55 protein-coding genes are annotated in these 56,770 nt (G+C 52.5%); 26 read left to right on the top strand and 29 right to left on the bottom strand.

Annotated elements, in window-relative coordinates:
- The 3 genes from AC6I8W_RS28005 to AC6I8W_RS27995 all read right to left on the bottom strand — a co-directional run bounded on the left by AC6I8W_RS28005 (position 1) and on the right by AC6I8W_RS27995 (position 3,821).
- Complete coding sequence (locus AC6I8W_RS28005; protein WP_497839486.1) at positions 1-1,107, bottom strand: SGNH/GDSL hydrolase family protein; 1,107 nt, start codon at positions 1,105-1,107, stop codon at positions 1-3.
- A gap of 70 nt (positions 1,108-1,177) precedes the next feature.
- A complete protein-coding gene (locus AC6I8W_RS28000; protein ID WP_497839485.1) occupies positions 1,178-3,010 on the bottom strand; it encodes a carbamoyltransferase family protein in 1,833 nt (610 codons plus the stop codon).
- 10 nt (positions 3,011-3,020) lie between these two features.
- The gene (locus AC6I8W_RS27995; RefSeq protein ID WP_497839484.1) at positions 3,021-3,821 is read right to left on the bottom strand and encodes a phytanoyl-CoA dioxygenase family protein; all 801 of its coding nucleotides are present in this window, start codon (positions 3,819-3,821) and stop codon (positions 3,021-3,023) included.
- A gap of 326 nt (positions 3,822-4,147) precedes the next feature.
- Here AC6I8W_RS27995 and AC6I8W_RS27990 point away from each other — a divergent pair, with 326 nt between their 5' ends.
- The 3 genes from AC6I8W_RS27990 to AC6I8W_RS27980 all read left to right on the top strand — a co-directional run bounded on the left by AC6I8W_RS27990 (position 4,148) and on the right by AC6I8W_RS27980 (position 6,036).
- A complete protein-coding gene (locus AC6I8W_RS27990) occupies positions 4,148-5,338 on the top strand; it encodes an MFS transporter (RefSeq protein WP_497839483.1) in 1,191 nt (396 codons plus the stop codon).
- Positions 5,339-5,487: 149 nt separating this feature from the next.
- On the top strand, positions 5,488-5,697 hold the full coding sequence (locus tag AC6I8W_RS27985; protein ID WP_013508023.1) for a YdgH/BhsA/McbA-like domain containing protein: 210 nt from the start codon (positions 5,488-5,490) through the stop codon (positions 5,695-5,697).
- Positions 5,698-5,820: 123 nt separating this feature from the next.
- Positions 5,821-6,036: a YdgH/BhsA/McbA-like domain containing protein gene (locus tag AC6I8W_RS27980; RefSeq protein ID WP_013508022.1), complete on the top strand. Its 216-nt coding sequence runs from the start codon at positions 5,821-5,823 to the stop codon at positions 6,034-6,036.
- Positions 6,037-6,207: 171 nt separating this feature from the next.
- Here the strand turns inward: AC6I8W_RS27980 and AC6I8W_RS27975 are convergent, their stop codons facing one another.
- The 7 genes from AC6I8W_RS27975 to AC6I8W_RS27945 form a co-directional block, all read right to left on the bottom strand.
- Complete coding sequence (locus AC6I8W_RS27975) at positions 6,208-6,645, bottom strand: 6,7-dimethyl-8-ribityllumazine synthase (RefSeq protein ID WP_497839482.1); 438 nt, start codon at positions 6,643-6,645, stop codon at positions 6,208-6,210.
- Between the two features lie 33 nt (positions 6,646-6,678).
- The gene (locus AC6I8W_RS27970) at positions 6,679-7,647 is read right to left on the bottom strand and encodes a sugar-binding transcriptional regulator (RefSeq protein ID WP_497839481.1); all 969 of its coding nucleotides are present in this window, start codon (positions 7,645-7,647) and stop codon (positions 6,679-6,681) included.
- A 121-nt stretch (positions 7,648-7,768) separates the two neighbouring features.
- Positions 7,769-8,626 carry a phosphogluconate dehydrogenase C-terminal domain-containing protein gene (locus AC6I8W_RS27965; RefSeq protein WP_497839480.1) on the bottom strand — a complete coding sequence of 286 codons (858 nt, stop codon included), beginning with the start codon at positions 8,624-8,626 and terminating at the stop codon, positions 7,769-7,771.
- A gap of 2 nt (positions 8,627-8,628) precedes the next feature.
- The gene (locus AC6I8W_RS27960; RefSeq protein ID WP_497839479.1) at positions 8,629-9,441 is read right to left on the bottom strand and encodes a sugar phosphate isomerase/epimerase family protein; all 813 of its coding nucleotides are present in this window, start codon (positions 9,439-9,441) and stop codon (positions 8,629-8,631) included.
- Complete coding sequence (locus tag AC6I8W_RS27955) at positions 9,441-10,214, bottom strand: triose-phosphate isomerase family protein (protein ID WP_497839478.1); 774 nt, start codon at positions 10,212-10,214, stop codon at positions 9,441-9,443. The genes AC6I8W_RS27960 and AC6I8W_RS27955 overlap by 1 nt, the downstream gene beginning before the upstream one ends.
- A gap of 3 nt (positions 10,215-10,217) precedes the next feature.
- Complete coding sequence (locus AC6I8W_RS27950) at positions 10,218-11,963, bottom strand: dihydroxyacetone kinase family protein (protein WP_497839477.1); 1,746 nt, start codon at positions 11,961-11,963, stop codon at positions 10,218-10,220.
- Complete coding sequence (locus tag AC6I8W_RS27945; protein WP_497839476.1) at positions 11,963-13,306, bottom strand: MFS transporter; 1,344 nt, start codon at positions 13,304-13,306, stop codon at positions 11,963-11,965. The genes AC6I8W_RS27950 and AC6I8W_RS27945 overlap by 1 nt, the downstream gene beginning before the upstream one ends.
- A gap of 433 nt (positions 13,307-13,739) precedes the next feature.
- Here AC6I8W_RS27945 and rpiB point away from each other — a divergent pair, with 433 nt between their 5' ends.
- Positions 13,740-14,198 (top strand): ribose 5-phosphate isomerase B, encoded by a 459-nt coding sequence (gene rpiB, locus AC6I8W_RS27940; RefSeq protein ID WP_497839475.1) that lies wholly within the window; start codon positions 13,740-13,742, stop codon positions 14,196-14,198.
- Between the two features lie 295 nt (positions 14,199-14,493).
- Positions 14,494-15,405 carry a LysR family transcriptional regulator gene (locus AC6I8W_RS27935; RefSeq protein ID WP_497839474.1) on the top strand — a complete coding sequence of 304 codons (912 nt, stop codon included), beginning with the start codon at positions 14,494-14,496 and terminating at the stop codon, positions 15,403-15,405.
- 5 nt (positions 15,406-15,410) lie between these two features.
- Here AC6I8W_RS27935 and AC6I8W_RS27930 read toward each other — a convergent pair whose 3' ends face one another.
- Positions 15,411-16,586, bottom strand: coding sequence for an MFS transporter (locus AC6I8W_RS27930; protein WP_497839473.1), 1,176 nt, complete (start codon positions 16,584-16,586; stop codon positions 15,411-15,413).
- A 385-nt stretch (positions 16,587-16,971) separates the two neighbouring features.
- On the opposite strand from AC6I8W_RS27930, the gene AC6I8W_RS27925 reads away from it, so the two are divergent.
- Positions 16,972-17,922 carry an Rpn family recombination-promoting nuclease/putative transposase gene (locus tag AC6I8W_RS27925; protein ID WP_497839472.1) on the top strand — a complete coding sequence of 317 codons (951 nt, stop codon included), beginning with the start codon at positions 16,972-16,974 and terminating at the stop codon, positions 17,920-17,922.
- A 97-nt stretch (positions 17,923-18,019) separates the two neighbouring features.
- On the opposite strand, the gene tal is transcribed toward AC6I8W_RS27925, so the two are convergent.
- The 5 genes from tal to ptsP all read right to left on the bottom strand — a co-directional run bounded on the left by tal (position 18,020) and on the right by ptsP (position 24,476).
- Positions 18,020-18,970, bottom strand: a complete 951-nt coding sequence (gene tal / locus AC6I8W_RS27920) for a transaldolase (protein WP_497839471.1) — start codon at positions 18,968-18,970, stop codon at positions 18,020-18,022.
- Between the two features lie 73 nt (positions 18,971-19,043).
- Entirely contained in the window at positions 19,044-20,297 is a 1,254-nt protein-coding gene (locus tag AC6I8W_RS27915) for a class II D-tagatose-bisphosphate aldolase non-catalytic subunit (protein WP_497839470.1), read from the bottom strand.
- 9 nt (positions 20,298-20,306) lie between these two features.
- Entirely contained in the window at positions 20,307-21,410 is a 1,104-nt protein-coding gene (locus AC6I8W_RS27910) for a PTS fructose transporter subunit IIC (protein ID WP_497839469.1), read from the bottom strand.
- A 175-nt stretch (positions 21,411-21,585) separates the two neighbouring features.
- Entirely contained in the window at positions 21,586-21,906 is a 321-nt protein-coding gene (locus tag AC6I8W_RS27905; protein ID WP_497839468.1) for a PTS fructose transporter subunit IIB, read from the bottom strand.
- Between the two features lie 59 nt (positions 21,907-21,965).
- The gene (ptsP, locus tag AC6I8W_RS27900; protein ID WP_497839467.1) at positions 21,966-24,476 is read right to left on the bottom strand and encodes a phosphoenolpyruvate--protein phosphotransferase; all 2,511 of its coding nucleotides are present in this window, start codon (positions 24,474-24,476) and stop codon (positions 21,966-21,968) included.
- A 287-nt stretch (positions 24,477-24,763) separates the two neighbouring features.
- On the opposite strand from ptsP, the gene AC6I8W_RS27895 reads away from it, so the two are divergent.
- Genes AC6I8W_RS27895 through AC6I8W_RS27885 form a run of 3 tightly spaced genes read left to right on the top strand, consistent with a single transcriptional unit; the run spans position 24,764 to position 28,234 of the window.
- Positions 24,764-25,429 (top strand): HAD-IA family hydrolase, encoded by a 666-nt coding sequence (locus AC6I8W_RS27895; RefSeq protein WP_497839466.1) that lies wholly within the window; start codon positions 24,764-24,766, stop codon positions 25,427-25,429.
- 14 nt (positions 25,430-25,443) lie between these two features.
- Entirely contained in the window at positions 25,444-27,438 is a 1,995-nt protein-coding gene (gene tkt, locus AC6I8W_RS27890) for a transketolase (RefSeq protein WP_497839465.1), read from the top strand.
- A 46-nt stretch (positions 27,439-27,484) separates the two neighbouring features.
- Positions 27,485-28,234 carry a phosphatase gene (locus AC6I8W_RS27885; protein ID WP_497839464.1) on the top strand — a complete coding sequence of 250 codons (750 nt, stop codon included), beginning with the start codon at positions 27,485-27,487 and terminating at the stop codon, positions 28,232-28,234.
- Here AC6I8W_RS27885 and AC6I8W_RS27880 read toward each other — a convergent pair.
- The 5 genes from AC6I8W_RS27880 to AC6I8W_RS27860 form a co-directional block, all read right to left on the bottom strand.
- The gene (locus tag AC6I8W_RS27880) at positions 28,231-28,617 is read right to left on the bottom strand and encodes a PTS fructose transporter subunit IIB (RefSeq protein WP_497839463.1); all 387 of its coding nucleotides are present in this window, start codon (positions 28,615-28,617) and stop codon (positions 28,231-28,233) included. The two genes, AC6I8W_RS27885 and AC6I8W_RS27880, sit on opposite strands and share 4 nt — an antisense overlap.
- Positions 28,614-29,471, bottom strand: coding sequence for a helix-turn-helix transcriptional regulator (locus AC6I8W_RS27875; protein WP_497839462.1), 858 nt, complete (start codon positions 29,469-29,471; stop codon positions 28,614-28,616). Before AC6I8W_RS27875 ends, AC6I8W_RS27880 begins: the two co-directional genes overlap by 4 nt.
- Before the next feature lie 8 nt (positions 29,472-29,479).
- Positions 29,480-30,499: a PTS fructose transporter subunit IIC gene (locus AC6I8W_RS27870; RefSeq protein WP_497839461.1), complete on the bottom strand. Its 1,020-nt coding sequence runs from the start codon at positions 30,497-30,499 to the stop codon at positions 29,480-29,482.
- Positions 30,500-30,525: 26 nt separating this feature from the next.
- On the bottom strand, positions 30,526-32,088 hold the full coding sequence (locus AC6I8W_RS27865; protein ID WP_497839460.1) for a PTS sugar transporter subunit IIA: 1,563 nt from the start codon (positions 32,086-32,088) through the stop codon (positions 30,526-30,528).
- 328 nt (positions 32,089-32,416) lie between these two features.
- Positions 32,417-33,304, bottom strand: a complete 888-nt coding sequence (locus AC6I8W_RS27860; protein WP_497839459.1) for a LysR family transcriptional regulator — start codon at positions 33,302-33,304, stop codon at positions 32,417-32,419.
- 390 nt (positions 33,305-33,694) lie between these two features.
- Between AC6I8W_RS27860 and AC6I8W_RS27855 the strand changes: the two genes are divergently transcribed.
- From AC6I8W_RS27855 to AC6I8W_RS27840, 4 genes are read left to right on the top strand one after another with little or no spacing between them, the layout of a single operon-like run.
- Positions 33,695-34,153: a (2Fe-2S)-binding protein gene (locus AC6I8W_RS27855; protein WP_497839458.1), complete on the top strand. Its 459-nt coding sequence runs from the start codon at positions 33,695-33,697 to the stop codon at positions 34,151-34,153.
- Complete coding sequence (locus tag AC6I8W_RS27850) at positions 34,150-36,390, top strand: xanthine dehydrogenase family protein molybdopterin-binding subunit (protein WP_497839457.1); 2,241 nt, start codon at positions 34,150-34,152, stop codon at positions 36,388-36,390. The genes AC6I8W_RS27855 and AC6I8W_RS27850 overlap by 4 nt, the downstream gene beginning before the upstream one ends.
- 18 nt (positions 36,391-36,408) lie before the next feature.
- Positions 36,409-37,737: a c-type cytochrome gene (locus AC6I8W_RS27845; protein ID WP_497839456.1), complete on the top strand. Its 1,329-nt coding sequence runs from the start codon at positions 36,409-36,411 to the stop codon at positions 37,735-37,737.
- 22 nt (positions 37,738-37,759) lie between these two features.
- Entirely contained in the window at positions 37,760-38,761 is a 1,002-nt protein-coding gene (locus AC6I8W_RS27840) for an XdhC family protein (protein ID WP_497839455.1), read from the top strand.
- Here the strand turns inward: AC6I8W_RS27840 and AC6I8W_RS27835 are convergent.
- Positions 38,728-39,672, bottom strand: coding sequence for a GlxA family transcriptional regulator (locus tag AC6I8W_RS27835; protein WP_497839454.1), 945 nt, complete (start codon positions 39,670-39,672; stop codon positions 38,728-38,730). The two genes, AC6I8W_RS27840 and AC6I8W_RS27835, sit on opposite strands and share 34 nt — an antisense overlap.
- A 178-nt stretch (positions 39,673-39,850) precedes the next feature.
- On the opposite strand from AC6I8W_RS27835, the gene AC6I8W_RS27830 reads away from it, so the two are divergent.
- Together AC6I8W_RS27830 and AC6I8W_RS27825 are read left to right on the top strand one after the other, a co-directional pair.
- Positions 39,851-40,657, top strand: coding sequence for an SDR family NAD(P)-dependent oxidoreductase (locus AC6I8W_RS27830; RefSeq protein ID WP_497839453.1), 807 nt, complete (start codon positions 39,851-39,853; stop codon positions 40,655-40,657).
- Position 40,658: 1 nt separating this feature from the next.
- On the top strand, positions 40,659-41,201 hold the full coding sequence (locus AC6I8W_RS27825; protein ID WP_497839452.1) for a carboxymuconolactone decarboxylase family protein: 543 nt from the start codon (positions 40,659-40,661) through the stop codon (positions 41,199-41,201).
- Positions 41,202-41,249: 48 nt separating this feature from the next.
- Here AC6I8W_RS27825 and AC6I8W_RS27820 read toward each other — a convergent pair whose 3' ends face one another.
- The gene (locus AC6I8W_RS27820) at positions 41,250-41,879 is read right to left on the bottom strand and encodes a LysE family translocator (protein WP_497839451.1); all 630 of its coding nucleotides are present in this window, start codon (positions 41,877-41,879) and stop codon (positions 41,250-41,252) included.
- 116 nt (positions 41,880-41,995) lie between these two features.
- Between AC6I8W_RS27820 and AC6I8W_RS27815 the strand changes: the two genes are divergently transcribed.
- From AC6I8W_RS27815 to AC6I8W_RS27775, 9 genes are all read left to right on the top strand, one after another.
- On the top strand, positions 41,996-42,391 hold the full coding sequence (locus AC6I8W_RS27815; protein WP_497839721.1) for an ACT domain-containing protein: 396 nt from the start codon (positions 41,996-41,998) through the stop codon (positions 42,389-42,391).
- A 7-nt stretch (positions 42,392-42,398) separates the two neighbouring features.
- The gene (locus AC6I8W_RS27810; RefSeq protein WP_497839450.1) at positions 42,399-43,121 is read left to right on the top strand and encodes a metallophosphoesterase; all 723 of its coding nucleotides are present in this window, start codon (positions 42,399-42,401) and stop codon (positions 43,119-43,121) included.
- A 36-nt stretch (positions 43,122-43,157) separates the two neighbouring features.
- A complete protein-coding gene (locus AC6I8W_RS27805) occupies positions 43,158-43,700 on the top strand; it encodes a DUF924 family protein (RefSeq protein WP_497839449.1) in 543 nt (180 codons plus the stop codon).
- Between the two features lie 103 nt (positions 43,701-43,803).
- A complete protein-coding gene (gene vapB, locus AC6I8W_RS27800) occupies positions 43,804-44,034 on the top strand; it encodes a type II toxin-antitoxin system VapB family antitoxin (RefSeq protein ID WP_497839720.1) in 231 nt (76 codons plus the stop codon).
- Positions 44,031-44,450, top strand: coding sequence for a type II toxin-antitoxin system VapC family toxin (locus tag AC6I8W_RS27795; RefSeq protein ID WP_497839448.1), 420 nt, complete (start codon positions 44,031-44,033; stop codon positions 44,448-44,450). The genes vapB and AC6I8W_RS27795 overlap by 4 nt, the downstream gene beginning before the upstream one ends.
- 175 nt (positions 44,451-44,625) lie before the next feature.
- Entirely contained in the window at positions 44,626-45,672 is a 1,047-nt protein-coding gene (locus AC6I8W_RS27790) for a catalase family peroxidase (protein WP_497839447.1), read from the top strand.
- The gene (locus tag AC6I8W_RS27785; protein WP_497839446.1) at positions 45,669-46,208 is read left to right on the top strand and encodes a cytochrome b; all 540 of its coding nucleotides are present in this window, start codon (positions 45,669-45,671) and stop codon (positions 46,206-46,208) included. The genes AC6I8W_RS27790 and AC6I8W_RS27785 overlap by 4 nt, the downstream gene beginning before the upstream one ends.
- 9 nt (positions 46,209-46,217) lie before the next feature.
- Entirely contained in the window at positions 46,218-46,727 is a 510-nt protein-coding gene (locus AC6I8W_RS27780; RefSeq protein ID WP_497839445.1) for an RNA polymerase sigma factor, read from the top strand.
- Positions 46,724-47,470: an anti-sigma factor family protein gene (locus AC6I8W_RS27775; RefSeq protein ID WP_497839444.1), complete on the top strand. Its 747-nt coding sequence runs from the start codon at positions 46,724-46,726 to the stop codon at positions 47,468-47,470. The genes AC6I8W_RS27780 and AC6I8W_RS27775 overlap by 4 nt, the downstream gene beginning before the upstream one ends.
- A gap of 42 nt (positions 47,471-47,512) precedes the next feature.
- Here AC6I8W_RS27775 and AC6I8W_RS27770 read toward each other — a convergent pair whose 3' ends face one another.
- Together AC6I8W_RS27770 and AC6I8W_RS27765 are read right to left on the bottom strand one after the other, a co-directional pair.
- Positions 47,513-48,538, bottom strand: coding sequence for an alpha/beta hydrolase (locus AC6I8W_RS27770; RefSeq protein ID WP_497839443.1), 1,026 nt, complete (start codon positions 48,536-48,538; stop codon positions 47,513-47,515).
- A gap of 35 nt (positions 48,539-48,573) precedes the next feature.
- Positions 48,574-49,767, bottom strand: coding sequence for an MFS transporter (locus tag AC6I8W_RS27765; protein ID WP_497839442.1), 1,194 nt, complete (start codon positions 49,765-49,767; stop codon positions 48,574-48,576).
- A 267-nt stretch (positions 49,768-50,034) separates the two neighbouring features.
- Between AC6I8W_RS27765 and AC6I8W_RS27760 the strand changes: the two genes are divergently transcribed.
- Positions 50,035-50,946, top strand: coding sequence for a LysR family transcriptional regulator (locus AC6I8W_RS27760; protein ID WP_497839441.1), 912 nt, complete (start codon positions 50,035-50,037; stop codon positions 50,944-50,946).
- Positions 50,947-51,018: 72 nt separating this feature from the next.
- The gene (locus AC6I8W_RS27755) at positions 51,019-51,378 is read left to right on the top strand and encodes a DUF6404 family protein (RefSeq protein ID WP_497839440.1); all 360 of its coding nucleotides are present in this window, start codon (positions 51,019-51,021) and stop codon (positions 51,376-51,378) included.
- 30 nt (positions 51,379-51,408) lie between these two features.
- On the opposite strand, the gene AC6I8W_RS27750 is transcribed toward AC6I8W_RS27755, so the two are convergent.
- The 4 genes from AC6I8W_RS27750 to AC6I8W_RS27735 form a co-directional block, all read right to left on the bottom strand.
- Positions 51,409-51,957, bottom strand: coding sequence for a GNAT family N-acetyltransferase (locus AC6I8W_RS27750; RefSeq protein WP_497839439.1), 549 nt, complete (start codon positions 51,955-51,957; stop codon positions 51,409-51,411).
- Positions 51,958-52,023: 66 nt separating this feature from the next.
- Positions 52,024-53,328: a putative bifunctional diguanylate cyclase/phosphodiesterase gene (locus tag AC6I8W_RS27745; protein WP_497839438.1), complete on the bottom strand. Its 1,305-nt coding sequence runs from the start codon at positions 53,326-53,328 to the stop codon at positions 52,024-52,026.
- Between the two features lie 340 nt (positions 53,329-53,668).
- Positions 53,669-55,288: a methyl-accepting chemotaxis protein gene (locus AC6I8W_RS27740; protein WP_497839437.1), complete on the bottom strand. Its 1,620-nt coding sequence runs from the start codon at positions 55,286-55,288 to the stop codon at positions 53,669-53,671.
- Between the two features lie 108 nt (positions 55,289-55,396).
- Positions 55,397-56,473, bottom strand: a complete 1,077-nt coding sequence (locus AC6I8W_RS27735) for an alpha/beta fold hydrolase (RefSeq protein ID WP_497839436.1) — start codon at positions 56,471-56,473, stop codon at positions 55,397-55,399.
- Between the last annotated feature and the right edge of the window lie 297 nt (positions 56,474-56,770).

Raw genomic sequence — 56,770 nt, 5'->3', positions numbered from 1 at the left:
TCAGATGATTCTTTCATGGATGATTTTTCCCATCTCTGCGTAGCCCACATCATTAAAATGAAGATGATCGATATAAATGTTTTCATGTAAGACGGATGAGTCTTTCATCAGCAGATTCATATCAAAGTAACGAATATCTTCGCCAATGCATCCGGTTCGTATCTGCGAGGAGTAAGACTCATGTAAATCAGGTGTAGTGAGTTTCTCAAATAACCGCCAGAAATTATTCGCGCAAGAATCAATGGCATGGAACATCTCTTCTTCTCTCTCATGAAATTCGCTTTTGCTCCATCGGGAAAGGGGTTGCAATACATAATGCACTCTGGCTCCGTTACGGCGGGCAAGTTGATTGATCTGAGCCGCTGCGTCTATGGTAGTCCGGGCTGCGCGCTGAATACGTTCGGAGAGAGCCATATGGGTATCATTGATGATTTTATCTGCCGGGTTTTCAGTATCATCATCTAGCCAGCTGTAAAATTTCTCAGTCAATCGGGGAATAAAGTTTTTACTTGTCGCATCATTCCATGATGCATAAGAGTTTGCGCGTTTCTTTAAATCTTCATTATATCTGTTCATATAATGAGAGAATTCGTATGAATAATAGTACTTGCCGTATTCACTTGAATAATCATCAGGTAATCCCTCCAGGGTCAGGGTATTCAATCCACTGAGAATAATGATGTTGTTAATCTTGCTGAGCCGATGCTGGTTTAGCATGAAAATAATCGCTTCTTGTACGGCATTGTATCCCCGGCCACCAAAATTTAACCAGACTTCACCTGTGAGTCTGGAGAGCGTCGAGGATACGGTGGCCGCATCTGATGTTGTTCCCGTACCCATTGCCGTCGAACCACCAATCACGATATTGACCGGCTTGTCTTTCGGAAACTCTGCCGTTGATACCCAGCCGTAAGGGGAATGACTTAAACGAAACCCCATATTATCTGTATTAATAACATCAGAATGGTAATTTTGATGATGGAAAAACATGGTATATGGCAACCACCTGACGCCTAAATACATGAATTCATCATACTCACGTAATTGTGGTGTAAGTTCATAACAACGATTTACCGCTTCCTGATGCGACAGTTTTTTAAATTTCATTAATCGTCCTTTGAAAAAATGATTAGCATGGCGTGCTTGTCCCGCAGTCGCTGGATTAATTTATGCAGATTTAGTCCAGCGGATAATGTTCCTTCCATTCAGTCTGCTCTTTCCACTCTGGTTGGTCCTGTTTGCGCAAAATAAAGTTGCCTAATACGAGATAGTCCATTGAAGTGCGCATAAAACAGACCCAGGCATTCTCCGGCGATTCCACTATCGGCTCTCCCCGAACATTGAATGAGGTATTAACCAGCACCGGGCATCCGGTGCGCGCATGGAACGCACTCAGGAGTCGGAAAAAAAGAGGGTTATAACGGCCATTGACCGTTTGCAGGCGCGCCGAATTATCCACATGAGTAACCGCGGGGATTTGCGAGCGGATCTGGTTCAGCCGGTCCAGGCCAGTCAATTGCGGGGTGTCGGGTTGTGCGGGAATGCGTTTTGCGTCCGCAACCGGACAGACGAAGAGCATGTACGGGCTTTGTGCCTTAACACGGAACCATTCCTGCGCGAATTCTTCCAGCACTGCTGGCGCAAATGGACGAAACGACTCCCTGTTTTTAATTTTGAGGTTCATCACTGTCTGCATTTGTCGATTACGCGCATCGCCGAGGATCGAACGTGCGCCTAACGATCGGGGGCCAAATTCCATCCTTCCCTGAAACCAGCCTGTCACATTGCCATTGGCAAGGATTCTGGCAACTTCCGTGCAAAGTTTCTCATCTGGCAATTCGGTGAAGACTGCTCCCTGTTCAGTGAGAAACGTCAGGATTTCATCACGCGTATAATCGCTCCCAAGGTAGCTTCCCTTCATACTGTCTTCTGGCTCAGGTATGCGCGCGGCATTGACGTGTTCATACCAACCCGACAGGGCTGCACCCAGGGAACCCCCGCTGTCGCCGGAGGCGGGTTGCACCCAGATATTTTTGAATATCGCCGTTTCTGCCAGTTTGCCATTGGCTACACAGTTAAGCGCAACACCTCCGGCCAGACAAAGATTGGTCGACCCGGTTTTTGTCTGCCAGTGCCGCGCTATTAGTAACACCACTTCTTCAAGAACGGATTGCACCGAGGCGGCCAGATTAAACTCGCGCTCAGTGAGTTCACTTTCAGCGATACGAGGCGGGCCACCAAACAGTTCATGAAACTTCTCTGACGTCATCTGGTCGCCGATAGCATAGTCAAAATAAGACATATCCATCTCGAAGCTGCCGTCCGGGTTGACCTGAATAAGATGTTTTTTAATCAGATCGGTATAAACCGGGTTTCCATAAGGAGCCAGACCCATCAGTTTGTATTCACCGGAATCCACTTTGAATCCGCAGTAGAAGGTGAAAGCCGAATACAGCAGACCCAGAGAGTGGGGAAAACGAAGTTCCCATAGTTTTGTGAGCCTGTTGGCGTCACCTTCCCAGACCGTTGTTGTGTCCCACTCGCCAACGCCATCAATACAGATTACTAAGGCTTTTTCATAAGGGCTTGGGAAGAAAGCCGATGCTGCATGGGATCGATGATGATCGACATAGGTGATTTCCGGGACAGAAGTACCGCAAAAACTCAGCGCTTTGCTTAATTTTTTGCGGACATGAATTTTATCGGTTAGCCAGCCTGGTACGTGGAGAAAAAGCGACTTAACGCCAGACCACCCCGAGGTGGTCGCTGTAGACATAATGCGGTTAAACTTTTTTTCGGGGTTCTCGTAATAAAAAATCTCCGATACCTGGGTAAGCGTTATTCCCGCCATTTGCAGACAGAACTTCACCGCGTTCTCAGGAAATGAACAATCCTGTTTGATGCGAGTGAATCGCTCTTCCTGAGCTGCGGCGATAATTTCTCCATCGCAGAGCAATGCGGCAGCGCTGTCATGGAAAAAACATGACAGACCAAGAATGTAAGTTTTCATGGTATTCCTCTCAGAAAGCGAATTTGGCACTCAGAGGCGTGAATTGACGGGATGCCATAAACTCCGGTCGCGGTGAAGAAACATCGTTTAATGGATTACTGACCCGGTTATAGGAAATGAAAACGGCTTTTCTGTCCCAGGGTGAGGCGTTTGCGCTGGAGCAGTGGAGGAGGTTGCAATGGAAGAAAAGTACATCACCAGGACGACCTTTGGCCGCCACCATCCCCTTATGTTCGATTTTGTGGCGCAGGTAATTTTCGGAAAGACGGTATTTAAGTTTTTGTGCGGTGGTAATCGCCCAATTTTCACCGCCATCAAGGTCTCCGTATGGTTTTGCATGGATCTCATCGATGAGCTCATCATGTTGAGTGCCGGGCACCAGTAACATAGGGCCGTTGAAATCATTGACCTCGTCCAGAAAAATAACTGCCGTTAACGCCTCCGGTTTTGGCATACCGTCTTCTTTTTTCCAAAACCAGTAATCCGAATGCCATTCCCAGTTTTGTCCCTGGAAAGCCTGTTTGGTATTTATCTTGTATTGGTGCACGTAGACGGGGCCACCCAATAGGGCTTCTGCACGCTTAAGTAGGCGCTCATCACAGGCCAAGTTTTGAAAAAGTGTACTGTGCAGGTCTGGTCCATTAATACTTCTTACTGTTTTGCCATCCTCTTCCAGAACTTTCCCCGCGATGTTCTGCTGTATCAGCTTTTCCGTTTCATCGTCCATGACCCGGACTTCCTGACGGGTATACAATGATTCGATGATGTTAAATCCTTGTAAGGCATACAATTCCATTTCCTTTGCTTCCATTTCTTTCATCCTATGCTTGATGTCATATCCCATTGAAATTTAATGATTAACCCACGTTCCCATGAGCATTTTTAATGCGGGGTGGTGAATTAATAAACAATAAAAATCTACTGACTAAAGTATAGTTAGTCAATAAATAAACGTACCGTGAGTAATTTTTATGAGTAGAATACGGTCAGTGGGTATAGGGCATAAGCTCCACTGCGTCTGCAGACAGAGTGATGCCGCAAGGACAATCAAACGTTTTTGGTGATGAATAAATAAATCAGGCTTACCTTTCACTGTTAAGTCATATTCACAGGAAACCATTATTCAAGGATGAACTCATGTCAATAACGCCAGAAATACCCCTTCAGGCAGAGGAACGAAGTCTCGCGTGGCGCTTGTTATCCGGCACGTTCGCTTACACCTTCGGCAATGGCATCGCCGTTATCGCTTCAGCGCTCATTATGAGCCAAACCACAGGTGATCCGGGCAGTATTGGGGTGTTGTTCATCATGGTGTCTTTACCACAGGCACTGCTGTCATTTGTCGCTGGCAGGATGGCAGACAACTATCCACCACAGAGAATTTGTCTGGTTGCGAATCTGATTAGTGCCAGTGGTGGTGTGGGGCTGTTGCTGTTGGCGCTGTCTGGAGAGTTGACCCCTTACCCGCTCTATTTTTTCTCGTTCTTACTTTCAGCCTGTACCGCGATGATTTTTCCGGCAACCAATGCTCTTATCAGGCATTGTGTCAGAGAAGAACAACTCCCACGCTTTAGTTCTCGTTTCGAGATTGCTATTCAGGCGGGATCATTGATTTCAGTTGCCATCGGTGGGGCAGCGATGGACCACTTTTCATCGGCCAGTGTTTTTCTCGTCAGTGCAATAGCCTATTTTATCAGCGGCTTGCTTATCGGCTCACTTCGCTACCGATCTCCGACATTCGCGGAAACCGATGCGGATGTTCAACAGGTCTTGAGCCATTACCGACCCGCAGGAGCATTACTTTTGTATGCGACAGGCAATGTCATTGTTACCGTCACCAATACCCTGATGGTCATTCTGGTGGTGCAGTATTTCTCCGCCAGCGCAACGTCTCTGGGTATCGCGGATGCGCTGGCCGGGGTTGGCGTGATTGTTTCAGCGCTGCTTTATACCCGCTTCCACAAACAGTTCCCTTTGGTTGTCATCATTGCTGGCGGATACCTTCTGTGCGCAATCTGCATTTTTTTGCAGCCGCGCTTCGGTCTGGCTCATTATTTTGTTCTGTTCCCTTTGGGAACCCTTTTTTATGGCTTTGCGCGAATAGGCTGTCGTCAGCTTATCTACAGTGTTTGCCGCCGGGAAACGACCGGACGTTTTTTCGGTTATGCCAATGCCACCGGTCTGGCGCTTTCTGTGCCTGTCACGCTTGCGGTAAGTGGGCTGGTCAGGCAATACGATGTAATGATGGGGTATACGGCGACCGGACTATTCATTATCAGCGGTATGGTGGTTGCACTTTGTATTCTGCTGTTCAAAAGACGGCGTTAATCACAGTAGCGAGTCAGTGTATATCTCATTCAATTTTTTGAATTTTATCAGCAAATCCCTCAGCTTTTCCTCAGCAGTCTTCAGGTCTATTCTCTCTCACATCGAGGCACAACGCCTCACCGATTAAACAAACTTCTGAGGAAATGACCATGAAATCTATCAAAACTTTCGTTGCAGTTGCCGCCCTGTCACTGGTTTCTTTCGGTAGCTTCGCGCAGAGCATCACCGCTTCCGCCTCCACCCTCGATGGCGCAGAAGCTAAAATCGCGGCTCAGGCTAAACAGGCGGGTGCCTCTTACAAAATCACCGGCGCACGCGTCGACAACGGTGCTTACCTGTCCGCTGAACTGACTAAATAAGGTAATAATTAGCACGATCACAGTTATCGCACTAATTATCAATCACGAAATGATAACTGTGGTTATTATTGCTTTCATCGAAGGCACACAGCCTTCTAACCAGACAAATTAAGGATTAAGACCATGAAAACTATCAAAGCACTGTCAATCGCCGCTGTCGCCGCTCTTTCTCTGATGTCAGCAGCCAGCTTCGCGCAAAGCATCTCTGTCACCTCTTCAACCCTGGACGGTGCAGAAGCCAAAATCGCTGCGCAAGCCGCACAGCAGGGTGCACAGTACAAAATCACCGAAGCGAACACCAATAACCGTGTTCACATGACCGCAGAACTGTACAAATAACGGATGGTCGTACAGGGATGTGCCGGAAGAGGTCGCCGCAAGGCGGCCTTTTTCGCATCTGAACCCCACTAAGTCAGGGGGCAAAAAAGCGCACCCCTGCTGTTGGAGCTGTTACGGTTAGCGAATGGCGTTTATCGTCGCGAAGGGGGTTAACGCCCAGTTGAGGGGTGATCAGTCGAGTGATAACTGCGTGATCGCCAACACCGCACGTGCCGCTTCTGCCCCTTTTTTTACAAAGTGCTTTTCATAAAACTGAATAAACTCGTCGGCGGGTTGGAAATTGTGTGGCGTCAGTGAAACCGAGAAGACCGGGACTTCGGTGCTTAACTGCACATTCATCAGGCCATCCACCACCGCCTGAGCAACAAAATCGTGACGATAAATGCCACCATCGACCACCAGCGCGGCACAGACAATAGCGTCATACTTGCCGGTCTTCGCCAGACGTTGCGCCAGTAACGGCATTTCAAACGCACCCGGTACGTCCAGCGTTTTCACATCGGCAGCGACATTTTGCAGCGTTAACTCCTGCTGAAAACCTTCCAGCGCCTTGCCGACAATCTCTTTATGCCAACTGGCTTTTATAAAGGCGATATTCAATTTCTTCATAGTGACTCCAGTTTTCCACTGCAATTTCGGTATTTATTGTTTTGAAAGGCTAAGAATAGTGCGAATATTTTGTGCCGTGGTGGCGATAATATCGATAGCACCGGTACGCAGCGCGCCAAGAATCGCCATGGCTTTGGTATTCTCCGAGGCTACGGCGATGACACAAGGGATTTTACGCAGTTCATCGATACTGAGACCAATCACCCGATCATTCATCGCCGTATCAACTTGTTGTCCCTGGGCGTTGAAAAAAGCATACCCGGCAATGTCGCCAGTTACGCCCTGATTAACGCTGGCATCAATGATTTCATGGGGACTAAACCAGCCGAGCTTCACCATATAACTGTTTTCGTTCATATCACCGATGCCCACCAGCGCAATATCGGCTTTGCGTGCGCGATCCAGCGTTTCTTTGATGGTGCCGTTCTGCATGAAAGCATCTTTCAGCGCGCGATTTTCCACGTAAGCTGGTGCATACAGGGTTTCGCTGGTACCACCAAACTTTTTCGCCAGGCGGCGGCTGATATGGTCTGCATTGATGGCATCGCCGGGACGGTGTGTTCCACCGATTCCACAGATGAACTGGCATTGGCGCATCGGCACCTGGCCGGGATGATCGGCGACCGCCGCCACATTGCTGCCCTGGCCGACGGCGACCACGGTGTTTTCTTTTAACGACTGGGCCAGATGTGAGGAAACCAGCGCCGCCACCTGACGGCGTTGCTCGTCAGCATCCTGCAAATCCAGCGCAATCAGCGCCCGTTGCAGTTGCGGAAAGCGTTCCAGTAGCTGTTGTTCCAGACGGGTGCTGAATACCGGATGGTAGCGCACGTTGATTTCAACGATGCCTTCTTCTCGCGCTCGCTTCAGCAGACGACCCACCTTGATGCGGGAGATACCAAACTTTTGCGCAATCTCTTCCTGGGTGATTTCGTCCTGATAATAGGCAACCGCAATTTCCGTCAGCAGCTCGGCATCCTGAGAGAGCGTGTTTTTATTCATGGGTAAACCTGCCTGACAGCGTGATATCTGAGTGAATCAATATGCAATAGGGGGGAGTTATATCACTGATACGACTCGCTTTGCCAGACAGTGGCGCAGCGAGTCGCTATTGGCATCACGTTTAGCGGCGAATCGCGTCAATTTTCAGCATGCGGGCGATCACGATATCCAGTTCTTTCTGATCAAAGATCTGTTTCCAGTCAGGTTTCACGATTTTCTCACGGCCATACTCCATCGCGATCATGCAGGCATCAGAGAAGGGGTTAGTCGCGCGGAACGCCACGGCGAGGGCAATCTGAATATGGCCGTACAACATCGCTTTGGCGGCTTCTTCGGGCACACCGCTGTGCTTCACGGTTTCATCCAGCGCTTCTTTCATAAAGGCACCGACCATGCAGGCCACGGTTTCCACCAGCGTTGGCTCCAGGTAGGCCAGTTGTGTCACGGTGACCCAATGAACCTGCTCAACCGGGCCGTACATCACGCTGATCACTTTGCTCAGTTCCGCTTTTTGCGCGTCGCTGCCGGTTTCATATGAAGCGGCAACATGTTGAATTGCGGCCACACCACCAAAGGCATCGGCATGTTCCTCCTTGGTGTAACGCGCCAGGAACACGGAAGGGTGGCAGGGATGAGCCACGGCGTATTCAATACCGTCGCGTTGCGCAATCAGGTTGGCATAGGCTGCTGCCGGGTCAAGCGTCAGCAGTACCGCACCTTTTTTCATCTGCGGCACCACGCCTTCAGAGACTTTGCCCAACACGATATCCGGCACCGCCAGAATCACCACGTCACTCAGGGGAACTACCGATGCCGCATCAGACAGCTCACGACCCTGAGCAGTGACCTGCTCCTGTGCTTTGGGGGAATTTTCACAGTAAAACACCTGATAATCGCTTTTCTGGAAGTTGGCAGAAATGCGCATGCCCATTTTGCCGCCCGCGCCAATAACGGTGATGGTTTTCAGTGTATTGCTCATGATTACGACTCCTGATCTTGTTTACTACGTAAGAATTCCACGGTGCGGCGCGTCCATTCGGCTTCGCGCTCACAAGTAAGGGCGGCATCGTCCTGCCACGGCAGCCAGTGTTCGACGATCTGATTAATGTCTCGTTCCGCCGGGCGCACGCAGGCGATCATCCGGTCGTAATCGAGCAGGCCGTCACCCATCGGGCAACCGGCAAAGGTAAAACCGACCCAGCCGTCACGGCGGGTAAAAGCGAAATCTTTGATATGCAGGTTGCCGACGCGCGCGGCGGTATTGGCAATCACCTGTTCCGGCAGCTCCAGTCCGGCGACGCAGTTCGCAGGATCAAGACAGACACACAGCCACGGTGAGAGGAATTTGTTGATCACCGACATCATTGCGGCGCTGTTGACCTGTTCATAAGTTTCAAGACACAGGCGTACCTGCTGGCGGGCAAAATCCGGCAGCACGGCAGCGATAAGCGCACTGGCTTCTTCAAGCGACGGACGATGGTCGGCGGTGTAGAACATCGAGCGCACCACATGGGCATCGAGGATCGCGGCCATATGCAGATAACGACGCAGATGGGCGGTGCCAAGGCCACGGGTGCCCAGCTCCAGCGTGATACCCAGTGCATCAGCCTGCTGGCGCAAGGCCTGTAGCTGTTCATCTGACCAACTTTCAATTGCCGGGTAATCACAGATCTGGAAAACCGACACATCCATCGCCGCTGTCTGCTCAAGCATCTGGCTAAGGGTGAGCGGCTGGGGGACCTTCGCTGACATGCGCCAGAAAAACGCATAGGTACTGAGTCCGATACGGCTCATTAACGGATCTCCTGTAAAAGCACAGTGGCTTCATCAACAATTTGCGCCAGCGCCTGCGGGTTATGGGCGAAACGTCCGAGGAACAGCCCGTCAACGCTGCCTCCCAGACGCTGAATCAGCCCCGGCCCGGCGCTGCCGCCGTAAATCACCTGTAGGGTAATGCCTGGTGGGGTGGGTAACTGGCGCAGACCGTCACAGACTGCCCGGATATAGCTGTCCGGTGCGGGCTGCGGCGCGCCAATCGCCCATTGCGGTTCGTAAGCAAACAACAGGCTGCCATGCAGGCCCTGTTGTTCGGCTTTGGCTAACGCTTCCGTCAGTTGCTGCGCACAGAGCGCAATCGCCTGCTCGGGTTGGCCTTGCTGTTCTTCGCCGATGCACAGCACCGGGGTCAGACCGTGGCGCAGTGACATCGCCACTTTGGCGGCAATCTGGGTTTTATCTTCATGGAAATGACGGCGGCGCTCGGCATGACCAATTTCAGCCAGTGAACACCCCAGTTCCTGCAACATGCTGGCGCTGACTTCACCGGTCCACGCCCCGTTTGCGGCCTGGCATACGTCCTGCGCGCCAACGCGCACCGGCGTATCAGCAAAAATTTCCGCCACTGCCGGGATTGCCGGGAAGGCGGGCAGCACAAATATCCCGATGTCGCCTTGTTGGATGGCCGGATGCTGTGCCAGGCCAGCGATATCCCGACACCATGCCAGCGTCTGCTGATAGCCAAAGTACATTTTCAGGCTGACGCCAAGCCAGAGTTTGGGTTGCGACATTGGTCAGGCTCCCTGCTCGCTGGTGGTTTGCTGTTTCAACAAATCACCCACGGTATTGACCACCATCGCCAGCGAAAGGGCACCGGCATCCGGTGTGCCGAGGCTTTTCTCGGCCAGCGGGCGTGCACGTCCCATCTTCGGTAACAATTGGGCGGTAGCCTGCGCGGCCTGTTCGGCCACCTGAGCGGCTGTCAGCCAGGCATCGGTCAACGATGCGCCTTGTGCTACCGCCGTATTCAGGCTGTCGCTGAACGGCACCAGCACATCCACCATGGTTTTGTCACCTACGCGGGCTTTACCAAAATGCATGATGCCCTCTTTGGCCTGTCGCACGCCGGTGGCGACGTGTCGGGCATCAGGCGCATGCTGATCACCCATCGCCGTGCCGATCGCGGTGAGTGCCACGCCCCATAACGCCCCTGAGGTGCCACCGGCTTTATCCGCCCAGGCATCCGCTGCCCGGCATAACAGGCTCCCCGCTCCGGCACCGCGTGCCGCTACGTCACGGGCTTTAGCCACGGCACCGAGCGAACCCCGCTCCATGCCAATACCGTGATCACCATCGCCAGCGACCGCATCAATATCTCCCAGCAACTGCGCATTGCGTTGCAACATGGCAGCCACCGCCTCCAGCAGTTGCAGCACGCGCTGGGCACTTTCCTGCGATTCGACTGTGGCGGGTGGCAGCGGTTCTTCCGCGCTTTCCAGGCATTCCGTCGCGCTGAGCGGCTCGGCGGTGATAACGCTACCTTTGCGATAGGCGGGGGTATTGGCCGGGGCGCGCCAGAAGGTTTCCAGCTCATCATCCAGCCACATCAGCGTCAGGGAGGCACCGGCCATATTGAAGCTGGTGACAAATTCGCCGACATCCGGCTCCACCACCTGCAATTTAGCCTCAGTCAGCAGTTGCGCCACCCGGCGATAGACCACAAACAGTTCTTCGTATTTCACTGAGCCGAGGCCGTTCAGAATCACCGCGACACGGTGTCCCGCCGGGTTATCGATGCCCGGCGGCAGCTCACCCAGCAGGCGATCGACGAAAATCTCCGCCAGCACATCGGCGCGTGGCACATCGTCTTCTTTGATGCCGGGTTCGCCGTGGATACCCATACCCAGCGCCATCCGTCCTTTTTCCACTTCGAACAATGGATGTTGTGCACCCGGCAGGCTACAGCCGGAAAACGCCACGCCAAATGAACGGGTGCGTTCATTGGCATGCTGCGCCAGCTTTAGCACCGCCGCGAGGTCATATCCCGCTTCTGCGGCGGCACAGGCGGCTTTGAACACCGTAAGATCGCCTGCCACACCACGACGTTTTTCACGTTCGTTAACGCTGGCGCTGGAGATATCGTCGGTCACCGCCAGCACGTCGCAGGCAATGCCCTCGGCGCGCAGACGCTCGCAGGCCTGACCGAAATGCAGCACATCACCCGCATAGTTACCGAACATCAGCAGTACGCCTGCACCGTTATGAGCCGCGCGCGCCACGTTGTAGATTTGCTGCGCAGATGGGGAGGCGAACAGGTTGCCCATTGCCGCACCGTGCGCCAGACCTTGTCCAACCAACCCGGCGAAGGCCGGGTAGTGGCCGGAACCACCTCCCACCACCACCGCAACGGTGTTAGCCTGGCTGCGGGTGCTGCGCACCACGCCGCCCGGCACCTGACGGACTTTGTCGGCATTTGCCGCGACAAATCCCTCGATCAGTTCAGCGGCAAAGGCTGAAGGTTGGTTAAACAGGTACGTCATTATTGTTGCTCCTGTGCGAGAGAAGTTGACTGATGCAGCGGTTGTGGACGGCGGCGGTTAAGCAGCAACATCAGGACGGCTGACAGCAACATGAATCCGCCTACCACAAACATCGGCAGGGCATAGCTTTGGGTGGCATCGTGCAGCGCACCGGTGATATAGCCTGCGGAGAAACCGGCCACATTGCCTAGGGTGTTGATCAGGGCGATAGCGGCGGCCGCTGAGGCACCGGTCAGGAACTGTGTCGGTAAGGTCCAGAAATTGGGGAGGGCAGCAAAAATCGAACTGGCGGTGATAGCGATCACCAGGATGGTCGTCAGCGGTGAATCCATGTAGAGCGCCAGCGGTACGCTGACTCCGCCCGCGATGGCAGGAATAGCGATATGCCAGGTTTTGCAGCCACGACGGGTGGCATCTTTCGACCAGAAGAACATCACCACGGCGGCAATCAGATAAGGAACGCCGGTGATCAGCCCTTTCTGCATCACGTTAAAGGTGGTGCCAAACTGCTGCTGGAAGCCCGCGATAATGGTGGGCAGGAAGAACGCCAACGCGTACAGGCCATAAATAAAGCCGAAATAGATAACGCACAACATCCAGACACGGCCATTGCCCATCACTGAGCGTACGCTGTGGTGTGCCTTGTGTTGTTTTTGCTGGTGTTCGGCTTCCAGTTCACCGGTCAGCCAATCCTTCTCCTCATTGCTGAGCCATTTGGCCTGGCGCGGGGAATCCACTAACCAGAACAATGCCGCAATACCAATCAGAATTGCCGGGATTGACACGCCCATAAACATCACGCGCCAGCCTTCCAGCCCGAACAAACCGTGTTGCTCAATCAGGCCAGCGGCCATTGGTGCGCCGAATACCACGGTCAGCGGTTGTGCGAGGTAGAACAGCGACAGGATTTTGCTGCGATGGCGTGCCGGCACCCACATGCTCAGATAGAGAATCGCGCCAGGGAAGAAGCCCGCTTCGGCAATGCCCAGCAGCAAGCGCAGGGTATACAGGCCTTCTACGCTGCTCACCCAGGTGAACAGCAACGACACGATCCCCCAACTGATCATGATGCGCGCCAGCCAGCGACGTGCGCCGAAGCGATGCAGCGCCAGGTTGCTCGGCACTTCCAGCAGGATATAACCGATAAAGAACACGCCAGACGCCAGGCCAAACTGCAACGCGGTGAGGCCGAGATCCTGGGTCATACCATTCGGACCGGCAAAAGAGATGGCGGTGCGATCGAGGAAGTTGATAAAGAACATCAGGGCGACGAACGGCACCAGGCGCCAGGATATTTTGCGGATAGCGGATTGCTCCACTGCCGCCAGATTTGGCTGACTCATAACGCACCTCCATGACGTGCGTGGTTGAACTTGATAAGCGGTGTTGGCCAGACGCAAACGGCGCGATGGCGGCAGGTGATACAAGGCTGATTACACATATGCGAGTCCTTCAAGGGTCTTCTTGTGCTTTGGTATCTGTAACGAACAAATGAACATTACACGGATAAATGAGCGGCTCTCAAGCGCCATTTCTGAAAATTGTGAGACGGCTCATATGTTATGAAACTGATCAATAATTCGAACTTCAGGGCTTAATAAAGCCATATTCCGTGTTGTATGCGGTTTGCGAGATTGGTTGAGGAGATATTTCCGCAATAAAACAAAAGAACTTATGTTGAACATATGAACGATATTGTGGCAGGCTGTAGATGAAGAAGAGTTGATCGCCTGTGAAGTGTGCAGGCATGAGCGCATAACCTGCTGGAGAAGATGTATGAAAACCATTGCCATTGGTGCCGATGACGCGGCTATCGATTTGAAAAACCTGATTAAACGCTACCTGGAGGATAAAAAGTACGATGTCCAGGACTACAGCAATGATGCGCAGAATGATCGTCCGATGTATCCGGATGTGGCGTTTGCGCTGGCAACCGCCATTCAGCAGGGCGAGCATGATCGCGGCATTCTGCTGTGTGGCACAGGTATTGGGGTGGCGATTGTCGCCAATAAAGTGGCAGGGGTACGCGCGGCCCAGTGCCATGACACCTTTTCCGCAGAACGGGCACGTAAAAGTAACAATGCTCAGGTCATGACGATGGGTTCTCGCGTGATTGGGCCGGAGCTGGCAAAGAATATCGTCAATGCCTGGCTGGCATCGGAGTTTGAAGGGGGGGGCTCGACCGCGAAAGTGGAGAAGATCGGTTATTACGAACAGGTGTGCCAGGCGAAGTAATTCACCGACATCGTTACCTCAGGAGAAACCTATATCACCACGCCGTGAACACGCCAATGACAAATCGGGACATCCTGGTGCCCCGATTATGCCCGCAGTGGTGAGGTTTTTTCCGGTGCTGCACACGGCAGGGCGCGATAATGATGTGTTCAGGCACTTCGCTGATCTTCGCGGTGAAAAAGAGGAATAAATCCAATTTTATTCTTTTTCTGTGTAGACATAAATTCCACAATCATGGGTATTGTTTAACGGTAGAGTAGATTTCCATCCTTTAAACGTGATTGTGAGCCGATCGATGCGTAAGACCGACCATCTTGGTGGCGTTACCGCTTTTGTTATTACCGCGCAACTGGGCAGCTTTACCGCTGCTGCTGAACGCCTGTCGCTGACCAAATCTGCGGTTGGTAAGAGTGTCGGACGGTTGGAAGACCGGCTGGGGCTGAAGCTTTTTCAGCGTTCGACGCGGCATTTGAGTCTGACGCCGGAAGGTGAGCGCTTTCTGGCGAGCTGTCAGAGCGCGATTGAAATTCTGGAGCAGGCGGAAGCCGAGCTGACCTCACAAATTGCACAGCCTGCTGGCAGACTCAGGGTGGATGTTCCGGCGGCATTTGGCCGTCAGCGTATTCTACCCATCCTGCTGGACATCACACGCCACTACCCGGAACTCACCCTGACCGTCACTTTCAGTGAGCGCTTTGTCGACCTGATCGAGGAGGGTATCGACTTGGTGATTCGCATCGGCGAACTGGCCGACAGTAGCGGCCTGGTTGCCCGAAGGTTGACGACGCAGAAGCTGGTGGTTTGCGCTTCTCCTGACTATCTGCGGGATCAGGGTGAACCGGCAAGTCCGGATGAATTGAGTCAACATCATTGCGTGTTAGGTTTTCGTCGTAACCAGCCGCTTTCCTGGTTGCTGAAGGGGAAGGATGGACAAATCACGCGCTTCACTCCACCCGCAACACATGAGTTCGCCGATGGCGACGCCATGCTGGCCGCGACGCTTGCCGGATGCGGATTGTCGCAGCTACCGCTTTGGCTGGTTGGCAAGTACCTGCAAAGCGGTGAGTTGAAAGAGGTGCTTAAAGGACATTCGGGAGGAGAGGTGCCGATCAGCGCGCTATGGCCCAAAAGCCGTCAGTTGCTGCCCAAAATACGCCATGTTGTCGATACGCTGGTTAAGGCCGCAGAGCAGGGGCTACTGGATTGATCCGGTCACTCCTCAACCAACATTCCCTGACGCTGCGTGTCCAGGTTGTGTTTGATCACAATGCTGATAAACGCCAGCAGTGCGAACATAATGCTGCTCAGCACCACGGCATGTGCGCCAAGGTGAGCGATAAACCAGCCGCCAGTGAGTGAGCCAATGGTAATGCCCAGGTTGGAGAAAGACATATACAGGCTGTTGGCGAATTCAGGTGCCTCACTGGCTTCGCGCATCAGCCAGGTTTGGCTAATCACCAACCCTGACGAATGGAAAGCGCCCCAGAAAATGGTAAGCAGACACATAGCGAGTAGGGAAAAACCAAACGACCAGACCAGCAGGAACACCAGTGCATAGAACAATGGATAGAGATGGGTGGTCTTGACCAGGTTTTTCTGCAAAAAGCGGCTGAAAACAAAATTACCGACAAATCCGCACACGCCAAACAGGATCAGCATGGCACTGATGTCGTTATTGTCGAGCTGCGTGACTTTTGACAAATAATCAGCCACATAGCTAAAGCTGGAGAACATGGCGGCGAAAATCAAGGTCACCGTCGAAATAGTCAGCCACAGCTTACCTTTCCGCAGTACCGAAAGCTGGCTGGAGAAGGAGACCTTGTGAGTTGCGGGCATGGAGGGCATCAGGAAAAACACACCAGTAAAGGCCAGAACACATGTCGCCGCACCAAAATAGAATGCCGCCGCGAGAGAAAAGTGCTCGGCAATCATCGAACTTAGCGGCACCCCCAGCACCAGGCCGATGGCCACCCCGGCGAAGACCTTCGCGGCTGCGCTGGCACGCTTCTCAGCGGGAACTGAATTGGCTGCAACCACCAATGCCACGGCAAAAAACACCGCATGGGCCAGAGCGGGAAGGATGCGGAACACCAGGATCAGGTTGAAGGCTGAGCTGGTGGCGTAAATCAGATTGGAAACGATAAATACCAGCAAGATACTCAGCAACACGGTTTTTTTGTTGCAACCCGACAGCAGCAACGTAATAAACGGGCCGGTAATCGCCACTATAATTGCGTAAACACTGACCAGAAAACCGACCTGGGTTGGCGTTACCTGAAGTTGGGAAACCAGTTTTGGTAACAGACCAATGATGGCAATTTCGGTGGTAATCACCCCGAAAACAGCCACCGACAGCGCCAGTAATAACAACGAGTTGCTTTTTTGCACAGAACCACCCTTGGGAATCAATCGTATAGATTTAGAAATAAAGAAAATGGCTAAAACCGGTATTGAACCAGCAGGGATATTTTCTGGTATTTTTAGTCGGGTGATAATATGTGTTTCGGCTACTCTTTGTGGACGTAGATTCTATAAATCATTGCATTATTTCTTGCCGCTATATTGTTAAAGTTAACTCATATTGATTATGTATCGGTGATGAATGGTGGTCCTATGGTGTAAGAAGGAAAATTTTAGTATTATTTGGTGATCGTCTTAATGTGTAAGCTATTTAAATTATCATGGATGTGCTGGTTACCACGGATATAAATTAACGTGTTCGAGTAACGTGCCGAACAGAAAAATGGTCACCATTAATGCCAGGGAGAAAGGTATGTCACGCAGAAAATCGAAGGGCGGTGAAAATGCCACGCCAACGCCACATGATCTTGCATTTAAGCAGTTTCTGACCCATCCCGATACGGCCCGAGATTTCATGCAGCTACATATCCCGGCAGAGCTACAGGCCGTATGCGACTTCAATACACTTAAACTGGAGTCCGGTAGTTTTGTCGAAGAGAACCTTCGTCCGTACTTCAGCGACGTACTTTACAGTCTGAAGACCACGACGGGCAATGATGGCTATATTCATGTCCTTATCGAACATCAGTCCAGTCCTGACAAACATATGGCGTTTAGGCTTCTTCGTTACTCGGTGGCAGCCATGCAGCGTCATCTTGATGCAGGGTATAAAAAGTTGCCGCTGGTAATCCCGGTATTATTTTACACAGGCAAGCGTAGCCCCTATCCGTATTCGATACGTTGGCTTGATGAATTTGATGATCCGGTTCTTGCCGGGAAGCTCTACAGTGGTGATTTCCCTCTGGTTGATGTGACAGTCATTCCTGATGATGAAATAATGGGCCATCGGAGTATGTCAGCACTGACCCTGTTACAGAAACACATTCACCGACGGGACATGGCAGACCTGTTGGATAAACTGGCCACTTTGCTTCTGACAGAACACATCACAGGACAGCAGCTTGTTTCGCTGATAAACTACCTGATTCAGGCAGGTGAAACTTCAGACGCAGAAGCCTTTGTACGCGATCTGGCACAACGGATGCCGCAACATGAGGATGAACTGATGACTATCGCACAACAGCTTGAACAGAAAGGCATTGAACAGGGTATTAAACTTGGCGAACAACGTGGGATCGAGAAAGGTCGCAACCAGGGTAAACTTGAAGTTGCTAACACCATGTTGCAAAACGGTATCGATCGCAATACTGTCATGAAAATGACCGGTCTTACTGAAGATGAGCTGGCACAGATTCGCCACTGATCAACGTGCTTTATTTGCCCCCTGTAGTTCCGTCTGCACAGATTCGCTCAAGAGACCGCCACCGCCCTGATTAATATTTTGGGGCGGTCTCCCAATCTTAAAGATACTGCGCCAACAAACCCTCAAGACTATTTTGGTCAACCGCAAACAGGCGAATGCCTTCGGCGAGTTTCTCTACCGCCATCGCATCCTGATTGTGCGCCCAATAAAATTCAGCTTCGGTAATGGCATCGGGTTTTGGCTGACACGTACCCTTCCAGGTGAGTGGGGCGGGGACAGTTGCATCACTCTGCTGAAGTTTCTTCAGCAGCTGCGGTGAAACGGTCAGGCGGTCACAGCCGTTCAGCGCTAATACCTGTTCCGGCGTACGGAAGCTGGCACCCATCACCACCGTCTGATAGTCGTGCATTTTGTAGAACTGATAGATTTTCCGCACCGACTCCACGCCCGGATCGTTGTCGATGGTGAACAGGGTGTCCGGTTGGTTTTTTTTGTACCAGTCATAAATACGGCCAACAAAAGGCGAAATCAGGAACACACCGGCATCAGCGCAGGCTCTCGCCTGGGCGAAGGAGAACAGCAGCGTCAGGTTGCACTTGATCCCCTCGTTTTCCAACACTGCAGCGGCGCGAATCCCCTGCCATGTGGCCGCCAGCTTGATCAGCACGCGATCTTTGGTGATGCCTCTTTCTGCATAAAGCGCGATCAGTTCCCGCGCCTTGTGAATGCTGGCATCGGTGTCGAACGAGAGTCGCGCATCGACCTCAGTTGAAATCCGTCCCGGAATGCTTTTTAGAATCAATGCACCGATGCTGACAGCCAGATAGTCGGCCACCGTAGAGGGAAACACGGCTTTGCCAGGCTGACGTAATTTCACCGCATTCACCGCATCGTTGATCAACGGCTGATATTGCGGTAACTGGGCGGCTTTATAAATTAATGACGGATTAGTGGTGGCGTCCTCGGGTTGATAAGCAATGATGCTGTCAATATCGCCACTGTCAGCGACAATAATGGTGTGCTGCTTTAATCTCTCAAGCTGGTTCATAATCGTAACCCTGATAATAATTGTGGAACATAACAGGGAGCGGCTGACTCCCTGTTATTAAGCGATGAAATGATTATTTTGCCTGAGCGACGCGAGAGGTCAGCCCAGGCATATTGAAGCATTCCGCTTCGTTCTGAATCATGTCTTTGATTTTGTTAACTACATAACGCTCAGGTTCGACACCAAACGCGCGCAGATTGGCAAACATCGTCTTCATCTCTTTTACCACGGCGGGTTTTTCATAATTATAATGACCGCTGAGTTCAAGAATTTCTTTCAGTAATTCCGGTTCATTAAAGATCTGTTCTTCCGATTTATTTTTGTGCTCATCGGTCATCCATTTTTCCCATTTATGACTGAGTACGCACTCACGGGTCAGCACATTTTTCAGGCTGGAGGCTGACTGAATAAACCCTTTCGCGGCTAAATCTTTCTCGACTTCGGCCAGTTTGAGGTAGGCGCGGGTTTCAATGGTGCCGTAAGCCGGGGCGACGTTCATTGCAGTGATCCCCAGACCTGGATGTTTCAGCAGAATGTCATCCGGCAGGTAGTCGCCGTTATGTTCTTTCAAACCCACACCGTAGCGGGTGCTGATCGCCGAAAGTTCAGCCGACTGCGTGTCGTTGAAGTGGCCGACATTTTTGGTCAAACGCGTCAGGGTGCCGGTCTGGCCAACGATAAACAGCGGCTGCGGTAAACCCTCGGCGGAAAGACGTTTGTTGAGTTCGATAATAAAACCTTCGTAGGCGCTGATATCGGTCAGGCCACCATTGGTCTCTTCCGTCCCCACTTCATAGAAGAACTCTTTCAGGTTGTTGGCCTTACGGTAATCTTCACAGAAACGGATTAGTTCAACGGTACGACTCAGCACCAGTTCGATATCAATCACTTTCCCTACCACATACGGATCTTTGGTTGGGTCGATATGCAGCAGATCAAACCCGGCATCCATATCCACCTGATAGGAACGGCGCGCCAGTTTCATCGCTTCCGCTTCTGGAATATGGTCCTTGCGTTCTTTGTCACGCTGCCACGGGCCACCGTGGTCACGGCACAGGAAGTAGTCACCATCAAAGCCGACTTTCTCCGCCATGGCTTTGAGATCGGCGGCAAAGCGGAACTGGTCCCAGTTATTAACGTAACCGGCACCAAATTCATCGGCATCGACCTGATTACGGCTGGCAATAAACATCAATGGCAGATCTTTTTCTTTGCCCAGTTCGAAACATGCCTGAATAAGTGCCGGGGACATCGGGCCAATACCCAGCATCGTTGCTTTACCACCGTTAACGATATAATCGACGTACTGCTTCATGGTGTTTTTCATGATAACTCCTTAGGCTTTATTCATATCAGAAGTGATGGTTTTTTTGACGGTTTCGTTTTTAACCGCGTCGCTAATATTGGGACGTAAAATATGCAGACAGATAGCGGTGACAATTACGCCAATTGCCATATCAATGACGTACCAGATCGCACCTTTATTTACGCCAGCAATGGCAATTAATCCGCCATGCGGCACCATGGATTCCACGCCGTGAATCATTGCCAGACCGGCACCAACGGCGCTGCCGATAATAATTGAGGGAAGTACGGTTTTAAGATTTTTAACCGCAAAGGGAATGGCCCCTTCGGTAATCCCGATTAAACCCATAAAGGCGGCGGAGGTGCCCATGCGTTTTTCATCTTCGGCCCATTTATTGCGCGAAATAAAGGTGGAAAGGGCAATGCCCAGCGGAGGAATAGCACAGGCGATACGATAGGCACCGTTCGGGCCATATATCCCTTCTGCCATCAGCGCCAGGGTAAATGCCGTGGCGGTTTTATTTACCGGCCCGCCCATATCAAAGGCAGCCATGGCCCCGAGGATCAAACCCAATACCAGGCCGCTGCCGCCCTGCATATTTGACAGCATCGAGACCAGCCATTTCATCGCTATTCCGATGGGACCAATCAGGACATACAAATACAGCATGCCGACCAGGCAGGAGGTGACGATAGGAATAATCAGGATTGGCATTACCGGCATCAATACTTTGCCGACTTTCCAGGTTTTCACCCATTTGGCAACGTAACCGCTCAGGATACCGAGCAACATCGCGCCAAGAAAACCGGTGACCACATGGGCTTCACCCAGCGGTGTAGCGGCCATAAAACCGGTGACCAAACCGGGTGTCAGGCCGGGTTTACCTGCAAGCGAGTAAGCGATATAGGCGGCCAGTACCGGGATCATCATCCCCAGTCCTGCGCTACCAATCGCCCCCAGATTCAATAAAAAGGGATTGGTAACGACAATACCTTTACCTGGCGTGGGTTCCCCTCCCACCAGGGAGAGTGCCAGGCAGATCCCACCTACCACCACCACCGGCATCATATAGGACACGCCGGTGCTGAAGGCTTTGACTAAATCATCCTTAATGGTTTTCATCTTATCCGACATTTTTATTCCTCCCGAACGTGATGATTTCCGCAGCGGATTGCTTCGCTCTGAGCGTATTAATCCGCAGGCAGCATGGCCTGTTTGCAAGAAATATGACGTTCACAGAAATCTATTGAATGTTGTATTACACGATTCTTCGGCCGATAAAATAAATAAACTTTATTTTATCCAGCGTTTATTGTGTAAGTTGTTCGGCTCTGTCAATGATCGCCGCCGGATTACGAATCACCTCAGCCGGGTTCAATGAAATAATCCGGCCAGCGTCCTCTTTTTCTTCAAAGCGCTCGACACCTTCAATACCGATAGCCACCGCCATAATCACCACGTCTGCATCGGCAATTTCATCTTCACTTAATTCATTTTCGATACCCATCCCGCCTTGCGTTTCGACTTTTACGTCATAACCTCTTTTCTTGCATTCCTGCTCAATAGCTTCCTGAGCCATATAGGTATGAGCGATACCGGTAATGCATGCTGCGACTCCGACGATTTTCATAAGTAACTCCTGGCTTTGCTTATTTGGCTGTTTATTAAAATTTTCAGCTGACCTTGAATTTATACGTCTAATGTTCTGGCCATCAGGTTGTAGAGTAGGGTGACGTTATCGGCATTCTTTATTGCATTGCGGAACTCCTCTTTCATTAATGTTCTGGCAAGGATGGAGAAATATTTCATATGTTGAGTGGGATCGGCAGATTTGTTGACCGTCAGCATAAAGACCGTTGTGACTTCCTGATCGCCCCAGATAATGGGTTTCGCCAGTGTTGCCATGCTGATGGTGGAGTAGCCAATATGATCGGACTTGGTATGCGGGATAGCGAAACCATAGCCGACGGCGGTGGAGAAGGAGTCTTCCCGCGTCCAGATATCGTCACATAACTGTTCCCGGTTATCCGTGCGATGGTGCAACCAGAGGTTATCGGTCATCTTTTTAATGACCTCGTTTTTATCACTGGCCTCAAGCGCGCAGAGGATAAATTCCGGTGCCAGCAACGGTTTGGTGCTGACCTCTTTGACATCTGGCGTTTGCAGTGCCGCTTTTACTTCCGCCGAACGTTTAAGTTGTATCGTCTCCTGCGCCAACTGCTGGCATTTGGCGAAATTCAATTCGCGTAGTGCGTGCTTGACGCCGGGAATGGCGGTGCTGCTCATGCTTAGCTCGTCAAAGCCCATACCGGTAAACAGCGGCAGGAAGTCCTGGCTGGCACCCAGTTCGCCACAGATGCCGATCCACTTGCCGACACGGTGTACTTCTTGTGCCGCGAACTGCATCGCCCGTAAAAATGAGGGGGCGTAGTTGTCGTAGACATCTGCAACCTGACGATTGCCACGGTCAGCAGCAAAAAAGTATTGCGTCAGGTCGTTGCTGCCAACGCTGAAAAAGTCGGCATAGGCGGCAATTTCCGGGATGGCGAAGATCACCGAAGGGACCTCCAGCATCACGCCCAGTTCGATGTCATGGTTATACGGTAGCCCTGCACGGCTCATGTCCTGTTGCACCGTTGCCAGCACCTCGCGACACCAGATCACCTCCTCGACGTTAGAGATCATTGGAATCATGACTTTGGCGTTACCGTGTGCTGAGGCAGTCAGGATTGCTTTTAACTGCATGGCGAATAAATCCTGATAGCGCCGATAGGTACGTACTGCGCGGAAGCCCAAAAACGGGTTTTCCTCCTCGCCAATACTGAGGTAGTCCACCGGTTTATCACCGCCGATATCGAAGGTACGAAAGATCACTGGTTTTTTTCCCGCGCGCATGGTGACACGAGTATAGAGTTCCGCCAGTTCGGCATAATCAGGCGGCGTTTCCCGGTCCATAAACGACATTTCGGTGCGAAACAGGCCGATACCTTCGGCACCGTTGTCAAATGCCGCCTCGGCTTCGGCCAGGCTGGCGATATTGGCGGCGATTTCAACCCGGTGCCCGTCAGCGGTGGTGGCGGTTTGGTTGACCGTTGCCAGCATCTGCTGCTGCATGGTCTGTTGCACCACCATTTCATGACGGTAATAACGCAGCACGCGCTCATCCGGCGCGGTAATCAGAATGCCGGGGTTGCCATCAATAATAATATCCTGCTGCGGATCAAGACTCAGTGCAGGGAAATCAATATCGGTTAATGTCGGAATACCCAGTGAGCGCGCGAGGATCGCGGTGTGTGAGGTTTTCCCGGTGGAGGATAATACCAGGCCTGCCAGCCAGCGTTTGTCGATGCTGAGAAATTTACTTGGCGTTAGATTGTCGGCCAGAATAATTGACGGTTGTTGTAAATCGAGACTGTTTTTAGGTAAGGCATCGTCACCGTAGATGGCCAATAACAATTGGTTGGTAATGTCAAAGATATCGAGGGTTCTTTCTTTAATGTATTTACTGGATGAACGGTTGAGTATGTCGCAAGAATCCATAGCCGCCAAAATAATGGCCTGCCAGCTATTTTTACCATCGTCGATATAATTCTGAATCGCATTCTGAAAGCTGACGTCGGTCATTATCGATAAATGGGCCTGAATAATGTCGTGCTCAACGCCAGATTTGTTTTCCAGAGCCGATATTTTTTCATTTTTCAGGATCGCTAAACCTTCAGTAACGGCATTTTTTTCCTGTTGTTGCGTCTGTGTTTGAGTCGGGCTACGCGCCAGCATCTCGGTAAATGAAAGGCTGCGGACTACTACGGGTTTGGCAATCGCCACGCCGCCGCTGATACGTGATCCCTGGATAAAACTCAGCTGCGTTTCTTGTAGCGAACGTGGCAGGTAGCCCGCTGGAGCTGCATTTTCGACAGTTGGAGCGACTTCAAAATCTGGCAGTTTTTTCAGTAAGGTGGCTAACTGATTGGCAGCCATCGGGGCATCAGCACCGCTGAGCGTAATTTCGCAGATATCGTTGAATAAGGTATCGGTAGCGACCAGTGACAGGGCGCTTTTGGCGCTACCTTCCAGACCGGTTCGGCTATTTTTCCAGCACACATTGGATTGAAAAGAATTACAAAGACGTTCGATGTGCCCCGCTGGTCTGGCATGAATTCCTTCGCTGAGATCACATTGATAGCTTATTAATTCAGACATAACTACTCCCAATAAATCTTTAAGATAAATGCTGATTATTTTTGCCAGTCGAACGCGCCGTACTGTCCTTGATGATTTATATCCTTCCGTTTTCCTCCTGATGTTTGAATAGAAAAAAAGTGTTCTTTGCTTGAAAAAAATAGCCTGGTTATTATTTTGTGATGATGGTCATAAATCGACTTCTGCCAATGTTCGGGTAACGATATTGCTATTAAAACTCCATTTTTACTCTTTAATGTCGGGTCGTGAAGGGTATAAATAGCCAGCATATTCCGGTGTAAACCCTGATGGTGAGAAATATGCATTTCCGTGGGCTGTTATTTGATTTAGATGGAACTCTGGTTAATTCCCTTGATTTTGTCGAAGCATCGTGGAGTGCATGGGCGCAGAGGAAAGGGTTGAACGCGGAGCAGGTGCGGCACTATCTGCATGGTAAACCGGCACTCAGCACGCTGCGCCACTTTATGCCGGATGCCAGTGACGCGGTGATCGCGCAGGAGTTTCTGCAACTGGAAGATTATGAAGCGCGCCATACCGAGGGGATCACTCCGGTCGCCGGGGCCGTCGAATTTCTCACCCAGCTGGAAGCGCTGGGCGTGCCGTGGGGAATCGTCACCTCGGGATCGCGCAAAGTGGCTTGCGCACGCATTAAACAGGCTGGCTTTCCGTTACCTCGCGTACTGATCACCAGCGAGGATATTCAGCAGGGCAAACCTCACCCCGAACCTTTCCTGCAAGGTGCGCAGCGACTCAATCTTTCGCCAGCCCATTGCATCGCGTTTGAAGACTCCGACGCCGGACTGCGTTCTGCCAGCGCCGCAGAGCATGTAGTGATTGAAGTGCTGACGCCACAAACCGGCGTTCACGATATTGCGACTTACGCCACCATCAACAATTACCTCAACCTCGCTGTGCATCATCAGCGCGGGGATGACTTTTTCCTCAAGATTTAATCATGGAGTTTCACATGCCATCACGAAAAACCCTGGCGAATGCGATTCGTTTTCTCAGTATTGACGCGGTACAACGGGCGAAATCGGGTCATCCGGGCGCACCAATGGGCATGGCCGATATTGCCGAAGTACTGTGGCGGGATTTTCTGCATCACAACCCGACCCATCCGCACTGGGCTAACCGCGACCGCTTTGTGCTGTCGAACGGGCATGGCTCGATGTTGATCTACAGCCTGCTGCACCTGACCGGTTATGACCTGCCGCTGGACGAATTGAAAAATTTCCGCCAGCTGCATTCGCGCACCCCTGGTCATCCTGAAGTGGGTTACACCCCCGGTGTAGAAACCACCACTGGTCCGCTGGGGCAGGGCCTGGCGAACGCGGTCGGGATGGCGATTGCCGAGCAAACCCTGGCGGCTCAGTTTAACCGCCCCGGACATGACATCGTGGACCATTACACCTATGTGTTTATGGGGGACGGTTGTTTGATGGAGGGCATCTCGCATGAGGTTTGTTCGTTGGCCGGAACTCTGAAGTTAGGCAAGCTGATCGCTTTCTACGATAACAACGGTATTTCCATCGATGGTCATGTTGATGGCTGGTTCACCGACGATACCGCACAACGTTTTGCGGCCTATGGCTGGCATGTGGTGCGCGATGTTGACGGTCATGACGCCGGGGCTATCCGCCGCGCGATTACCGCCGCACAGGCGGTGACCGACCAACCCACCCTGCTAATGTGCAAAACCGTGATCGGTTACGGTTCACCCAACAAGGCAGGCACCCATGATGTGCACGGCGCGCCGCTGGGCGAGGCTGAAGTGGCCGCCACCCGTGCTGCCGCTGGCTGGCCCTATGCGCCATTTGAGATCCCAACTGATATCTACGCACAGTGGGATGCGAAAGAAGTCGGTCAGGCAACAGAAGCGGCATGGAACGACAAATTTGCCGCCTATAGTCACGCTTTCCCGCAGCAAGCGGCAGAATTTACCCGGCGTATGCAGGGATCCATGCCGGTTGAATTCGCCAACAACGCCCAGGCCTTTATTGAACGTTTACAGGCAGAACCAGCGAACATCGCCAGCCGCAAAGCCTCGCAAAATACCCTTGAAGCTTTCGGCCCGTGGCTCCCTGAATTCCTTGGCGGCTCGGCGGATCTGGCCCCTTCGAACCTCACCCTGTGGTCGGGCGCAAAAGCGATTCATGAGGACCGCGCCGGTAACTATATTCACTACGGCGTGCGTGAGTTTGGTATGACGGCGATCGCTAACGGGGTGGCACTGCACGGCGGTTTCATGCCCTACACCTCGACCTTCCTGATGTTTATGGAGTATGCGCGCAACGCGGTGCGCATGGCGGCACTGATGAAACAGCGCCAGGTGATGGTCTATACCCACGACTCCATCGGACTGGGAGAAGATGGCCCGACGCATCAGCCGGTGGAGCAGATTGCCGCATTGCGTCTGACGCCCAATTTAAGTACCTGGCGTCCTTGTGATCAGGTGGAGTCCGCCGTGGCGTGGAAATATGGCGTGGAACGACAGGATGGCCCGACGGCCTTGATCTTCTCGCGGCAGAATCTGCCCCAGCAGGAACGCAGCAGACAACAATTGCAGGATATCGCGCGCGGCGGCTATGTGCTGAAGACCTGCGCCGGTCAGCCACAACTGATCCTGATCGCCACCGGTTCGGAAGTCGAACTGGCCGTGGCGGCATGGAACACCTTAACCGCCGCCGGTGTGCAGGCGCGGGTGGTTTCCATGCCTTCCACTGACGTGTTTGACCGCCAGGATGCCGCCTACCGTGAGGCCGTACTGCCAGCCGCCGTCACCGCACGTGTGGCGGTAGAAGCAGGCATTACCGGCTTCTGGTACAAGTACACCGGACTTCATGGGGCGATTATCGGTATGAACAGCTACGGCGAGTCAGCCCCGGCAGAGCAGCTGTACGCAGAGTTTGGCATCACCGTGGATGCGGTGGTACGGCAGGCGCAAGCGTTGCTGGCTTAACCCGATGGCCCCGGATGCGCGGGCCACGCTTAAAACAGGAGGGACGATGTACAACGTTGATCTTCATATGCATACCGTTGCCAGCACCCACGCGTATAGCACGGTGCATGACTATATCGCTGCCGCCGCGCGTAAAAATCTTAAACTGATCGCCATCACCGACCACGGCCCGGAGATGGTCGATGCGCCGCATGCTTTTCACTTTAGTAACATGCGTATTTTGCCGCGGGTAGTAGACGGGGTAGGGATTCTGCGTGGCATTGAGGCGAATATAAAAGCAGGGGGCGAAACCGATTGCAGCGATAAAATGCGTGCAGCGCTGGATCTGATTATTGCCGGATTTCACAAACAGGTTTTCGCCCCGGCGGATATAGTGACCAATACCGATGCGCTGATCGCGGTAATCACCAGCGGTAAGGTGCATATCATCAGCCACCCCGGCAATCCCGAATACCCGATTGATATCCCGGCGGTGGTCGAAGCGGCGAAAGCCAGTGATGTGGCCCTCGAAGTGAATAACGCCTCGTTTGTCCACTCCAGGCGCGGCAGTGAGGCCAATTGTCGCAAGATTGTCGCCGCCGTGCGCGACAGTGGCGGGATGCTCTCGCTCGGCACGGATGCGCACAGCGCGTTTGCGTTGGGCGATTTCAGCGCCTGCCTGCCCATTCTTCAGCAGGCGGATTTCCCTGCCGACAGGATTCTGAATGCCTCACCGTGGCGCGTCCTTGCATTCCTGGAGCGACACGGCGGCGAAAAAATCGAGGAAATTTATGCTTTGCTGAACGCGACTAACTAAAGGTCGATCACGTTGCCTCTGGGCAGCGTCAGCGACTTGCGAATCGCCGAGATCACGTCAGCCGGTTTCAGCAGCAGGGAGTTAATACAGACGTTCAATAACCGGCAACTCGCAAAGCGTGACGGCTGATCAATGGTGATATCCGAGGCAATAATCACCAGATCCGCCTCGAGGATATTTTTCTCGGTAATCTGATTTTTCAGCCCCAGTACGCCCTGCGTCTCGATTTTGATGGTGAAATTGTAGGTTTTCGCCAGTTTTTCCAACTGCTCCGCCGCCATATAGGTATGGGCCACACCGGTGGCGCAGGCGGTGACTGCCACGATATGCAGGTTGCGTTCGCTGGAGAAAGGGTGCACTTCGTCTTTTGCTGCTCGGCTCATGATAAACTTACTCCCTTGTTCTTACGCCGGTACTCAAGTGGCGTACAGTCATTGATATCCCGGAACACCTTGCAGAAATAGTTGGTATCAGTGAAACCACACTTCTCAGAAACTTCATTGATTTTTAGGTTGGTGCTGGTCAGCAAAGTTTTCGAACGCGAGATCCGGGCTAACTTGAGGTATTCATTAAATTTTATGTCTGACTCTCGGGAAAAAAGACGCGATAAATAACCGGGCGAGATGTTGAACGTCTCAGCGACGCTTTCCCGATTAATATCCGACTGGTAATGGCTATCGATATGACTTTTGATCTCATCCAATAGCGAGAGCGGTCCCTTGGCATTGGTCATACCGTCCGTGATTTGGTACAGCAGATCATTCAACAAGGCATAGACGATATGGGCAAACGTTTCGCCGCTGTTGTTGTGGTTCCATGCCAGTGATTCCGCCAGTTCCAGCAGCCGGTCACGCACCGAGCTGCTGGAGTTCTCAAGGTTAAATTTCTCCACTTCTTTGAACTGTGTACCGTCCCAGTTGCTGATACTGAAACCGACATCCTGCTTCCAGAACACAATCGACATGCAGATCACCGGGCTGCCCCACAACGGCGAGTTCCAGCTGTTGGCCGGAATATAAGTGACGGTGCCCACCGGGCGAGGATATTTGACGATCTTATCCTCGCCTTTCGGCAGCAGCATGCTGAGGGTGCCTTTCACAATCAGCTCAATACGTGGCACGTGCAGATGGTAAGCCATCGCCGGGGGTTGCGCGTTGCCATTTGCTACCAGCACGCTCTCGGTGGTGGCGCATTGCAGGCTAAACTCGCTCAAAATCGATTGGATAAATGCGCTCATATCCTGCCTTATACCTGGGGTTTAACCACGGTTTTCAGTACCTTGACGGCCAGCGCCGTGGTAACGGTGCCTGCGGCAACCGCAACGATATACCCCAAATGATTGCCTACCACCGGCAGGACGATCAGCCCGCCCCATGGCGCGGCATTGGTGGCACCGAACCACAACGAGATCACTGCCGCGACTGCGCTGCCGAGCATAATCGCCGGGATGACGCGCAGTGGATCGGCGGCGGCAAACGGGATCGCCCCTTCGGTGATCCCCATAAACCCCATGATGACTGCGGGCTTACCGGCCTCACGTTCGACGTCGTTAAAAATCCCTTTAAACAGAAACGTCGCCAATGCCAGTCCGAGCGGCGGCGTGCAGTCGGCGGCGGCAACCGCCGCCATCAGTTGTGGATTGGTGGCGATCAGCGCGACAGCAAAGAAAAACGCCGTTTTGTTCATCGGACCGCCCATATCCACGGCGATCATGCAACCCAGCACGCTGCCGAGGATGATAAACGACGCTCCCTGCATATTGCCCAGCCAGGCGCTGAGCCATTTCATCAGCCCGGCAACCGGGTCACCGATGATGTAATAAACCGCCATCCCGGTGAGAAATGTACCGACCAGCGGGATGATAAAAATGGGCAGCACCATGCGCAGGAAATGGGGGATGTTAAGACGGGCGATGAGTGCCAGCAGCCCCCAGACAATCAGCCCGGCAAGCGTCCCGGCCAGCATGCCACCTAAAAATCCGGCTCCCATCTGATACGCCATCAGCCCGCCAATAGCGCCGGGGGCGATACCGGGCTTGTCCACCATCGAATAGGCAATGAAACCGGCGAGAATAGGGATAAACAGCGTCAACCCGGCGAGGCCAATTTGCGACATGGCTTTGAGGAAGCCGTGATCGGGGATGGCGGCATGATCGTTAAACATGACCGCCAGGGCCAGCAGGACACCGCCCGCCACCACAAACGGAATCATGTACGACACCCCGGTCATAAAATGTCTTTTGGTATTTTTTAATAGTTTTAACATACCCGCCTCATAACATTATTCGGCAACTAGCAAGCTAAGGTACTGATTATCAGGTGGTAGAGAGCATCAGGTGTAGCTGCACCTTTGGCTTTGGCGACAAACTCATCGTTCATCAACATGCGCGCCAGCGTGGAAAAATATTTCATGTGCTCGTTTTCCGCTGCGGTCTGGCTGATGGTTAGCATAAACACCTTATCCACAGACACTCCGCCCCAGGAAACGGGTTGACGTAGTGTTGCGACGCTGATGGTGGAATCAAGGATGGCATCACTGCGGGCATGGGGAATGGCAAAGCCAGAACCCACGACGGTGGGGAAAGGAACCTCCCTCGACCAGATATCCTGACACAGCTTGTCCCGGTTGTCGGTACGCTGTTGCAGCCAGAGATTATCGACCATTTTTTTGATCACTTCGTTTTTGTCGAGCGCATCCAATCCCCACAGGATCACTTCGGTTGTCAGCAACGGTTTGCCTGTGCGTGGGAGATCGCGCTTAAGGCGCATCTGTTGTTGCACGTCTAATTCATGACGGTAATAGCGCAGGATTTTCTCATCCGTATGGGTAATCAGGACCCCCTGATCACCATCGAGCACCACCTCGTGTTGCGGCGAAAGATGGCTGCTGGAAACATCGACCTCCGCAAGGGTAGGTATACCCTGCGAACGGGCAAGGATAGCCGTATGCGAGGTTTTGCCGGTAGATGACAGAATCAAACCGGCGAGATGTTGTTTGTTGAGGGCGAGAAACTGGCCGGGTGTCAGGGCATCGGCGATCACGATGGTCGCATCATCCAACCACAGCGGAGGCTGCACCATGGCCTGCGCACCGTATATCTCGCTCAGGAGTTGCGTGGCGATATCCAGCATATCCAGGGTGCGCTCCTGAATATAATGGCTGGATGAACGTTCGAGGATGGTGCTGAAGCCCATTGCCGCGCTGATAATCGCAGACCAGACGTTCATTGGGGCATCGAGGTAGCTGATGATGCTTTCCCTGAAGGCGCTGTCGGTAATAAATAATAAATGGGCTTCGAGCAGATCCTGTTCAATCCCCCTTGCAGTTGCCAGTTCTGCTTCTTTGCGCGTGCGCAGCTTATGCAGCCCTTCAGCGAGGCGGGTAATTTCTTCTTCCCGGTTAACCGGGGCGGTGGGGCTGTGTGCCAGCAACTCACTGAAGGTCACCCCTTTGAGCGACTGAGGTTTGCCGATGGCGATGCCGCCGCTGATACGAATTCCGCTCAGGTACTGCGGTTGCAGCTCGCGCAGACAGCGCGGGAGGATGCCGGCAGCGGATGCCAACTCTGGTTCGGCAACGATGGTAAACGCCGGAAGGTTTTTGAGTAAATCTGTCAGCGCCTGCGCTGCGCTGCGGGCGTCATCACCGCGCAACGTAATCACGCACGTATCGGCCAGTAAGGTATCGGTGGCAATCAGGGAAAGGGCGCTTTTGGCGTTAGCTTCCAGTTGGGTACGGCTGTTGTGCCACACCACGTCGGCCTGAAAGGTGTTGCACAGACGTGCGATATGCCCGGCGGGCCTGGCGTGGATACCCTCGCTTATTTCGCATTGATAGGTTATTTCCACCACCATTGAGACTCCATGCATCAGGCTACTACGCGGGTTAACGGGTTTGAGTTATCTCCCTTGTGGCGGCTATCTTTAACCGTTTGCCGAAGCGCTAATATAGTAAAAACGTTACCTTTGCTGGAAAATAGTGACCTGATGATGAATTTGTGACACTTGTCATATTAAATATCGTGCTTTCGTTGGCCGCTGCGTTGTTTTTATTATCAATATTGTTTAGTGGTGATCGGGAAGGGAATGCTGCACAGGTCACAATTTTAAAGTTTATTTGCCTGAATTGGCTCACGGCTTGCCCCATTCGTAGCGGCGCGATTTATCGCGCTATGATCCGCAATCAGCGAATTTTCCCCCGATATCTGACGGCGTCAACAAAGGCGGCGAAGGCGGAAGAGGTATTGCGCCGGTTCGGATAATACAGGTGAAAGCCTTCAAATAGCGGACTCCAGTCAGACAGTACTTCCACCAGGCGTCCGGCGGCAATGTGTGGCTGAGCCATCGCATCCGGTACATAAGCCAGCCCGATACCATCCAGCGCGCCGTTCATCACGTGCAGGATACTGTTCGAGATCAGCGGCCCGTTGACGCGAATATTCAATTTCCGCCCATCCTTTTCAAACTCCCAGGCATAGACGCTACCCGCAGGAGAGTGACGGATATTAATACAACGATGTCGGGCGAGATCCTGCGGTGTCAGCGGAACAGGATTGGTCTGAAAATATTCTGGTGTACCCACCACCACCAGTCGCCAGTCGGGTCCCATGCGCACGGCAATCATATCTTTGCTGATTGATTCACCCAGCCGGATACCGGCGTCAAAACGTTCGGAGACAATATTGGTAAAGCCGTAGTCGATACAGATCTCGACGCTGATATCCGGATATTGCGCCAGAAAAGCGGGTAGCATCGGGCGCAATAACTCTTCTGCGGCATTATCGGAACAGGTAATGCGGATATTCCCGGCGGGCGTGTCGCGTAATTCGGCAATACGCTCAATTTCGCAGTTTATTTGCTCAAATAACGGGGCGACGGAGAGCAACAATTTTTCCCCAGCTTCGGTCGGCGCAACATTGCGGGTGGTCCGCGCCAGCAGGCGAACGCCAATTCTTGCTTCCAGATTGCGCATGGTATGGCTGAGGGCGGAAGGGCTGACGCCAAGTATGGCCGCAGCTTTGGTAAAACTTTTTTCTCGGGCTACGGCAATAAACGCCTGTATATCATTCATTCTGTCTGCGCCTTATTTGTGATTATTTTTCACAACCAGGTGCAAATTATCCGATCTTTTCAACGCAATCCACGTCATTTAGCCTTGGCTGAATCGTTTAGCACAGAAGATTAAACATAAACATTGAATAAGAATATTTCTCATTCACCTTGGGGATTGTGCGCGGCGTCCATAAGTTGATTGGTGAATTTAATTCATAACGGCATTTCGATATTAACTATTAAACATTGCGCTACGCTTAATAATAATCGGAGATTAAGTGTGCTCGCTATTCCTTCCCGGACGGACGAGAGAGTCGTTGTAAATATAATTATATTACGACCTTCCCGCCCCGGATATTTTCTCGCTTACCAATTTTGCATCATCTCATTTAATTAATACCGGAGACCTATGGAACTGCACATCAATAACAAAGTCTGGCAGGTCGATGCAGACGGTGACACGCCGCTGCTGTGGGTAATCCGCGATGATCTGGGTATGACCGGCACCAAATATGGCTGCGGACTGGCGCAATGTGGAGCCTGTTCTGTGATGATCGACGGCAAGCTGACTCGCGCCTGTGTCACGCCAATTGATCAGGTGGTGGGCAAACACATCACCACCATCGAAGCGATAGAAGCGGATGAGATGGGTAAACGGGTGGTGGAGGCCTGGGTCAAATATCAGGTGCCGCAGTGTGGCTATTGCCAGTCAGGACAGGTGATGGCGGCGACAGCGTTACTTAAGCAAAATGCTCACCCCTCAGATGACCAAATCGCAGCAGCTATGGTGAACCTGTGTCGTTGCGGTACTTACAACGCCATCAGCGCGGCCATCCATGAAGTGGCGGATAAGGGAGAGAAAGCATGAGCGACCACGATGAGGTGATGGCATCACTGAGCGAGGATCGGCCCGCGAACCTCTCCCGGCGACGTTTTTTGCTGGCAACCGGCAGCGTGGCAGGTGCGTTGGTACTGGGTATTGGCTTGCCCGTGAGTCAGAGCCGCGCACAAACCACGGGTGCCGCTCCCGCGCCGGGCACGCTGGTTCCTGCTTTTCTCGAAATCCGCCCGGATGGCTCCGTGAAATTCCTCTCGCCTTTTATTGAGGGTGGACAGGGTATTTTCACCGCGATGGCGCAGATTGTCGGCGAAGAACTGGATGCCGACCCCGCCACGTTCGTGGTGGAGAACGCACCGGCAGGGGCACAGTATAAAGTGATGGATAGCGGGATGCGTATCACCGGCGGCAGCCAGTCGGTGCGTACCAGCTACACCACCATGCGCCGCCTCGGGGCGCTGGCACGTCAGATGTTGCTTCAGGCGGCGTCCAGCGCGCTGAGCGTGCCGATTGAACAGCTGCGTACCGAACCCGGCAAAGTCATTCACGGTAGTTCCGGGCGTTCACTCTCCTACGGTGAGCTGGCCGCGCGGGCGCGCGATTTACCGGTTCCACCACCGGACGCGGTTCGCCTGAAGGACCCTGCACAATTTCGCTGGATCGGCAAACCGGTGCCTCGTCTGGATATGCATGAGAAGTCTACTGGTCAGGCGATCTACACCATCGATTGTCGGGTTGACGACATGCTGCATGCGGCGGTTCAGCACGCGCCGCGTCTCGGTCTGACCGCTGGCCCGTTGCGTAACGCGGATCAGGTCAAGGCGATGAAAGGCGTGCATTCGGTGCATGTGCTACCCGGTGCGGTGGCGGTGGTGGCCGAACGCTGGTGGCAGGCCAAGCGTGCCGCCGAAACCTTGCAGGTTGAGTGGCAGGAACCCCAGACGCCAGATGGTCGCTATATGCCGGCTGATTTTTCCTCTGCGGCCTATGCTGAAGCGCTGGCGAAAGAACCAGGCAACGGTGAAGACGCTGAGGTAAAAGGCAACATCACCGAGGGTATGTCAGCGGCGAAAACCACGCTGGATGCGACTTATCATAGCCAGTACCTCAATCACGCCCAACTGGAGCCGCCGTCTGCCCTGGCGCGTTTCAATCCCGACGGCACCCTCGAGTTGTGGCTACCCAACCAGGCCCCGGAAATGTTTCAGGCCGATGCGGCAAAACGCACCGGGTTGCCCGCAGAAAAAATCTTTATCCATTCACCGCTGCTGGGCGGCTTTTTTGGCCGCCACTTTGTCTATGACACCGCGATGGTCTATCCCCAGGCGATCCAACTGGCGCAAGCAGTAGGTCGTCCGGTGAAGGTGATCTGGAGCCGGGAAGAAGAGTTCTTACGCGATACCCACCGACCGATGGCCGCTGTGCGTTTTCGTGCTGGTCTGGATGACCAAGGTTATCCACTGGCGCTCGAAGCCATCAGCATTTGTGAAGGCCCAACGGAGGGGTTGGCCGGAAAACACGGCGACAAGCTGGACCCGACGGCAGTAGAAGGGCTGGCCGGTAAATCCTACGCCATTCCGCATGTGCGCATCGCCCAGATCTACAAAAAAGGTCCGGTGCGGCTGGGTTACTGGCGCTCGGTAGGCAACTCGATGAATGATTTCCTCTACGAGAGTTTCCTCGATGAAATCGCGGATAAGGGCAAAATTGATCCCTTTGCCCTGCGTCTGCATTTGTTACAGGGTAACGAGCGACTGACCAAACTGCTTAACACCGTAGCGGAGATGTCGGGTGGCTGGCAGGCCGGGCCTTACACAGCCGCAGATGGCAGCCGTCGCGCCCGGGGTGTCGCGATGGCTTCGCCGTTCGGCACTGAAGCGGCAGCAATTGCCGAGGTGTCGATTGAAAACGGCCAGGTCAAGGTTCATCAGGTGTGGGAAGCCGTTGACCCCGGCAGCATCGTCAATCCGGCGATCGTGGATGCGCAGGTCAATGGGGCGATAGCGCTTGGACTCTCTCAGGTACTGCTTGAAGAGAGCGTGTATGAGAAGGGACAGCCGGTGGCGCGTAACTACGACATGTACCCGATCCTGCCACCGTCGCGGATGGCGAAGGTGGAGGTTCGCATCCTGGAAAGCGGGGCGAAGATGGGCGGCATTGGTGAACCACCGTTACCTGCCATTCCCCCGGCTGTCGCCAATGCCGTTTCCCGGCTGACCGGGCAGCGTATTCGCTCGATGCCGCTTTCACGCTATGACTTTACCTGAGCCTAAGGGATGGATGACATGACTATAAAAAGGCTTGGCCTGATCGTTCTTGGCGTGGTGTGTGTGGCAACAGGTGTACTGATGTGGCTACTGCGTACGCCTTCCTCCACGTTTGATGGGGCAAATTCGGCTCAAACGCCCGTTTCTGCCGATCTTATCCGTCGTGGCGAGTACGTTGCCCGGCTTAGTGATTGCGTCGCCTGCCACAGTACGCCGGACAGCGCGCCTTTCAGCGGTGGTCTGGCGATGGCTACACCAGTGGGGAAAATCTATACCACCAACATCACCCCGGATCGGGAAACCGGTATCGGCGACTATTCGCTGGCTGATTTTGATCGTGCGGTACGGCATGGCGTGGCGCGTGATGGTCACCGTCTCTACCCAGCCATGCCGTTTCCTTCTTATCAGAAGCTCAGCGATGAGGATGTTGCGGCGCTTTACGCTTTTATGATGCATGACGTCAAACCGGTGTCACGTCAGAATCGCGCTACTGAGATCCCCTGGCCGCTGAATATGCGCTGGCCATTGGCGCTGTGGAGCGCAGCGTTCTCGCGCGGCGGGCCGCAGCAGACGGTGGCAAATCAGGACGCGGTGTGGAATCGCGGCGCATATCTGGTGGAAGGTCCGGGACACTGCGGCAGCTGCCATACGCCGCGTGGACTGGCGTTTAATGAGAAAGCCCTGGATGCCAGCAGCCCGGATTATCTGGCGGGTGCACTGCTGGATGGCTGGTATGCGCCCAGCCTGCGCAACGATGCCAACACCGGTTTCAGCCGCTGGAGCGAAGAGGATGTGGTGGAGTTCCTGAAGCAAGGTCGCAATCAGCACGCCGTGGTATTTGGTTCTATGGCCGATGCATTTAACAACTCTACCCAGTTTATGCGTGACGACGACCTGCGCGCCATTGCCCATTATCTGAAGTCCCTGCCGCCGGGCAGTAATAACAGCGGCAAGGGGTGGCAGTATCAGCATAACGATGCGGCAGTACAACCCGGCAGTCAGACCTATTTGGCACGATGCAGCAGTTGTCACGGCCCGGACGGACGTGGGCAGGTGCCGTGGATCCCACCGCTGGCAGGCGCGACTTCGATGCAGGTCGATGCCGCTTCATCAATCAACGTGCTGCTGAATGGTTCGGCCCGCATCGTGGCGGATGGCGTGCCTGATGCCTATCGTATGCCGCCTTACCGCAAACAGCTTACCGATCAGGAAGCGGCTGATGTGCTGAATTTCATTCGTTCCTCATGGGGTAATCAGGGGGAAAAAACCGATGCGAAGGCGGTGGGTGAGTTGCGTGACAAAACCGACCCGGCCAGTAGCAACGTGATTATCCTGCAAATGCGTTAACCAGGGCCTTCAGGAGCGAGTGATGCAGAATCTTGATGTGCAGGTTGTCAGCACCGCCCGCCACTGGGCGGAAACCCATGAGCTATGGTTGTGCACTGTACTGAGCACTTACGGCTCCTCGCCACGGCCGCCGGGAGCGATGATGGTGATCCGCAAAGACGGGCAATATTGCGGTTCGCTTTCCGGTGGCTGTGTTGAAGAGAGTTTTATCGCGCGGATTCGTGATAATGCCTTTTCTGCATCGAGCCAGTTGGTGCGTTATGGCGACGGTGGTTATGAGCCTGACCAGGCGCTGCCGTGCGGTGGGGTACTGGACATTCTGGTGGAAAGATTGGCCCCAGGTCATGAGGCTAGCGGCTATCTGGGGCAGATGCACGACGCCCTGGTCAGCGCTACAGCGCTAACCAAAAGGATTACTTTGCCTGCACCATGCACTTCACTTGAACCCGCTACATACGGCAGCAGGACCGCTGCCTGCATCATGAGGGATGAAGTGACGTTAACCCTCTCTGCTCCGCCAAGGTTGGTTATTGGTGGCCTGTCGAGCGTGGCGGTGTATTGCGCCAATTTCGCACTGGCGCTGGGGTTTGAAACCCTCGTCTGTGAACATCGGGAGGATGTCCTGGGCAATCTGGCCGCCGATCTTGCTGTGGGGGTGACGCTGATAAAGTTGTTTCCGGCGGTTTATCTGGAGCGGGAAGGGTGCCATCCGGGGACCGCGATCCTGTCGTTAACCCACGATCCGCGTATTGATGATTTGACCATGATGGAAGCGGTCAACCTGCCCGCTTTCTACATCGGCGCGATGGGTTCTCATAAGAACAGCCTGCGTCGTAAGCAACGCCTGGTGATGTATGGCGACGTTGCGGCACATCAGTTAAGTCGCATCCATGCACCGGTTGGGCTGGCGATTGGCAGCAAAACCCCGGCTGAGATTGCGCTGTCGATCATGGCCGATATCGTGCGCTATAAAAACGGCCTGGCGAGTGATCAGGAATCCTTCTTGCCGGTGCGCAGCGCCTGAGGCGGGATGCCGTAGCCCCGCATAAAAACATCGCGCATATGGCGGCGATCGCGAAATCCTGCATCACGCGCAATCACATCCAGTGAGAGCCGGGTTTGTTCTATCAACAGGCGTGCGGCCTCAAGGCGCAGACGCTCAATAACGCGTGCCGGTGACTTCCCCGTTTCCGCCAAAAATAAGCGGTTAAGTTGCCGGGAACTGAGATGTACCGCATCCGCGAGCTGCTCAACGCTAAGCGATTTGGTGAGGTTGTTGCGGATATATTCTATCGCTGTTTGCAGGCGATCGCTGCGCGGTGATAGCGCCAGCAGCTCCGAGTGTTGGTGCTGTCCTCCTGAACGTCTTTGATTCATCACCATACGTTGAGCGATGCTACGTGCCACGTCGCTGCCGTGATCCTTTTCCACCATCGCCAGCACCATATCTAAGCCTGCCGTCATTCCGGCAGAGGTCCAGATCTGGTCATCAATAATATAAATCAGATCGTCTTCGGTGCGGATGCTGGGATGCAATGTTTTCAGGCTCTGGGCATAAGCCCAATGGGTGGTGGCCCGGCGTTCGGCAAGTAAACCAGCCTGCGCCAGCACGAAAGCCCCGGTGCAAATCCCGGCGACACGGCGCGCCCGCAGCGCATGATTCTGCAGGAAATGAACCACCCGCTCGGTGGCCGGAAGTTTGACCGGCGTGAGTACCCCGCCGATTAACCAGGTGTCGACTGAAGATTCGTCGTTCAAGACCTGGCTATGCACACTGATCCCAAAAGACGATGAAACCTGGCCGCCATTTTCTGAATACACCGTGCATTGATAAAAAGGCTCGCCAAGCACTAAGTTGGCAAACTCGAAAATGGTGAGTGTCGACAACGCCAGTGACTGAAACTGGTCGGCAATCAGCAATCCAACCCGATGCATTTTGGGATCCTTGTGTTGGCAACAACATCGATGGGCAAACCATCCTGAAAGAATCATGCCCTGCAATCAATCTCTTTCTGGTGGAAAGATGTCCGAAATCGCACCCTTCTACGTCATTTTCTCCCTGCGGCGATGGCGTAACCTCAATGCATCCAATACATCCCGAAAGGTGAATAAGATGAGTGAGGAAGTGAAAGGCACGGCGGTGGTGACAGGCGCTTCGACCGGTATGGGGGCCATTTATGCCGCCAGGTTGGCAAAGATGGGTTATGACCTGATCATTGTCGCCCGTAACCACAATCGTCTGAACCAGATGGCCAGCCATATCACGGCAGATAGCCAACGTAACGTGGAAGTGGTGGCCGCAGACCTGAATGACGCACAGCAACTGGCGGCGCTGGAGGAGAAACTACGCAATGATGCCAGCATTACGTTATTGGTGAATAACGCCGGTATAGGTACGCACACGCCATTGGTTGACAGCCATGTCGACCAAATGACGACGATGATCAATCTCAACATTACCGCGTTAACCCGGCTGACCTACGCCGTTGTGCCTGGCTTTATCAGCCGCGGGCGGGGAGCCATCATCAACATCGCTTCGATTGTGGGTATCGCGCCCGAGATCCTGAACGGGGTGTATGGTGGCAGCAAGGCTTTTGTGCTGGCATTCAGCCAGTCCCTCCACCATGAGTTGTCGGGAAAAGGGATTCAGGTGCAGGTGGTGCTGCCCAGCGCGACAGCCACCCCGTTCTGGGATAACGGCGGTTTGCCGCTAAGCCAGCTTGACCCGGGGATTGTAATGAAAGCAGAAGACATGGTTGATGCCGCATTAAATGGATTTCAGCGCGGCGAGCTGATCACCATCCCGTCACTGCATGACGAAAGCCGTTTGCAACAATGGGAACAGGCGCGCCAGGCGGTGATTCAGGACTTCTCACACAATATCCCAGCCACGCGTTATCTGGGATCACAGGAGAAATAAGATGAGTCGTTTACATACGAATACGTTTGAGGAAGCCAGTGGCAAAGCCGCCGAGCTGTTCAAAGGCATTAAACAGGCGATGGGGAAAGTCCCCAATGCGTATCTGACCATTGGCAGCAATGCCCCTGATATTCTGGCGCAAACCTTACAGCTTAACGCGGCGTTGACCAGGAGCAGCCTCAGCGCACGGGAACGTGAGGCGATCAATCTGGCAGTCAGTGAGGAGAGCGGCTGTGATTATTGTCTCGCTGCCCATACGCCGCAGGCGATCAAAGCCGGTTACAGCGAGGCGCAGACGCTTGAACTACGTCAGGGATTTCTGGTCGATGATGCCAGAATCGATGCGCTGGTGAAGTTTGTGCAACTGCTGGTGTCAACGCGCGGCACCTTATCAGCCCATCATGTCAGTGCATTTCGCGATGCCGGGTTTAGTGACCAGCAAGTGGTTGAAACCATCGGTGTGGTGACCGCGATTCTGTTCACCAATATGCTTAATCGGGTGAATGATACTGAAGTTGATTTTCCGGCAATTCCCTCACTGTAGGACTATGACTAAACAGGCTTCATGTGTGGAAGCCTGTTTAGTTGCGGGTTATTTCTGAAACGATGTGAGGATAATTTTAATCCCTAACAACACCAGAATCGTCGAGGAGACGGTGTCGATGGCGCGTTTAAGGCGCAAATAGATATCTCGTGGTCTTTTCGCTGATAATAAAACCGCGACCAGTGAATACCATCCGGCATCAATCACGAATGCCATCAACGGAATAATATAATAGAAATATCCGGGAATCTCTTTGGGTAACAATGCAGTAAAGATGGAGGCAAACACCAGGGCGGTTTTCGGATTGCTCAACTGGGTCAACAATCCGTTGCGCCAGGTGGCGAACAAGGAATGAGCTTCTGCTAACGATTCTGAGGTCACACTAAAAGGTTTTGACGCATTCTTCGCAATCTTATAACCCATCCAGATCAGATAAAGGCCACCGGCAATTTTAAGCACGGTAAACAATTCAGGCAGAGCAATCAAAATCCTCTCCAGACCAAACATCGCCATGATCGAGAAGATAGCGGCCCCGGTTCCCATTCCCAGTGCGGTGATCAGGCCGTGCAATCGTGAGCGCGCGACAGCATTGCGGGCAACGTAGATAAAACTTGGACCAGGGCTAATTACGCCCATCATTAACACCGCTGCAATCGCCAACAGGCTGGACAACAACATAGTTTCTCCCGATCAGATGTCTGAAATTATCTGGCTCAGAATACACGCCGTGAAGGGTAGCGGCTATCCTGTTAGTGGGATTGCCACCCGAGTCGATGATGAAAAGAGTAACGATGATGTCAGGTGAAAATAATCTTCAGATTTTACTGCGCACGGCGTCACCCAGACGCAATGAGGGGCAGTTCGTCTTTTGTACTTTGCAGAACCCTGCGGCTGAGTTGCTGGCGCAGGCCATAGTGGTGGTGCGGGAACGTGAGGGGATCACGTTGGTGTTGCCGCAGGCGGTGGCGTTGGCGCAAGGTATCGGGTACGAGTACATTGCCGGATGGATCACCCTCGAAGTGCACTCTTCGCTGGCCGCTGTTGGCTTGACCGCAGCATTTTCTGCGGCACTGGCAGAGGATGGCATCAGCTGTAACGTGGTCGCAGGCTACTTCCATGATCATATTTTTGTCCCCTGGGATGATACGGAACGCGCCATCACCGTGATCCGTTCCCTTGCCGCACGCTGAGGTAAAGATGCTGGTAGCGCAGATCTCAGATATTCATGCTTCGCCTGACAATGATAATTTGCAACGGTTTGATAAAGCCCTTGCGTGGCTCGATCAGCTTAACCCGAACGTTCTGGTGCTGACCGGGGACTTGATTGATGACCAGTGGCTTACTGGATATTCGCTGATTGCTGAGCGGTTAAGCCAGAGAAAGTGGCCTTCGCGAGTACTTCCTGGTAACTCCGATGATCGCCGCCAGATGCGTGCGGTTTGGGATGCAGCTGCCCCGGATGAGTTCCTACACTTTAATTACGATGCTGGCGATCTGCGTCTGATCGGTCTGGACTCCACGCTGGCGAATACATCCGCAGGTAGCGTAGTCAACCATATTGCCTGGCTGGAGCAACAACTCCGGGATATCCATACGTCACCAGCGCTGCTATTTCTGCATCATCATGTTTTTGCATCGGGGATCCCCTCGCTGGACGAGACGATGTGTGCAGGGGCTGCGGAACTGGCCGCGCTGATCAGGCGTATGCCCGGCAAGGTTCTGGCAATTGCCACCGGGCATGTCCATCGGCCGATAGCGGGTTCTTTAGCCGGGGTTCCGGCTTATATCTGCGGTTCGCTGTGCCCGGCGAATCCCGTCTGGTTTGGTACAGATACGGTTCCCCCGGTTAACGACCCTCCGGCACTAATGATTCATCGCTATGTCGATAATGTGCTGACCAGTCACCATGTTTCCATCTAACACTCGTGCACATTCCGTAACGGTGGAGGGTATAACATGCATTACGAAGATGTTCTCCAGTTCTGGTTCAGTCATACCAGCAAAGATAAATGGTTCAAAAATGAACAGGCGTTTGACGACGAAATACGCCGGTTATTCGGCTGTTGCTGGGAGTCAGCCTGCCGAGGAGAACTGTTTACCTGGCGTGAGAATCTGTATGGCCGCCTTGCTGAAATCATTGTTCTCGACCAATTTTCCCGCAACCTGAATCGCCAAAGTAACACCGCCTGGCGTCAGGATGGCATGGCCTTGATCCTCGCTCAGGAGGCATTAAACATTGAGGGATGGGAATATCTCACGCTCGACGAAAAGGGGTTTATGTTAATGCCGTGGATGCATTCAGAGTCTGCGGAAATTCATGAAAAAGCGGTAGAACTGTTTGCGCAGCTTAAAGGTGGCTCGTATGCGCAAAGTGAGCGGGAACATCGCGAAATTATCTTGAGGTTTGGCCGCTATCCACATCGTAATGCGTTATTGGGTAGGGCGTCATCGGCCGATGAACAGGCCTTTCTGGAGAAACAGCGTTTATCTTTCTTTTGAATTCGGCCACGTATCCAGGAACTATACATATGCTTAGCATCTGCCTATACTGTACATATGCGCGTGGTGCGCTTTGGTCAGGCCGAACGGCCAGGAGAATATGATGAGAACCGTTTCGATTTTTAAAAATGGTAACAATCGCGCTATTCGTTTACCGCGCGATCTCGATTTTGAAGGTGTTAGTGAACTAGAGATTATTCGTGAAGGTGACAGCATTATTTTACGCCCTGTTCGGCCTACCTGGAGTTCGTTCAGTCAATTTGAAAAGGCTGACTCAGATTTTATGACAGAGCGCGGGGACATTGTCAGCGACGAAGGACGCTTTGAACTGTGAATAAGACCTACATGCTGGACACGAACATCTGCTCATTTATCATGCGTGAGCAACCGGAGGCGGTGATCACTCGTCTTGAGCAGAGGGTGTTGCGCGGTCACCGTATCGTGGTGTCCGCTATCACCTACGCTGAAATGCGCTTTGGCGCGATTGGCAAGAAGGCTTCTCCGCGGCATGCGCTGCTTGTTGATGCATTCTGCGCTCGTCTTGATGCTATTCTTCCCTGGGACAAGGCGGCTGTTGATGCGACCACGGAGATCAAGGGATGGCTGGCAAGCGCCGGAACCCCCATCGGACCTAACGACACCGCCATAGCCGGACATGCAGTGGCTACAGGTGCCATTCTGGTCACCAACAATACGCGAGAGTTTGAGCGGGTCACTGATTTGTTGTTGGAGGACTGGAGTCGATCATAAAACACGAAAGGTGAATTGAAGGAGCAGACGCGCTGCTTTGTGGTGCCCCCCGTCAATATTGAATGTGCACCGTTTCCCTCTCTGGCATCCTCTGAGTAAAAAATTTTTTTGTTGCGGGAATAAACCTGCCGCCCATTCGTCTTATTCGCTCAATGTGAGCAGGGTGAGCAAAAAAATGATTCCAACTCCACTTTCTACCGGTCAGAAAATGCGGCGTTTGTTGCTGATCGGTCTGGTTCCACTGGTTGTACTTGTGTTGTTCTTATGGGCTGGTGGTTGGCTGACGCCAGCACGACTAACCTCCGACAAACTGGTTTCGGTGTTGCAGCAAGCGGGCGGTGAGCATCCGGGTTATCGCCGCAATCATGCCAAAGGGATCTGCGTGATTGGCACATTTGCTTCCAACGGCAATGCCAGTGGGTTATCGCGCGCGACGCTTTTCGCGCCGGGTGAGACCCCGGTGACCGGACGCTTCGCTATCGCAGGCGGCAACCCGTCAGCGCCGGATTATGCGGTACCGGTGCGCAGCATGGCGTTAGCTTTTCAGCAGCGAGATGGCGAGCAATGGCGCACCGGAATGAATGCCATGCCGTTGTTTCCGGTGGCAACCCCTGAAGGTTTTTATGAGCTGCAAACCGCCACGCTTCCCGATCCGGCGACGGGCAAACCTGATCCGCAAAAGGTAGGGGCCTTTGTGGGAAAACATCCTGAATTTAAGGCGTTTCTGGCCTGGGCGAAGCAATATGTCCCATCGTCAAGCTGGGCCAGCGATCGTTTCAATAGTCTGAATGCGTTCCGGTTTATCGATAAAGCGGGCGCGGCACATCTGGTGCGCTGGAGTATGGTGCCCCATGCCGACTATCAGCCGATTAGTGCCACGGATAAAAATGATAAAGATTTTCTCCAGCAGGACCTGCAACAACGCCTGAATCAGGGACCGCTGAAATGGGACCTCGTGATCACCGTCGCGCAGCCGGGTGATGATGGCAGCAATGCGACCAAAGTCTGGCCTGCCGATCGCCAAACCATCAATGCCGGGACCCTGGTGTTAACCCGCGCGTTGCCGCAGCAACAGGGACCGTGCAACGACATCAATTATGATCCCCTGATCCTTCCTGATGGGATTGCCGCATCCAATGATCCGTTACTCAATGCGCGTTCGGCGGCGTATGCCAAATCTTATAACCTGCGTACACGTGAACAGGCGGGGACCCACTTATGAAACATGTCGGCTATTTTCACCCTGTGCTGCGTCTTATCCATTGGTTAATGGCGGCCGCGATTGTGGCGATGCTGTTTATTGGCGTGGCGATGGTCGCCACCGTGTCATCGCTGCATAGCCTGCTGGTCACGGTCCATAAACCGTTGGGGCTGATGATTTTGGTGCTGGTGGTAGTGCGTCTGTGGCTGCGCTTTGCTACCGTCACCCCGGCATTACCCGCTTCTCTACCCGGCTGGCAGCGAGGCATGGCGCATCTCTCGCACTGGGCGCTGTATGCGATGATGCTGATTCAGCCGTTGATCGGCTGGGCGATGTTGTCTGCGGCGGGAATGCCAATCTCTTTAGGTGGCAAATGGTTGCTACCGCCGATTTTGCCAGTGGATAATGACTGGTATGCCATACTGCGTCCTCTGCATACCCTGGTGGCGTTGATGTTGTTTATCACCGTACTGCTGCATTTAGCCGCCGCTCTATTCCATGCGCTGATACTGCGCGATGGGGTTTTTTCGAGTATGTCGGGCGCTCGCAGACGCTAAAGGATCACCATGTCACAACTGACCGATGATGAAATCCGCCAGGTGATGCCACATCTGGAACGCTTTGCGCTGTGGTTGACCCGCAATCCGCACAGCGCGGAAGATTTGGTACAAAGCTGCCTGACGAAAGCGTTAACCCGCCAGCGGCAGGGCGAGGGTGAACAGAGTCTGCGTGCCTGGCTGTTTGCTATTCTTTACCGTCAGTTTGTTGATGGCGAACGGCGGCGCAAACGTTATATGAAGCTGCTGACTTTTTTCACTGGTGAGGAGATGTTCACCCAATCCACCGAGTCAATGGCGATTGCCGACGATACGCTGGCGGTTTTTGCGGCATTACCCACGGATTATCGCGTCATTTTGTTGCTGGTGAGCGTTGAGGGACTGAGCTATAAAGAGGCGGCCGAAACGCTGGATATCCCACTCGGGACCGTGATGTCGCGGTTATCGCGTGGACGTAAGTTGCTGCATGAGCAGTTGGAAGGTAAGGCGACGCCGTTGCCGCTAAGGAGACTAAAATGACTTTGCCACCGGATGAACACGATCTCCATGCCTGGATGGATGGCGAAGCGGATGAGGCAACGGCAGAGCGCGTTGAACGCTACCTGAAAGAAAACCCGCAGGCCGCTGCGCAAGTTGCCGGTTGGCGGGCTGACGCGCAACAATTACGTCAGGCCATCAGCCGGCATACGCGGGTGGTTGACCGCCCCCATCTGCAATACCTGCGGCGTCAGATGCGGCAACAACGGTTACGGCAACTGTCGACGGCATGCATGCTGGTGCTGGCGGTAAGTGTCGGTGGTTTCACCGGTTGGCACCTGAAAGAGTCGCAGGTCATTACCAGCCCGCAGCCGATGGAAGACGCGGTGCAGGCTTATAAGATCTTTGATAATCAGACACAAACCCCGATGGACGTGATGGCGAGCCAGCACGCCGAACTGAGCAGTTGGGTGGCGCGTTATTTTATCAACGGCGATCCGCCGCCCAATCTTGAACAGTTTGGCTTCAGGTTGGTGGGGGCGCGGCTGATGGCGACGGCGCAGGGGCCCGCCGCGTTGATAATGTATCAGGACCCACAGGGAACACGGGTAGGGTGGTATATCCGCCCGCTGGACCCGGTGAAATTACCGCATGGTGAGCGCCGGGCCGACGATGTCATGGCACAGTACTGGAGTGATGAGCACTACAACTATGCCCTGGTGACGCCGATCAACTCGTCCGGGGTGAGTGGGTTGCGTAAGGCGATGTCGCTGGCAACGAGTTAGGTAGGGTTCTCGTCGCCCCCCGAGAGTGGGGGGCGATGATCATTACAAGTTGGTTTTGAAGAATGACGTCAGCTTAGCGAAGGGGATCAGGTCGGTACGATCGTAGAGATCGACATGGCCTGCGTTGGGAACGATATACAGCTCTTTAGGCTGCGCAGCGCGTTTATAAGCGTCTTCACTAAATTCTTTTGAATGTGCCTGATCACCGGTAATAAATAACATCGGACGTGGTGAAATAGTTTCAATGTCGTTAAATGGATAGAAATTCATAAATTTGACGTTACTGGTCAGCGTCGGGTGCGTAGTGAATTGCGACGTGGTGCCTTTTGGCGTGAATTCCCCTCGTGGCGTGCGGTAAAAATCGTAAAACTCCTTCTCTATTGGCGATGAACTGGCATCGATGTTATGCACGGTGCCGCTGGTGTACTGGGTTGCCCCGCCAGTGAATTCAACATAACGCTGCTCAGCGGCGTCAGCGATGATCTTCTTACGTTGTTCAAGGGTTAACGAGTGATGCAGTGCGTTGCGATTGGCTGAACCCATGTCATACATGCTGACCGTGGCAATGGCTTTCATGCGGGGATCGATTTTTGCCGCACTGATAACAAAACTGCCACTGCCACAGATCCCTAGCACACCGATGCGCTTGCGATCGATAAAGGTGCGGGTGCCGAGATAATCCACTGCGGCACTGAAATCTTCGGCGTAGATGTCGGGTGACACCGCATTGCGTGGCTGTCCGGCACTTTCTCCCCAGAAGGAGATGTCGATGGCCAGAGTGACGAATCCTTGCTCCGCCAGCTTTTGTGCGTACAGATTGGAGCTTTGCTCTTTCACCGCCCCCATCGGGTGACCCACAATGATCGCCGGGTGTTTGGTGTTCTGGTCGAGGCCGACCGGCATAAACAGATTACCCGTGACATCCATCTGATACTGATTTTTGAAGGTGACCTTTTGGCTCGTGACCTTATTACTGTGATAAAAGTTATCTGCACCGTGCGACATATCGGCACTGGTAGCCGCGAATGCACTGAATAACAATCCCAGAAGTAGTGTGAATCTCTTCATTATAAATTTCCTGATGGTTATGAAAGAACAAGGATTTAGGGTTGTGCTCTTTTAGCCAGCTGCCTGGTCAGGATGGCAGCCAACAGTAATATTCCGGCGCTCAGTACAAAGCTGGCGCGATAGCCGTTGGTATCAAAAGCAAGGCCGCCTGCGGTGGAACCGAGCGCAATCGAGAGCTGTACGACGGCGACCATTAATCCTCCACCGGCTTCGGCGTCCTGCGGCAGGGTATTTGCTACCCAGCTCCACCAGCCCACGGGTGCCGCAGTTGCGATCAATCCCCATAATCCGAGCACCGGGAGTACCAACCAGGCATGTGTGCCAGCGCCGGTCAGTACCACCGCCAGCAGCGCCATCAGCAAAGGAATCGCGACCAGAGTCGAAAAGAAGCCGACTTTTAACGCGCTGTTAATCATCAGGGTGCCAAGAAAACCGCAGACACCAATGAACAACAAGATCAGTGAAAGTTGTGTTGGGCTAACCTGAGTCACCGTTTCGAGGAAGGGGCGCAGATAGGTGAACAGCGCAAACTGCCCCATAAAAAACACGCCACAGGCTGCCATCCCCATCACCACTGCGGGTCGTTTCAACAGCCCGAAGATAGGAGTCTGCTTGCCTGAAGCGGGTATCACACGCATGGCAGGGAGGGCGAGGCATTGCCAGATCAATGCCAACAGGGAGACAGGAATGAGCAACAAGAATGCGCCTCGCCATCCGATCATGGCTCCGAGAAAACTCCCTAACGGGGCGGCTACCACGGTTGCCAGCGCATTACCGCTGTTGAAGATCGCCAGGGCGCGCGCTACACGCTGTGGCGGCACTAAGCGGATGGCGGTAGCAGCAGACATGGACCAGAACCCCCCGATAGCGATGCCAATCAGCGCTCTACCGGCCATATAGGTCAGATAGTCTTGCGCCAGACCAATAATCGCGGAGGAAAGGGTCATCAGCACAGTCATGCCGAGCAATACATGCTTGCGGTTGAGGCCTCGCGCTAACGTTGCAACCGCAAGACTGGTGACGACGGCAAAAGCACCGGATACAGATATGCCCTGTCCGGCGAGTCCTTCACTCACCCGAAGATCACTAGCCAGCGGGCTGAGCAAACTCACAGGCATAAACTCTGAGGCGACGAGGGCGAAGACACACAATGTCATTGCCATGACCCCGCTCCAGTTCGCCGTTTCTCGGGTTGGCTCATGGGTTAACTCGCGTGTTGCATCCGTCATAACCGGTTTTTCCTCCGCATAGGTTTCATGGTTTTCCTGTCGTTACCTTTTTTCGCCATAAGTGTTCCCGCATGCGGATAACGCATGTGTAGACCGGTTGATCAAGGGTTGCTGATTTTGCTTATAACCGTGTCGCGACGGGGTTTGCTGAGCGGGTTACGTCATAACTGGTGATGGGATAAATATGACAGCTGTGGCAAAGTATGACTAGCTAATGGATTATTACTGAGCTTATAAGTACAACTTATAAATTCTGAGGAGTTGGGGATGTTCAGGCGCAACCTAAATGATCTGATTTCTTTTATCACCGTGGCGCGCGAGGGCAGTTTTACGCGTGCAGCAGCCTTGTTAGGCGTGACGCAACCTGCGTTAAGCCAGTCAGTCACGGCATTAGAAACCCGGTTACAAATTCGATTGTTGACCCGCACCACGCGCAGGGTTGCACCCACAGCAGCGGGGGAAAAACTATTGCAGTCCATCGGTCAGCATTTTGACGAGATTGAGCTGGAGCTGGAAAACCTCACGGAACTGCGTGAGAAGCCAGCAGGAACGGTGCGTATTACCTGTGGTGATCATGTATTGCGTACGACCCTGTTACCAAAACTTTCCCCGCTGATGCACCAGTACCCGGATATCAATATTGAATTTAACGTTAATTACGGTTTTACCGATATTGTTGCAGACCGGTTCGATGCCGGGGTACGGCTGGGTGATACTATCGATAAGGATATGGTCGCTGTGCCGATTGGACCTCCTTTACGTATGGCGGTCGTTGCATCACCTGAATATTTTGCTACCAATCCGCCGCCACAGACACCACGCGATCTGACACATCATAAGTGTATCAATCAACGAATGGTAAGCTCCGGTGGTCTGTATGTCTGGGATTTTGAGCATGAAGGCAAGCAGGTGAATGTCCGGGTGGACGGACAGGTTTTATTTAATACGTCATTGCATGTCGTCGATGCGGCGTTGGCGGGGCATGGTATTGCCTGGTTGCCTGAGGAGGAGTTTTCACCCTATATCAGCGAAGGCAAACTGACGCGTGTGTTGGAAGAATGGTGTCCCGCCTTTGCCGGCTATTATCTTTATTATCCCAGCCGCCGCCAGCCTTCTACCGCATTTACCCTGGTAGTGGATGCGCTTCGATACAGAACACTTTCTGCAGGAAAAAAATAACAGAGTATTTTGCCAATCAATTCTGCCCTGTATGCTGCTGTAGGTTAATGGAGAAGACAACGGAGGTTTACAATGGCAAAGAATGCGAATTTCGACAGGAAGAAAGAACGTGCACTGGAAATAATGGCCGCGAAGGGCATGTGGCGTAGCAATTATGCGCCGCCACTGCATCGTCTGTTATGGAAACTGGGGGTAAATATTCCACCACCGCCCTTTACCTTCTTCTGGACCAATGTGTTGCTGTTCGGTCCCGGTTTTGGTCTCACCTGGGGGATATTAATGTGGTTTACCACCTGGCAACCTCAGTGCGCGAGTCTTACCACTGCTTTACTCTCTTCTGTCATGGCGGGTTTATTCTTCGGGCTGATGATGGCCGCGTTTCACCGCTGGCGTAAATACGTGAACAGGCTTCCTGAGTGGGGGAAATTGTAAAAAGTCGCTGGAAGATTTCCCTGATTTTAGTCAGATATGCTCAGGGAAAATAAGTGAATTAAGAACATGGTCCTGCCAGCTGCCGTTGATTTTGAGGTAGGACTTTGCATAACCCTCCCGGCTAAAACCAAGCTTCGTCAGAGTATTGCTACTTCGCAGGTTAGTGGGAAGATGATTCGCCATCACCCGATGCAAACCATATTCTTTCTGCACATGCGTGAGCGCCATCTCCAGCGCTTCGTGCATTAACCCTTTGCCCTGATATGTTCTGTCCAGGGAAAAGCCCAGATAGCACGCCTGAAAAACGCCATACACGAAATTGGTAAAGTTGATGCTGCCAATAATTTTGTCTTCACCTTTCGGCGTAAAAACCAGCAGCAGGTTTTTCCTTGCGGTAAAATCGGCGGTTGCATCGGCAATCCGCTGACGGGTGTGTTCAAGGGTGAAATATTCTTCCGCGCGTACGGGTTCAAAGGGGGCGAAATGATCCCGGTTATTGACTAAAAAGGCGAGATAAGCCTCAGCGAGATTTTCTGTCAGCAGATAAATATCGGTACGTGTGGTTGCAAGCAAAGTCATTTTCTTCCCTGAAGCACAAGTGTAATTATCGGGATTATAGGTTATTTCATCTCACTACTTCAAAAGTTAACTCTCGTGGGAGGAGCCGAACTTTCCATTACAACCTTTTTTTTTAATCCACATCAGGGCATCTGTCGCAGGCAGGGGGCGGGAAAAATGGAAACCCTGAAACAGCTGGCATCCCATTTTTTTCAGGTATTCGAAATACTCTTCATTTTCGATCCCCTCGGCGAGCACGTTTAACCCCATCTCCCGGGATAGTTCGATGGTTTTTTGTACCACGATGGATGCTGATTCATTTTTGAATACCTGCATAATAAGTGACTTATCGATCTTGATATCATCAACAGCGAAATCACTGATTGATTTTAACGATGAGTACCCAACACCAAAGTCATCAATCGCCCATTTGATGCCCAGTCCACTAAAGCGTTGCATAACGTCGGCAATTTTTTCCTGGTCGTAGATAAACGTGGTTTCGGTAATTTCAAACTTGATTCTTTCCGGGCGGATTTTGCTGTTTGAAAGCGTTAGTAGAGTATCCTGAGTAAAGTCTCTGTGCATCAACTGTAACGGGCTGATATTGATGGAGAAGGCGATGTCACCGAGGTTGTGGAGGCGCTCCCAATCAGCAACCTGGCGTAATGTCTGTTCCATTACCCATCTTCCGATATCGATGATCAAACCACTTTTCTCCGCAATCGGAATGAAGACTTCAGGTGAGATAAACCCTTTGGCCGGATGTTTCCAGCGCAGCAGGGCTTCAAATCCAATCAATACTTTATTACTGTCCAGCTGTGGTTGGTAATACAGTTGTAATTGGTTTCTCTCAATGGCCAGGGAAAGCTCGCGTTTAATTAAGTCGGTTTCAGAGTAGTTCCCACGTGCGGTAAAAACGGCCAGCAAAAGCGCCACGACGGGAACAGAACAGTTGGCGATATAGAAACCGGACACATGCGCCATATCAGTCTGGAAGCGACCATCCTGCCATATGGTGCCGGTGGAGACAAAAAACAGGTAAACCAGCAGGCAAATCAAGGGGAATACCTGCTTTAAATACCCGGATTGCTGTCGTAACACCAATGCGGCACCAATTGTCAAGGCAACAAGGTAATTGTATTCTGAATGCTTAGCGAAATCATGATTATTATCAAATAAACAAAGCAGGATGATGCTAATCAACAAGCCATGAGAAATAATATATATGTGTCGATTAATCTTGTTCCAGAAGGCAGCGGCTGAAATATAGACACCCAGGACTGTAGTCATACAATAAAAGAGGAATATAAAGCGATCGCCGAGGGTGAAATTTAAGATGGCCATATATAATCCGGCCAGAATGCTGGAGATGCCAGAGATGAGAATGGTCATGCGCAGTTTTCTCTCGGCACTATTTCCCTTTAGAATAAAGGGTAAGTTTTTTATTTTTGAGTACCTGGTGGAAAAATAAGCATTCATTCTCTGTGCTCTTTTTTGATGTTATAGGTGATGATCAATCATACTATAGCGAGATTGCAGTTGTTGGACGTTATGATTTTTTTAGCATTATTTCATCGGGAGAGAGGATATTTCGCTTTTAAAGATATATCTTGCAAGGGGGATCGATTGAGGCTGGCTGGGCAGTAAAATGGGATTTGCAGAGGTGGGGTGACCTAACCCTATTTCATCCGAGCCTTTAATTCCACAGGAGAAAAGGCTCGGATATTTGCAACTAGTTCAGGTTAATCAACGCCAGATCATGTGCTCCGCTATACAGATCATTTCCCAGGTTGGCTTTATCGTCGTCCACCTGGAAACGCGTGACCGACTGTTGCAGGTTCACCACCTGTTCTTGCAGCGAGCTGGCTGCCGTTGCCACCTCAGACACCAGCGAGGCATTCTGCTGAGTGACACCATCCATCTGCTGAATGGCGATATTGATCTGCGAGATACCGCGTGTCTGCTCACCGGAGGCGAGCATCACTTCATCCATAATCTCGACCACTTTCTTCACATCAACCATGACTTCATTCATGGTGACACCCGCCTGTTTCACCAGCCCGGAACCCTGCTCAATACTGCTGAGCGAGTCATTGATCATGGTGCCAATTTCTTTCGCCGCCGTGGCGCTGCGCTGCGCCAATACGCGAACTTCTGATGCTACCACAGCAAACCCACGCCCAGCTTCTCCGGCACGTGCCGCTTCAACGGCGGCATTCAGCGCCAGCAGGTTGGTCTGGAAAGCAATGCCGTCAATAACACCGACGATGTCACCAATTTTGGCTGAACTTTTCTCAATCGAACTCATGGTGGATACCACTTCAGACACCACGTTGGCACCACGGGAAGCGGAATTTGAGGCTTTCTGTGACAGCGCATTCGCCTTGCGGGTGTTGTCTTCGTTATTTTGCACAGTCGCCATAATCTGCTCCATGCTGGAGGCGGTTTCATCCAGTGAAGCGGCCTGTTGCTCGGTGCGACTGGAGAGGTCGATATTGCCGGAGGCGATCTCTTCCACACCGGTTCCGATCGCATCTGTACCGTTGCGTACCAGCAGAACCATATTTTCCAACCCATCGCGCATGCGCTGTACGGCTGCAAACAGTTGGGCTATCTCGTTTTTCCCGCTGATATCAATGCGTGCGCGTAGATCACCTTCCGCAATGCGGTCAAAAACATTAATCACATTATTCAGCGGCTTGACGATCAAATTGGTCATCACCGACCAGGCCAGACCGGCCAGCACCAGGGCGCAGGCAATGGAGAAGTACAACACAAACTCCATGCGTTTCACCCGGTCACTGGAGTCGTCATAGGCGACATCAATGCTTTTCAATTTAAAGGCAACCAGGGCTTTGGAGGCGGTATCAAAGGCACCATACAAGGCTGTCGACTTTCCGGCGCGCTGACGATATTCGTCCAGCTTACCGGCTTCCAGCGCGTCAAAGGCCGGGTTAATGAACTCTTTCATCAATGCATCACGGGTCGTCGCCATTTCTGCCGCAATCGGACGTTCTTCTGCCGATTGCGGATATTTCAGGTAGTCCTGCCATTTCGCGCTGGCGCTATCAATTTTGCCGCGAGCGCGCTCCAGTGCCACTTTGGCTTTTACTGTGTCGCCGCTACCCATCAGTGATTCATATAAACGCAAATCCAGTCGGCCACGTAATAAAAGCTCTGAACTTTCATTCAGCGCCACTAATCCCGGCAAAACTTCGGTATCCACTGTGGCAAAGGATTTATTCCCCGACTGCACGGCAAATAATCCCAGAATGCCTACGAAGAGTAACAGTGCAGTCAGTGAAAAGATCATTATGCTGAGTGCAGTGCGGATCTTTATTCTACGAAACATAGAGTATTCCCTGCTAACGATTAAATGATGAAATGGAGAATGCGGTCGAAAATAAATCCCTTATTAAAACGGGAAGTAACCGGGGTTACTTCCTGACAAAGAAAGATATTAATGACTTTCCGTTGCGACGGGCGTATGTGCTAAGAACGTTTTCAGTTTTTCATGATAAAACTTTGCCTGCATCATGGTGCCATGCCCGCTGGTTTCCGCACTCGCCGGGATAAGCAGCAATTCAGCCTGTTTTATCTGATGTAATTCGCCCTGGAGAATGCCGGTTTCAACCGGGTTACGTTCATCATCCGCTGAATTAATAATTAACATCGGCGCTTTGATATGATTCAGGGCAGGCAGCGCATTATAATTTGCCGATGAACTCCAGATATAAATGAGGTCGTTAGCATCGGCGGTGACCGGTGCTGCAAGACGTTCATCAACCAGCTTATCCGCTAGCGCGCGCGTAGGTGCTTTGTGTTGATACGCCAGCGTACCGCCTGTGGTGGCGATACTGAACATGATATTGGCGGTTTTCAGTGTCGCAGGCTGCTGGCGATAATTGCCTTCGGCCCAGGTGGGATCACCTTTGATCGATTCGACCAACATGCGGCGCAGCATCCAGTTACGACCGGACAACTCATTGGGTTGTGAGGCCATTGGTACCAGCGCGTCCATCATCGCCGGGTATTTTTCACCCCATAGCCAGGTTTGCATACCTCCCATAGAATATCCCATCACCAGGCGGAGATGAGAAATACCCAAACCCTCTTTAATTAAACGATATTGTGCGGTCACCATATCGTCATAATCGTAGTGAGGGAATGCCATGCGCAAACCATCCGAAGGCTTGGATGACTTTCCGGAACCAATACTTTCCGGGATGATAATAAAATATTTGCTGCTATCCAGCGCCTGTCCCGGACCAAATAACTCACCGGCAAAACCCTGAGCAAGTAACGCTTTAACGGGCTGATTAGTTCCGTGAAGTAATAATACCGCAGGTTTACTGCGATCGCCGATCGTGTAGTAATGAATGCGCAGATCTTTCAGTTTTTCGCCGTTATTAAAGGTAAATTCTTTGGCGACCCAGTCAGCTTCTTTTGGTGCGGGTGATGAATTTGCTGCCTGACTTAAAGGTGATAAAGCTAACAGAATGGCACCCGCCACTCCTGATATCGTGCGACTAATCATAAAAGCAACTCTTAAGTTATATGTAGTCCCCTGGAGGCCTGATATTAGTTTCAATTAAGAAAAATCCCAATGAACATCAACGACATCAGGGAAAAAACACACAATGCTCTTTATTTTTGAGTTTTAACAAGACGATTTTTAGTCGGTTTTTCTTAGGATAATACATCCGTGTATTATTTCTGCCGTTCTCATCAGGTGCTTAGTTCAGCCAGAAACACGAAAGTCTCCTCTTTTCTCCCGTGCATCTATCGTGTTGCTTAAGCGTGGTAGCTTTGGCTATTTCTTCTTACTAAACAG

It is taken from the genome of Pantoea sp. X-Soil-TKNS-1211 (assembly GCF_059730495.1).
The sequence above is the reverse complement of the archived record's forward strand: the minus strand, read 5'-3'. Positions and strand labels throughout refer to the sequence as shown.

What these genes read in the sequence shown, in the direction of transcription:
- AC6I8W_RS27855 (WP_497839458.1), top strand. Translation starts at nt 33,695, where the DNA reads ATGGAACTGCACATCAATAACAAAGTCTGGCAGGTCGATGCAGACGGT.
- AC6I8W_RS27835 (WP_497839454.1), bottom strand. Translation starts at nt 39,672, where the DNA reads ATGCATCGGGTTGGATTGCTGATTGCCGACCAGTTTCAGTCACTGGCG.
- AC6I8W_RS27755 (WP_497839440.1), top strand. Translation starts at nt 51,019, where the DNA reads ATGGCAAAGAATGCGAATTTCGACAGGAAGAAAGAACGTGCACTGGAA.
- AC6I8W_RS27815 (WP_497839721.1), top strand. Translation starts at nt 41,996, where the DNA reads ATGTCAGGTGAAAATAATCTTCAGATTTTACTGCGCACGGCGTCACCC.
- AC6I8W_RS27995 (WP_497839484.1), bottom strand. Translation starts at nt 3,821, where the DNA reads ATGGAAGCAAAGGAAATGGAATTGTATGCCTTACAAGGATTTAACATC.
- AC6I8W_RS27770 (WP_497839443.1), bottom strand. Translation starts at nt 48,538, where the DNA reads ATGAAGAGATTCACACTACTTCTGGGATTGTTATTCAGTGCATTCGCG.
- AC6I8W_RS27880 (WP_497839463.1), bottom strand. Translation starts at nt 28,617, where the DNA reads ATGAGCCGAGCAGCAAAAGACGAAGTGCACCCTTTCTCCAGCGAACGC.
- AC6I8W_RS27760 (WP_497839441.1), top strand. Translation starts at nt 50,035, where the DNA reads ATGTTCAGGCGCAACCTAAATGATCTGATTTCTTTTATCACCGTGGCG.
- AC6I8W_RS27895 (WP_497839466.1), top strand. Translation starts at nt 24,764, where the DNA reads ATGGTGAGAAATATGCATTTCCGTGGGCTGTTATTTGATTTAGATGGA.
- AC6I8W_RS27740 (WP_497839437.1), bottom strand. Translation starts at nt 55,288, where the DNA reads ATGTTTCGTAGAATAAAGATCCGCACTGCACTCAGCATAATGATCTTT.
- AC6I8W_RS27915 (WP_497839470.1), bottom strand. Translation starts at nt 20,297, where the DNA reads ATGAAAAACACCATGAAGCAGTACGTCGATTATATCGTTAACGGTGGT.
- AC6I8W_RS27905 (WP_497839468.1), bottom strand. Translation starts at nt 21,906, where the DNA reads ATGAAAATCGTCGGAGTCGCAGCATGCATTACCGGTATCGCTCATACC.
- AC6I8W_RS27845 (WP_497839456.1), top strand. Translation starts at nt 36,409, where the DNA reads ATGACTATAAAAAGGCTTGGCCTGATCGTTCTTGGCGTGGTGTGTGTG.
- AC6I8W_RS27985 (WP_013508023.1), top strand. Translation starts at nt 5,488, where the DNA reads ATGAAATCTATCAAAACTTTCGTTGCAGTTGCCGCCCTGTCACTGGTT.
- AC6I8W_RS27945 (WP_497839476.1), bottom strand. Translation starts at nt 13,306, where the DNA reads ATGAGTCAGCCAAATCTGGCGGCAGTGGAGCAATCCGCTATCCGCAAA.
- AC6I8W_RS27925 (WP_497839472.1), top strand. Translation starts at nt 16,972, where the DNA reads ATGTCACGCAGAAAATCGAAGGGCGGTGAAAATGCCACGCCAACGCCA.
- AC6I8W_RS27785 (WP_497839446.1), top strand. Translation starts at nt 45,669, where the DNA reads ATGAAACATGTCGGCTATTTTCACCCTGTGCTGCGTCTTATCCATTGG.
- rpiB (WP_497839475.1), top strand. Translation starts at nt 13,740, where the DNA reads ATGAAAACCATTGCCATTGGTGCCGATGACGCGGCTATCGATTTGAAA.
- AC6I8W_RS27950 (WP_497839477.1), bottom strand. Translation starts at nt 11,963, where the DNA reads ATGACGTACCTGTTTAACCAACCTTCAGCCTTTGCCGCTGAACTGATC.
- AC6I8W_RS27960 (WP_497839479.1), bottom strand. Translation starts at nt 9,441, where the DNA reads ATGAGCCGTATCGGACTCAGTACCTATGCGTTTTTCTGGCGCATGTCA.
- AC6I8W_RS27990 (WP_497839483.1), top strand. Translation starts at nt 4,148, where the DNA reads ATGTCAATAACGCCAGAAATACCCCTTCAGGCAGAGGAACGAAGTCTC.
- AC6I8W_RS27975 (WP_497839482.1), bottom strand. Translation starts at nt 6,645, where the DNA reads ATGAAGAAATTGAATATCGCCTTTATAAAAGCCAGTTGGCATAAAGAG.
- AC6I8W_RS27840 (WP_497839455.1), top strand. Translation starts at nt 37,760, where the DNA reads ATGCAGAATCTTGATGTGCAGGTTGTCAGCACCGCCCGCCACTGGGCG.
- ptsP (WP_497839467.1), bottom strand. Translation starts at nt 24,476, where the DNA reads ATGTCTGAATTAATAAGCTATCAATGTGATCTCAGCGAAGGAATTCAT.
- AC6I8W_RS28000 (WP_497839485.1), bottom strand. Translation starts at nt 3,010, where the DNA reads ATGAAAACTTACATTCTTGGTCTGTCATGTTTTTTCCATGACAGCGCT.
- AC6I8W_RS27955 (WP_497839478.1), bottom strand. Translation starts at nt 10,214, where the DNA reads ATGTCGCAACCCAAACTCTGGCTTGGCGTCAGCCTGAAAATGTACTTT.
- AC6I8W_RS27980 (WP_013508022.1), top strand. Translation starts at nt 5,821, where the DNA reads ATGAAAACTATCAAAGCACTGTCAATCGCCGCTGTCGCCGCTCTTTCT.
- AC6I8W_RS27850 (WP_497839457.1), top strand. Translation starts at nt 34,150, where the DNA reads ATGAGCGACCACGATGAGGTGATGGCATCACTGAGCGAGGATCGGCCC.
- AC6I8W_RS27775 (WP_497839444.1), top strand. Translation starts at nt 46,724, where the DNA reads ATGACTTTGCCACCGGATGAACACGATCTCCATGCCTGGATGGATGGC.
- AC6I8W_RS27970 (WP_497839481.1), bottom strand. Translation starts at nt 7,647, where the DNA reads ATGAATAAAAACACGCTCTCTCAGGATGCCGAGCTGCTGACGGAAATT.
- AC6I8W_RS27885 (WP_497839464.1), top strand. Translation starts at nt 27,485, where the DNA reads ATGTACAACGTTGATCTTCATATGCATACCGTTGCCAGCACCCACGCG.
- AC6I8W_RS27935 (WP_497839474.1), top strand. Translation starts at nt 14,494, where the DNA reads ATGCGTAAGACCGACCATCTTGGTGGCGTTACCGCTTTTGTTATTACC.
- AC6I8W_RS28005 (WP_497839486.1), bottom strand. Translation starts at nt 1,107, where the DNA reads ATGAAATTTAAAAAACTGTCGCATCAGGAAGCGGTAAATCGTTGTTAT.
- AC6I8W_RS27860 (WP_497839459.1), bottom strand. Translation starts at nt 33,304, where the DNA reads ATGAATGATATACAGGCGTTTATTGCCGTAGCCCGAGAAAAAAGTTTT.
- AC6I8W_RS27750 (WP_497839439.1), bottom strand. Translation starts at nt 51,957, where the DNA reads ATGACTTTGCTTGCAACCACACGTACCGATATTTATCTGCTGACAGAA.
- AC6I8W_RS27910 (WP_497839469.1), bottom strand. Translation starts at nt 21,410, where the DNA reads ATGTCGGATAAGATGAAAACCATTAAGGATGATTTAGTCAAAGCCTTC.
- AC6I8W_RS27805 (WP_497839449.1), top strand. Translation starts at nt 43,158, where the DNA reads ATGCATTACGAAGATGTTCTCCAGTTCTGGTTCAGTCATACCAGCAAA.
- AC6I8W_RS27875 (WP_497839462.1), bottom strand. Translation starts at nt 29,471, where the DNA reads ATGAGCGCATTTATCCAATCGATTTTGAGCGAGTTTAGCCTGCAATGC.
- tal (WP_497839471.1), bottom strand. Translation starts at nt 18,970, where the DNA reads ATGAACCAGCTTGAGAGATTAAAGCAGCACACCATTATTGTCGCTGAC.
- vapB (WP_497839720.1), top strand. Translation starts at nt 43,804, where the DNA reads ATGAGAACCGTTTCGATTTTTAAAAATGGTAACAATCGCGCTATTCGT.
- AC6I8W_RS27830 (WP_497839453.1), top strand. Translation starts at nt 39,851, where the DNA reads ATGAGTGAGGAAGTGAAAGGCACGGCGGTGGTGACAGGCGCTTCGACC.
- AC6I8W_RS27790 (WP_497839447.1), top strand. Translation starts at nt 44,626, where the DNA reads ATGATTCCAACTCCACTTTCTACCGGTCAGAAAATGCGGCGTTTGTTG.
- AC6I8W_RS27780 (WP_497839445.1), top strand. Translation starts at nt 46,218, where the DNA reads ATGTCACAACTGACCGATGATGAAATCCGCCAGGTGATGCCACATCTG.
- AC6I8W_RS27865 (WP_497839460.1), bottom strand. Translation starts at nt 32,088, where the DNA reads ATGGTGGTGGAAATAACCTATCAATGCGAAATAAGCGAGGGTATCCAC.
- AC6I8W_RS27825 (WP_497839452.1), top strand. Translation starts at nt 40,659, where the DNA reads ATGAGTCGTTTACATACGAATACGTTTGAGGAAGCCAGTGGCAAAGCC.
- AC6I8W_RS27965 (WP_497839480.1), bottom strand. Translation starts at nt 8,626, where the DNA reads ATGAGCAATACACTGAAAACCATCACCGTTATTGGCGCGGGCGGCAAA.
- AC6I8W_RS27820 (WP_497839451.1), bottom strand. Translation starts at nt 41,879, where the DNA reads ATGTTGTTGTCCAGCCTGTTGGCGATTGCAGCGGTGTTAATGATGGGC.
- AC6I8W_RS27870 (WP_497839461.1), bottom strand. Translation starts at nt 30,499, where the DNA reads ATGTTAAAACTATTAAAAAATACCAAAAGACATTTTATGACCGGGGTG.
- AC6I8W_RS27735 (WP_497839436.1), bottom strand. Translation starts at nt 56,473, where the DNA reads ATGATTAGTCGCACGATATCAGGAGTGGCGGGTGCCATTCTGTTAGCT.
- AC6I8W_RS27745 (WP_497839438.1), bottom strand. Translation starts at nt 53,328, where the DNA reads ATGACCATTCTCATCTCTGGCATCTCCAGCATTCTGGCCGGATTATAT.
- AC6I8W_RS27810 (WP_497839450.1), top strand. Translation starts at nt 42,399, where the DNA reads ATGCTGGTAGCGCAGATCTCAGATATTCATGCTTCGCCTGACAATGAT.
- tkt (WP_497839465.1), top strand. Translation starts at nt 25,444, where the DNA reads ATGCCATCACGAAAAACCCTGGCGAATGCGATTCGTTTTCTCAGTATT.
- AC6I8W_RS27765 (WP_497839442.1), bottom strand. Translation starts at nt 49,767, where the DNA reads ATGACGGATGCAACACGCGAGTTAACCCATGAGCCAACCCGAGAAACG.